The organism is Parabacteroides sp. AF21-43, from assembly GCF_003635435.1.
In the GTDB taxonomy this organism is placed as follows: domain Bacteria; phylum Bacteroidota; class Bacteroidia; order Bacteroidales; family Tannerellaceae; genus Parabacteroides; species Parabacteroides distasonis.
Genome location: NZ_QTMG01000005.1, coordinates 57672 through 115342 on the forward strand (window position 1 = coordinate 57672; position 57671 = coordinate 115342).

Consider the following 57671-nt stretch of genomic DNA (forward strand, 5'->3'; position numbering starts at 1 on the left):
TTTTATCTTCATATCTGATTTCAAGCCATAAATTTATTCTTTTACTTTGATCTATGCTCGTATCACGGGCACTTTTTTAATCAACGAAGTTATCGTTCCAGATAAAAACCAACAAATAATCTTGACGAATTGCGGAATATGAAAGGTGAATATCCTGTTTGTTCGTCAGGATATGCGATAAAGGCAAAAAATACCTATATTTGCCCTCCTCAATAAGAGATGCTATAAAAATGAAGAATGACGGTTTCACATTTCGAAAGAGAGCCAGAAGCTTTAAATTCGCTTTCAACGGAATCAAGCTATTGATCACGAAGGAGCATAACGCTTGGATCCATTGTTTCGCGGCAGTTTGCGTACTTATCGCCGGAATGGTATTTGGACTTTCCCGCATGGAATGGATCGCAGTAACGATCGTGATCGGGGCGGTATTAGCTGCCGAGGCGGTCAATTCATCCATCGAGGCCCTAGCAGATTTGGTCTCCCCTGAGTATAATGAGGCTATCAAGCGAACGAAAGACTTGGCGGCGGGAGCTGTATTATTGATGGCGATAGCGGCAGCGATCGTCGGGTTCGTCATTTTTATACCTAAAATAGCAACTATATTTTAAATCTATGAGACATATCCTTTTCGCAATTACAATGCTCATGCTATGCCTGTCCGTTAACGGACAAGAATTGAAGGTGACCGGTAGCCGGAAAGCCGTACGGACCTCGGGAGACGTATTGGTGTTTATCACTCCGGTGGCGAGTCTAGCAACCGTATTGGCAACCCAAGACTGGCAAGGGCTGAAACAAGGCGTATTCACCGGGGTTACGACATTGGGCGTAACCTATGCGCTGAAATACCTAGTGAAGAAAGAGCGGCCCGACTTCAGCGATAATCATTCGTTCCCATCCATGCATACCTCCGTATCCTTCGCGGGAGCCGCTTTTATCCAAAGGCGTTATGGATGGAAATGGGGTATTCCGGCTTATGCCGTGTCTACCTACGTGGGTTGGAGCCGGGTCTATGGAAAGAAGCATGATTGGTGGGACGTGGCGGCGGGAGCCGTTATCGGCGCCGGTAGCGCCTATATCTTTACCCGTCCGTTCGCGAAGAAACATAACCTGTCTATCAGCCCGGTAGCGGGAGACGGGCATTATGGGGTATATGCGTCAATGACGTTTTAACTCGCGGATTTTTGCCAAGCACGAAAACAGCCCGGCCATGTATCACTACAAGACCGGGCTTTCAATTGTGTGTATGTGTGAAATATGTAAGTTAACTCTTATTCATAATGCAACGCCTCCGCCGGCTCCAAGCGGGCTGTCGAGCGGGCGGGATACCATACGCCACAGATGATCATGAGGACGATCAAGACAAACGTAATCCCTCCGCAAATCGCAAAGCGCAGCCACGTGAACGGAAGCTGATAGGTATCTATCAAATCCATATGGGCGATGTTGAAGCTGATGAGTAAGGACGGGATGAACGCCAAGACCAGCAATAGGACACCCTCTCCCACCATGATCGAGTTCAACTGACGGCGGGTAGAGCCTAAGGCCATCCTAAGCCCCATCTCGCCTTTGCGATATTCCGTACGGAACCAGAAGGTACCGATGATGCCGAGGAATATATTCGCCAATAGGAAGCAGGCTACCGCCACACGGGTTTTCACCTCGTTCTCTACGCCGATCGAACGGATATAACCGTCGCGAATATATGACAAGGGCTGTACGTCTAGCAGATAGAGGTTGCCTAGCCGAAGCTGTTCGGCCATATCCTTGCGGAAGCGTGCGGGGAAATCAGCATTATCGACATCCGGACGGACACGTACGCAGAGTCGCACGGCATCTATCATCCCCTCATAGTATCCTTCCTCCATCCGGCTTAGCCGCAGGGCCCTATAGACGTTGGGTTCCGCCTTGGTGTACTCATGACGGCGGATGGGGACGCTGATACCACGGATCGTCTCCTCGATCTCGTCGGTCACATTCCCCCGGTACGCCTTTTGCCCGAGTAGGGAAAGGCCGGGATTCATCGTCTCCACGTCGGCGGAGATTACGATGGAGTTGTTATCCTCGATGGCCCGTTTCAAGGAAGCCGTCTTGCCGTCCTTATCATAGATACGGAACACGTCGAAGAACTCCGGGGTGACGAAAGCATAGCGGCAGGGCACCTGCAACGTATCAATCCGCCAAACGAGGTTACGGCTTCCCATATAATAAGGCATCCCCCCATCCGTAAGGCAGGCCGATTCCACGCCGGGATAGGTGCGGATGCGATCCAACGCCGTCAGCAGATGAACACCATCCGGCCGCTCCCGCTTCTCCTTCGGGATATAATCCGGGCTTCTTTCCGAGAGGCTGCTGATCACGATGCTGTACGTATGCCGGATATCGAAGCCCAGAGGAGCCGTATACGTGCGCCCCATCACATACAGGTAGTCCACAAGGAACCAAAGGAAGACCGAGACCAGCAATAACTCAGCCCACAACCAAGCGTTTTGCTTGCGCTGGTTCCAGATCAATTGTAATAAATGTCGTATCATATCTTTCTATTATTTTAGTATAGCTATCATCCAACGCGGGAGATTAATGAACATTCTCGTTGAGAGCCGAGATGATACGCATCCTTGAGGCTCGCCAAGCCGGGATGCCGGCGCTCAGCAGGTTCAACGCAAGACAAGCAAGGAACGCATAAAGGAAGATCAATGGATTGAACATCATCTCCGCATTGACGAAGGTGCGACCGATACCCATCGATGCCGTGCCCGTATCTAGCAACCAATCGGACAAGAGCAATACGGAGGCGTATGAGAAAAACAGACCTAACACACCTCCCAGCAAGGTCTGCAACAGATTCTCGTAGAGTACCTGCGTCAGTAATTCCGAGCGTGTCGCCCCGAACGCCTTCCTCACCCCGATCTCCGCCATACGTTTACGCATCCGGCTTTGCGTGATACCGCTCATGTTGATGGCAGGGATCAGCAAAAGGACAAGAACGATGATAACATATTTCATGACCAGTTCCCGTACATTCGGCTCAGAGAAAGCATCCTCGCGAGCCAAATCGCCCAAATGGGTATCAGGTCCTCCTCCAATTTTCAGTAGGTGCGTGCTTTGCGATTCGTTAAGGCGAGCGATATTCGCCTCAGCCTCGGAGTGGATCGCATCAAAGTCGGCGGACGAACTTGCGAGGATATAACAACGGAAGCCCCCGACGAGACGGTCGGAACCATTATCATACAGGGAATTGTCGGTGGTATAAGGCAACCAGACATCGCCATAGGCAGACTCGGCTAGCAGGGAGACATCCCGCACGACGGCACGGATGGTATAGGGCACGTAGCTGATCTCGACGGTACGGCCTACAACCTCGGTCGTGCCATACAACCGGCGTGCCACGGACTCGCTTACCACAGCATCCATGATGCCACTTTGTACTTCTTCCTCGCCATAAGGCTTACCGGAGAGGAAACGAAAGTTGAAGATATTCCAGAACGCCGCATCCGTAAAGGTCACGTCGCACTTGAACTCCACCGTATGATCCGCCACTGCCGCCAAGCGTTGCACGCCATGATAGGCCATGCCTACCTTCTCGGCAGAGCGCAAGGGATAGAAACAATCTTTCACCACACGGGAAGCAAGAAAGTAGCAGTCGTTATAAGATTCGTTCTCTTTGTAGGAGGCACGGGTATCACTGACGTACATCATCCGGTCTCGATAGTCTTCCGGTGAGTAATTGGCGGTACGCATCTGCCATACGATCACGATCACCATGATCATGCAAATCGCCAAGGCCGTACCGAAGATAGAGACTCCGGAAAGGAGCTTGTTCTCTTTCAATAAGGCCCAGGCTTGTTTTAGATAGATCTTGTACATATTCATTTGATTTAATTATACGATTCAGTCGGTGGGAGACGGGGCATTATCTGTTATCCGTCATACCGCAGCGCCTCGGCCGGCTCCATCTCGGCGGCCTTGCTGGCGGGAAGCCAGACGGCGAGCAGGATGACGATAGCCAGCAGTATCCATGTCAGGATATTCACCAGCAAGAAACGGAGCGGCAGGATCGCCGGCCAGTAAAGCTCCGGCAAGGTCCCTTTGGGGATGTCCAAGAAGCCGACCATCACGAATTGGGCCTCTATCAACAAGGCGAGCGGGGTAGCCATGAGTAACAGGCATATGCCCTCACGAGCCATCTGGCTACGTATCTCTTCACGGGGCGAACCGATCGCCATGCGCAACCCGATCTCTCCCCGGCGCATCCGCACCCGGTACCAGAACGTACCCATCACGCAAAGCAGGATATTCAAGCCCAAGAAGGCCATCAACGCCATACGGACCCGGTAATCGTAGGTAACGCCAAAGGAATAATCGGTATCGGCCTTGATCCGTTCATAGGAGGTCAGGCGTTTCAGGTAGAAGTTCCCCACCCGAAGCTCACGGCTCATCTTCTCCCGGAACGTATCGGCGAAACGAGGGCCTGCCACGGCAGGATCGATCCGTATGAAATAATTCATCTCGGGGATCTCCTCCGCCGAGGGACGGATCGCCAAGAAGGCGGCACCTTGGGGTAGGCTATTGTCAAAACGCTTGATATCCTCTAATACGCCCTTTACGATATAAGTCGGGCCCTCCTCGTCGAAAGGGTCTTTCACCTCACGCCCAACGGCGGATGCCTCTCCAAATACCTTTCGCTCCACCATCCGGGTGGTTACTATAGCGCGGGGGTCTCCCCAATCAAAATCGGATGTAGATACCGGACAGCCGTCTTTGGCGTACGAATGGTTGAAGACCGACAGGAAATCCGTGGTAGGATCCATCTCATACCTCATGACCGCTTCCCGCTTGCTCGTATCGGCCGCGTTCGCCAAACCGATACCGTAATAACAGCCCGTATAAGGCGTGGAGTAACAGCCCGAGGCCGCGCCCATCGCCTGCACTCCCGGATAATCACGCAAGCGGTCTTTTATCCGCTCATAATTTCCCAGCATGGCGATCGAGTCGCTCTCGGTGGCTCGATAGTCGGGGGAGGTTTCCGGCAAGAGGCCCATTTCTACCTGCCAGACATCGGCGTAGTCGCGCCCGGAGGGGAGGCTACGGTTATAGATCTCCACGAAGAAGTAATCCACCATGTACCACGCCAAGCAAAAGGCGAGCAGCAACTCCACGCACACCCACACGTTGCTACGCCAGCGGTTCATCAATTGTATCCAAGTCATTTTCCACATATCTTTCTTCCCTCCATTTAAGCGTTCAACGAATCAACGATAGGCCGTCTTGACGCACGCCAAGCGGGCCACAACGCCGACATCAGGTTTAACAGGAAACATACGCACAAGGCGATCAAGAAGACCCACGGGTTGAACAGCATCCCCATGGAGAGCGATACGTCCACGCCATCCGGGGCGGCATCCGAGAAGCCGTTGCCGATCTTGAAGACCCACGAGCTGGCGAACGTCACCAGCAGGAAGGAGGACAGCAGTCCCACCAAGCCGCCCAGCAGCGTATACAGGAAGTTCTCCATCAAGACCTGCCCGATCAACGCCCCCTTGGGAGCCCCGAAAGCACGCCGCACGCCCAGCTCGCCCAGACGCCGCTCCATACGGGAATCGGCCATGCCCGAGAGGCTGACGGCGGGGACGAGCAGCAGGAGCAGGAAAATCACCCCATAACGGCTCAAGTCTCCCACGATATCCGGCTCCACGTTCGACCAATACCGGAAGATACTCTCCCAATGGCGATCCGGCTGCCCAAGAAGGGAGAACTCACGTTTGCCATCCACGTTCAACGATTGGTTGAAGCGACGCACGTTATCCGCCACCGCCTCCCGCACCTTGCCGATATCGGCCTTGTCCTTCACGAGCATATAGACCTTCAAGGGGCCTAGCCCGGGCATACGCGCCTCCGAGTATCGGACCCGCTCCTCGAAGTCGGGCACTTGGGTATATGGGTACCAGACCTGCGAGAAAACCCGATCCATCAGGTAAGATACGTCATCCACCACGCCCACCACACGAAATGAGGTAAAGTCGAGGCTCAAGGTCTGCCCCACGGCACTACCTTCTCCATAAAGCCTCTTGGCCAGTGAGCGGGCGATTACCGCCACGGGCATCCCCGACCGGAAATCGGCCTCGGTGAAAGGCTTGCCCTCCAGGAAACGGAAGGAGAATACTTTCCAGAACCCATCGTTTACCCCCATCTTCATGACCGGTATCTGCACGGGACTGCCCACCGGCTGCACGAAAGCGGAGGCAGCGTCATCGCAACATAGCGCCAACGCCTCCAAGCCGGGCACCCCCGCAAGGCACTCTTCCACGAAGCGGGGCGATACCGGGCCACTGCTCGTGCCCCCTTTCTCATTCTTCAGCGCAGCGCTCTTCACGGTCAGCAACCGGTCCCGGTCCATCTCCGGATAAATAGAGGCCATTTTCACGTAAAACACGATGGACAGCACCATCACCAGCGAGATCGCCAATCCCGTCCCCACGATATAGACCGAGCTGAACAGCCGTTCTTGCCGGATCAGGGCCCATGCTTGTTTTAAGTAGATCTTATACATATTCAGTCGATTTAATTATACGATTCAGTCGGTGAGAGACGGGGCACGCCCCGTCTCTACAACCGGGTGTTACCTGTTTTCTATTATCCGTCATACCGTAATGCGTCAGCCGGTTCCTGCCGGGCCGCCTTACGGGCCGGGTACCAGATAGCCAAGAAGACGACGAACGCCAAGACACCCCCTGTCAGCAGGCTAATGGCCGTGAAGCGGATCACGCCGCAGGGCACGATATCGGCCACCGCCAGATTCAGGCAGATCAGCAAGCCCGGCACGGAAGCGATCGCCAGCAGCAACAAGCCCTCGCCGATCATCAGCCCCTCTATACCCTTGCGGGTGGAGCCCATCGCCATACGTAGCCCCAACTCCGAACGGCGACGGCTCACGTGAAACCAGAACGTACCGATCACCGCCAGAAACACGTTCACCAAGAAGAACAATCCCATGGCCGATACCAGCCGATGGGCGCTCGTCCGCTCCGAGTTCTCGAGATAAAAGGCCCGTATCCCTTCGTAGTCCCTCACTTCCGATACCCAGTAATTACCCACCATCAAAGATCTACTCATTTCCTTACGGAACTTGGCGGCGTAGTTGGAGGTAGAGACCTCCGGACGGGTGCGGAACGTGATCTGCACTCGCGTGAGTCCCTTCTCGTCCAACTGGCCCTTGCCGAACATCCCCCGCAAGTCCAGTGGAGAGAAGACACTATGCTGATTCCGGGAATCGTACTCGGAGTTTCGTACCGGCTCCGTAACCGCTATCACGTGACAGGGCACGGTATCGTTGTAATTATAGATCTCGGCCCCGATCACGTCGGTATGGCCGTATAGCTTGCTCGCCAGATCGGCGGAGAGGATCATCTCCCTCCCCTCCCGAAGCCCCGACAGGGTCTGCCCCAGTCTCTCCGGGCTTTCTCCCGTAGCGGAGCGGATGCCGAACACCCGGAAATACCCCGGCGAGACGATCATTGCCCGCACCCGCTGGTTGATCGAGTCTTTCAAGACTCTGCTGCCGATGTTCGAGTCGGTATAAGGCAGCGAATAATACGAGAGCCCTACCACCTCCACGTCGGGATGCCGCTCGATACGCTCCACGATACGCTCGATGTTCCGCACCGGCTCCTCGCTCCCCTCCTCGTAGGCGATGAACGAGGGACTGTCGGACGGCCGTATGGCGAGCGTCACGTTGTACACGTGATCCAGCTTGAAGCCCACCGGCATCCGCGTCAGCATCCCTTGCGCCACGAAGTAGTACATCATGAACCACAGGATCACGAATACGACCAGCAGTTCCACCAGTATCCAGCAGCTTCCTCCCAAACGGGACCTTATCAACTTTAATAGATGTATTACCATAGCCGTATCCTATTTATCGTTCAACGCATCCGTTATACTCACCCGCACGGTACGCCAAGCGGGTATCATCGAAGAGAGCAGGTTCAGCGCCACGCAGACAGCGAACGCATAGGCGAACACCTCCATATTCAGCAGCATCCCCGGCGAGAGGAAGATATCGTTACCCGCCCCGGAGCCCATGCTATGCAAACCGGGGGAAAGAAGGATGCCCCGGAATACGGACACCAGCACGTACGAGAACAGCAATCCCGCCATGCCCCCGGGCAACATCAGCAGCATGTTCTCCCAGAAGACCTGCCCCATCAACGTCTTCCGCGACGCCCCGAAGGCCTTGCGTACGCCTAGCTCAGACACCCGGTCTTGCATCCTCGAGGCGTTCAGGCCCGAGAGGTTCAGCGCCGGGACTAGCAGGAAGAGGAAGAGGGCGACGCCCAAGACGATATACGTCTCCGGCCCGAACAACCGCGACAATAACTGGTCGCCGAACGAGCAGGGCGGCTCCACTCTCACCTGTCCCTCCCGCAAGCCGCTGTTGTAGCGTCTTACTCCCTTCTCCAACTCGGCGGAGAGGGCCGGAAGGTCCGAGGCGTCACGCAGCAGGCAGTTGGCGAGCAGCAGTCCCACCGAGCCTTCCCGCTCCTCCAAGGCGGTATCCATGATACTTGCCATCGAGGTGTAGGGTACCCACGCCTCGGCGTAAACGTCGGAAGCGACGGCGGATATATCCTCCACCACGCCGCTAATCGTATATTCTATATCGTTGATCAAGACGGTCTGACCGGCTACCTCGGTACGCCCGAGCAGGCGGCGTGCCAAGGAACGGTCGAGCACCACGCGGGGCATCCCGGAAAGGAACTCGGCACTGGCGAACGGCTTCCCGTCCAAGAAGCTGAAACGGTAGACTTGCCAGAACGCGTCGTCGCATCCCATCAATTGTACTTTCGGCGACTCGTCGCTACCTGGCGCTTGGATGAAGATGTCCCCCACCTCATAAGGCATGATGGCGGCGTTGGTGGTGACCGCCACTTTCTCGGGTGTCTCGAGGCCGTAGAGGACCTCCTTCACGAACCGGGGCCCGCAACCGCTGTTCAACGAGCCTTTGCCCCCGTTGAACTCATACGATACGTTCGATACGTAGCCCATCCGGTCCCTGCTCACCTCCGGGGCGATATTCGCCGTCCGGATATGGTAGACCACCGCTATGGCCATCACCATCGAGATCGCCAAGCCCGTACCGATGATATAAACGGCGGTGAAGAAGCGATTCTGCCCCATCAAGGCCCAAGCTTGTTTAAGGTATACCTTGTACATCGTTCATTATTTGTTAGTTTGTTTTATGGGTATCTGCCGCCTGCTTTCCGTAATTATTATACGCTTAGCATGTATTTCCAAATACTATTCATGTTATCTTTCTTATCTTTGCCACTTAATCATTCATTAAACCACGAGATCATGGATAAAGAAATACCTAAGTCGGAGCTGCCCAAGCCGTTTCGCAAGCAGAGCATCCGCGTCAGCAAGAGCCACCTGCCCGGTAACACGAGCTACAAGGGAAGCGTCGTATGGCAACGTACGCTCAGCATCGATGACATCGCCGCCCGTGTCGTAGACAAACGGAGCGAGTATCGCAAGGAGACGCTCGTCAACAGCGGGCAGCGGCTCTGCTTCGTCCCCGGCTTCGCTTTCGGGGCAGGCGAGTGGGAAGCCATCGTCTGCACCCAGTTCACCCCTACTTATCACCTTTATAAAGAGCCCCGGTATGGTACGCTTACCTTCACCGTGATGTGAGGTATCGAGACACCACGGGTGATACCTTGCCTCATACGTTTGAGGTATCGTACCTCATAGCTATGAGGCAAGGTGCCACCAGTAGTGCCTCACACATGGAGATCCTCCGTATACGGCTCCCTTACTGCACCTGCCTTCCATCGAAGAAGCGCACGGTGCGGCTGGTTTGCTTGGCCTGCGCCTCGTTGTGGGTTACCATTACGATGGTGCGGCCGTCCTCCTTGTTGAGTTGGTGGAGCAGGTCCATGACCTCGATACCCATCTTGGAGTCCAAGTTACCGGTCGGCTCATCGGCGAGGATGATGTCGGGGTTACCTACGATCGCACGGGCGATGGCCACGCGCTGGCACTGGCCGCCGGAGAGCTGCGTCGGGAAATGGCGCATACGGTGGCTGAGGCCGACCTTCTCCAGCACGGCCTCGGCCAGCTTGCGGCGCTCCGAGGAAGAGACCTTGCGATAGAGCAAGGGAAGCTCCACGTTGTCCAGCACGTTCAGGGAATTGATCAAGTGGAAGCTCTGGAACACGAAACCCAGTTGCTTGTTACGGAAAGCGGCCAACTCCTTGTCGCTCATGCCCACCGTGTTCACGCCGTTGATCTCGACCGTGCCGGAGGTAGGCAAGTCCAGCAGGCCCATGATGTTCAATAAGGTGGATTTCCCGCATCCGGAGGGTCCCATAATGCTGAGAAACTCGCCTTGCTGTACCTCTAGGTTCACGTTTTCCAACGCGACTGTCTCTATCTCTTTCGTACGGTAAATCTTCTGTAAATTCGTTAGTTTGATCATGACTGTAATATTTTAATTGTTATTGTTTGACTCTTGTTATTGTTAAACTCTTGCTATCGCTAGGCTTTGCCACCTAAAAGCAAATTACGTGCCAGAAACGTATCTCATTGATTCCATGACATCTCCATAAAAAAGTACTGTCCGTTATCGAACAGTCGATTCATTTCCGAACAGTCGGTTCGTTTCCGGACACGGATGCCCGTGCCATCCGTGCCGTCCGTGTCCGATCATTCCTGCCGCAAGGCGTCCGCCGGATGCATCCGCATGGCCCGGTAAGACGGGAAACTAATTCCCACGACAATCATCGCGGCCATCACCGCATACGAGAACACGAAGCCGAACAACAGGCGTGAGGCCATGTCGGGCGGTATCTCCGAGCCTTGCGTCACCTCCATATACAGCAGGTTGGCGAAGATGGCGGCGGAGGGGATGAAAGCGATGGTGAGTAGCGCCAAGCCCTCCTTCACCAATTGCCAGAATATGCCCTTGCGGGTGGCTCCCATCGCCATGCGGAGGCCGATCTCGGCGCTCCTTTGTTGCGTACGATACCAGAAGGTTCCCACCACGCCGAGCAGGACATTCAGCAGGAAGAAGGCGATGCCCGCCACGTAAAGGCGGACTTGATCCAACCAACGCTCAAGGAACTGGTCCCGGTAATGGGACATCGGGAAAACATCCTTCAAATAGATATTACCCACGCGCAATTGCTGCTCCATCTCCTTCCGGAAATCGGCGGCGAAAGCGGCGCCGTCCGCGCCGGGCTTCACCCGGATGAAGGTGTTCAAGCCCTCTCCGACCCAATCGCCCTCCTCGGCCACCTTGTTCTCGTCCACCAGCTTATAGTAAGCGTAATCATAGCCGGTGAACTCGCAGTAACGTTGTTTCTCGCAGACACCACCGATACGGTAGGCCACGCTATCACGAGAGCCTTGGTCGGTGATATAGATCTCTTGGCGCACGGCCGCCGCAAGATCGCCGAAGAAGCTGTCGGCGACCGTACCCGTCACCACCACTTGGTTGTCACGCAGGGCGTCCACCAACTCCGAGGGGGACCCGCCTTGTGCCGTCTTTACGTCGAACACCTCGAAATAGGTGGGCGATACGTAACGCACGAAGCCATTACGGATCAACGAGTCCTTCCGGAACGTGGCGTATTGGTTCGATCCCCGGTAATGGAAATGCACGCCGGTGGTGAAACAGATTGATTCCACGGAGGGGTTCCGGCGGATGCGATCCATCAAGGTCAGATAATCCCCGCCTCCCCGTTCGCTATGCACGGAGGTCGTGTCATAATCGGGACTTTCCTCCGGGATCACGTCGAAACTCACATGATACGTATGCTCGATGTTAAAGCCCAAGGGCTGCGAGTAGAGTCTGTACATCACGAACAAGGCGTCCGCCGCATACCAAAGGAAGATAGAGACCACGAGCATTTCCAACCAGATAAACAAGTTCCCCTTGCGCTCGTTCCAGAGTTGTTTTAGAATCATCTTATACATAGCGTCAACCATTTATAGAGTCCGTAATATTCAATCTTGACATTCGCCAAGCCGGGAGGCCGGCGGAAAACAGGTTCAGCACGAGGCAGAACAGGAAGGCGGCGATAAAGACCGCCCCGTTAAACATCCCGGTGGAAAGCCCCGTCTTCCCCAGCGAGGTGACCAGCAACCAGTCCCTCAGCAACAACATGGCGCCGTACGACATCGCCAATCCCAGCAGTCCGCCGAGCAGGGTCAAGACCATGTTCTCGGACAGCACTTGCCAGAGGATGGTGCCTTGCGTGGCCCCGAAAGCCCGACGTACGCCAAGCTCGGCCATCCGGCGGCGCATCCTCGACAGGGTGATGCCCGATAGGTTCAAGGCCGGAACCAGCAGGAGGATGAAAAGGATGATGCCGTAACGGACGTAGAGATAGAAGAGGTTCGCCCCGAACTCGCTACCGCCGCCGATCCATTCCTCGATCTGGGTGGAGGGCTGGTGAAGGATATCGGCCTTGACATCCCGGGTCTTGGCGTTGAACTCCTCGACCTTCCGCAACGCCTCGGTCCTCAACTCCTCCCTCGTGACGCCCGGTTTCAGCAGGACGCAACAGCTATACGAGCCGTTGATACCCTCTTGGTATCCCCCGTCGTCCCGCACCGTGTAAGGGATCCAGACCTCCGCCCACGCTTTCGAGGCGAACCGGGATACGTCCTTCACGACCCCGCAGATATTGTAGACGATGAAATCGAGCTTCATCTCCCGCCCCACGACTTGGTCCGTGCCGAAAAGGGCCAAGGCCACGCTCTCGCTGATCACGGCGTCGCGGATACCGCTCGTGAAAGCCGCCGGGCTGAAGGGGCCTCCTTGCAGGAAATCGAACTGGAAGATCTTCCAGAAGGCGGTATCCGTATAAGAGATGTAACTCGTCCGGTTCTTAAGCCCGTCCATGGACGAGGCGGTCAACGGCCTGTAGCGATCCATATTGATGGCGGTAACGGCCTCCGCCCCTTTCAGCGGATAGCAGCATTCCTTCACCAAGGGCAGTCCCAGCGACGAGTAGGAGATGCGCCGGTTATCATCCTTGCCATTGCTCATGACGGTCGTTATGTAGCAGGTGCGGCCACGGTTTACCTCCGGCTTGAAACTCGCCGTATTCACGACATACAGGATGACGATCACCATGATCATGCAAATGGCCAAGGCGGTACCGAGTATCGAGATCACGCTCAACAGCTTGTTCTCCCCGATCATCCTCAACGCTTGTTTAATGTATTGCTTTATCATAAACCTTTGTATTATAAATTATCTATTACCCGACCTAAACAGCGATTGTTTGTTATCATCCGACTTTGTGCCCCTACGGAGGCAAATAACGTGCCAAAAACGTAACCACCTGATTCCTAACATCACCCCGTAAAAAAAGCTGTCCGATAACGAACACTTGATTCGTTATCGGACAGCGATTATGGACAGTTTCAGATTTTATAATTCCCAACGTAAGGATCTCAGCAGTTCATCGATCTCGGCTGCCGAAATGGAGTCACGGTCGGCCTTATCGTAGATCGTGAGGAGAACAACCGTACCCTCATTATCTGCGCAGACAATGGCCTCCGTGTAAGTAATCACTCTCGCCCCATGGCTCTTTCCTTTTCCCTTGGAGGCGATGGCCATGCGTACCTTGCGAACGCCTTTGCCTAAGCTCGTCCCTTGATCGGGGTTCTCGCTCAAAGACTTACCCAAAGCCGATAAATCAGCCTTCAATGAGCTATACTTCTTACAGAGACGTTTGAACTCTTTATCGAAGTCTTAATGGGTTTTTATCCTATACCTCATTGAGCAACTCACTTAAGTCTCTAAACTTATGCCCCACATCCTTGCCCTCACGCAAATCCTTCACGTCTTGCAGGGCATTCCTTAGCCCCGCCAAGATCTCCTCCTTGGTAGGCTCTGCGTAATCGTCTGCCGGCTTCTCTACCGGGGTTGCCTTACCAAAGGCAGCCATCTTCATACGGCGGACACTGTCGAGGGCCTTCTTGATCAACTGTTCATCCTCCAAAGACATCACCTCTTGCAGTAACGACATTTTTAATTCTATAGCTGTCATAAGCTTGCTCCTTTCTCATTAATAAATTGACAGACGCAAAGATAGACAATTTATTCGTAATGCAACGCCTCCGCCGGAGCCATCTTTACCGCCTTGCGGACAGGGAACCAGATTCCCATGCAGATCATGCCGGCCATCAGGAGGTAGGAGACGCTGAGGGTTACTAGAAAGCGGAGGATGGAGAGGGGCTCGCGGTAGGAATCCAGCTTATCCAAAAAGGCCATATTGAAGACGAAGACCAGTAGAATCGGAACAGTGATCGCCAAGAGACCCAGACCTTCCAGATACATGTACTCGCCCAGCCTGCCCCGGCTGGAACCGATCGCCATGCGGAGACCGATCTCGCTACGCCGCCGCTCGGTACGCAACCAGAACGTGCCTACGATACCGAAGAATACGTTCACGAGCAGGAAGGCCATCATGGAGAGTTTCTTGCTGTTCTCGTTCTTGGTAAACCGGAGTTGGTCATCACGCTGGTCGGCAAGGAGGGTGACACCGTGGACGAAGATGTTATTTACCGTCATCCGATCCGCTGTTTTCTCCAAGAAAGCGTACATCTCATCCTCGGTCATCGGGCGTTTCGTACGTACCGATAGTTCAGCGCTCCTTACGCCGAAATTCTTCACGAACTCCCGCAAGGACTCACCTTTCAATATCGTGAAAGCGCAGTTCTCCGGACGGTCGAAGTCATTGCTACGGAAGGTAGGAAGGACAGCGGCGATCGTGAAAGGCTCGGAAAGGTCGTCATTCTCTGAGATCTGCCGGCCTATGGCGGACTGCCCCCCGAAGAAGAAATCCTCCGCCTCCGCCGTCACGACAAGCGGGCGGTAAGCGTTCTCCACCAGCGGGGTGATGGCACGGCCCTCCTTATCCTTCATACGGAATACATCGAAATAAGAAGGAGATACTTTCAGCTTGTGGTAGTTCTGTCCTACCGCCTTCGAGGTATCAGCGCCCAAGGGAAGGAGCGTACCCCACGAACTTCCGTTTGAATAAGGCATGGACCAATACGTAACACATACTTCCTCGACCTCCTGCTCTTGGCGGATACGTTCCATAAGCTTCAACAAATCCTGTGTTGCGTTCGAGTCGTAAAGTGAGTCGGGCACATAACCCGGGGCGTTCGACGAGAGCGTGGAAAGCTTGAAACGCCACGTATTCGAGATATCATATCCCATCGGGGCGTTATAGCAGCGCACATCCACCCATAACTTATCCATCATAAACCAAAGGGCGCACATCACGATAACCAACTCGCCCAGTATCCAGCCGTTGCTCTTGCGCTGGGCCCATATTATTTTAAATATATGCTTAATCATAATTTGATAGTTGATAGTTGATAGTTGACAATTGACAACTCATTGTTCATTATTCATTGGATTCACTCATTCCCCTTTAACGCTTCTACGATCGGTTGCCGTGTCGTACGCCATGCCGGTATCCCGGCGCTTAATATATTCAGCAAGAACGTAAAGATAAGGGCGGAGATAAATAAGCCCGGTTTAATAAGCATAGGCGCCGTAAGGCTCACGTTCTCGCTCAACATGAAAGGCTTCCCTACCACCAGCAACACCATCGAGAGACCGATACCGATCACGCCACCGATCAAGGTCAGCACAAAGTTCTCCGATAAGATCTGCATCAAAAGATTCTGCCCCGTAGCCCCGAAAGCCTTACGTAAACCGATCTCTTCTTTCCGCTTCTGCACGGACGATTGGATCACGCCCGTTAAGTTCAGCGCCGGGACCAAGAGCAAAAAGAATAGGAAAGCGCCCGATCCGGCCAAGAAGGTAGGCCAGTCCACCTTTTGAAAAGCGCCGCTTCCCATGGCCGTATCCAACTGGGAAAGTAGCCCGGAAGGGAAACCTACGTTATAATCGGTCTTGCTGTCATTGTAGCGACGGACCTGTTGGTCTAGCTCCGAGCGTATGGCATCGAAGTCGGAAGAGGAACGAGCCAATAAGGCCACGCTGAAATAACCGGCCATATTCTCCCCATACTCCCCATTTACACGGGTCAGGGCCTCATTGCTGCTATAGGGTATCCATACCTGAGCGTAGGAGCTCATCAATGAAGAAGGTACGTCACGCACCACACCGCAGACGGTGAAAGTGATAAAATCCATCACGACCTGCCGCCCGACGGCCTGTCCCGTTCCGAACAAATCGGTCGCCACTTGTTCCGACAGCACCATCTTCGGTATACCGGATTGAAAATCAGCCTCGCTAAAGGGGCCCCCTTCCAAGAAAGGATGGTCGAATATTTTCCAATGGCCCGCGTCCGTATAACAAATCTCATACTCCTTGAAGAGCCGTCTATTGGGCAATGACAAGGAATGGCTATCACTACAATAGCCGGATACGGCCTCTGGTTTCCGCAAGGTGTAGAAACATTCCTTCACGACCTCGCTGGACATACCTCCACGGTTATACTCCGGGCCATTGGGATTTTTCGTACCGACTTCCGTACCCCAGACATACATAAACCTAGACCGATTGGACTCAGGGGCATATCCCGTGGATTTAATCTGGAACACCAATACCATCACCAACACCATGGCGATCGCAAGGGCCGTTCCCGAAATAGAGATTACGCTTACGAGCGTATTTTCACGCAGCATTTGAACCGCTTGTTTGATGTACTGCTTATACATAAATCTAATCGTTTGTTATTATTCTACATATTATTCGTAATGCAACGCCTCCGCCGGGACCATTCGGGTAACCTTGCGCACAGGCAACCAGATACCGAGGCAGATCATGCCGCTCATCATTAAATAAGTTATACCGAAAGAGATAGCGAAACGCCCCGTCGTAAACGGCAGGCGATAGGTATCTATAGCATCCGTCGCCACCATATTGATAGCGAAGAGGGCGATAAACGGAAGGGTTAACGCCAATAGGCAAAGACCTTCCAGATACAGATACCGCCGTAACGTGCCATCGTAAGCACCCAGCGCCATCCTCAAGCCGATCTCTCCCCGGCGATTCTGCGCACGGAGCCAGAACGTACCGATAATGCCGAAAAAGACGTTTACCAGCATGAAGGCCATCAAGGAGAACTTATTGCTCATCTCACGCCCCTTACCATCCAGATGAATATCCCGGAACTCCCTGATATTGCTGATGCCATAGACAAATAGATTGTCCGCCGCCAACCGGTCTCCCATCTCATTCAGAAAACGATTCATGTCGTCCCGTGTATAGTTTCTTTTCATCCGGACGCAAAGCTCCGCATTCCGGGCTCCAAACTGATTGACAGTCTCGTTAAACAATTCCCCCTCAAGGCTCTGGAAAAAACATGGCTCCGGAGATTTATACTCGTCGGTCCGGATAGAGGTTGATACGGAGGCGACCGTAAAGGTATTATCCAATTTACTATGCCTCACCTTCCTTCCACGAGCCAGCCGGCCATGATAAAACACGTCTGCCATCTCCTTGGACAAGACCAAGGCGTTATGTATCCCGGCGATCTCGTCCGCTACAGGTTTCCCCTCCGGAGTCTTGATCCGGAAAAGCTTGAAATATTCCGGGGTGACATTCCGGATCTGGAAATTCTCCCCAGATGTTAAGCTCGTGTCACCATCCAGAGGCTCTATCTCCCTCCAAGAATTTCCCATCGAGTAGGGACAGGAGTAATAAGTAGCGCAAACTTCCTCCACCTCGGACCATTGGCGTATTTGCGACATCAAGCGGGTCAGCTTCTCCGGCTCGGATAGCCCGGGAAGCGAATCCGAAGGGTTCCGTTCCTGCTCGCTTAACTTGAAACGCCATACGTTCGTGATATCGAATCCGAGGGGAGAGTAATAGGTTCGCGTGTCCACATAAAACATATCGACCATCAGCCAGAACACACCGGCCACCACCAACAACTCCGCGAATATCCAACCGTTACTTCGGCGCTGGTTCCATATTATACTTAGTATATGCTTGATCATATCATTCCTTTTCAGTAGTTATTTTTCACACGTTCGCATCCTTCAACGATTCCACGATCCGCTCCCTCGCTATCCGGAATGCGGGTAATCCCGAGCTTAGTACATTCAATACCAACGTAAAGAACAGGGCCGCCACAAACAACAAGGGCTGGAAAAGCATGCCAAAAGTTATCACCGTATCTTTTGTCAGCAAGAACGACCGGCCTACATAGAGCAATACGACCGACAAACCTACCCCCAAAACACCTCCTATCAACGTAATGATCAGGTTCTCGCAAACAACCTGCGTAAACAGACGTTCACCGGTAGCCCCAAAAGCCTTGCGAAGCCCCATCTCCGGCCGCCTTTTCTGTACGGCGGATTGTACGATCCCTGTCAGGTTCAAGGTCGGTACCAGCAGCAGGAACAGAAGCACCCAGCCAGTTGTCTTCAGGTATTCGCCCCAACCTACCCGGTTATAGCCATACCGACTACCGGAACCTAAGGCCAGTTCCAGATGGGTGAAAGGCTTGGGAATCGTCAAGATGAAATCCGCTTTGCCGGCGTTGTAGCGGGCTACCCCTTGCTGGATCTCCGCATATATGGAATCGATGTCCGAGAGCTTATGCGCCAAGATCTCCGCCCCGAAAGGGCCACACATCCCGTCGCAACCTCCGCTATTGGTGTACAGGGTATTCGCCGTATAAGGCATCCATACATCGGCGAATGCCTCGCTGGCCGCTTTCGACGGGCGCTTTACCACTCCCGCGATCGTGCAAGGCATCACGTTATTTACCAAGATATCACGACCGACCACGTCTTGGGTACCGAACAGGATACCCGCCAACTTATCGGAAATAACCACGTGAGGCAGACCGGAATTGAAATCGGCCTCCGTAAAAGGCTTGCCGGAAAGGAACTTGAAGTCAAATACTTTCCAAAAGGCGGGATCGGTATAATAGACAGTATATTCCTCGAACAATCGTTTACCCGGAATGGAGATAACGTGGCTATTCTGTGCCGTCACGGTTACGGCCTCGGGCTTTTTCAGCGTATAGAGGCATTCACGTATCGTCTCGGCGGAAAGGCCCGTATTGTTATTCTCGCTCCCATCCTTCGATTTAGTGTTCACGGAGTAGATATAAAGCATCCGGTCTCGCTTCGATACGGGGCTATAACCTACCAGCTTGATTTGGAATTGCAACACGACAACCAAGATCATGGCCACCGACAGCATCGTACCCAAGATAGAAACCACGCTTGTAAGACGATTCTCTCTCAGCGCATGGATGGCTTGTTTAAAGTATTGCTTGAACATCCTTTATTTCAATTTCAGTTTATTCTTTTCCTTGAAGCTTGTCATATCGGAAACGACTACCTCGTCGCCCGGTTCCAAGCCATTGACTACTTCGACATACTCAAAGTTGCTGTCTCCCAGCTGTACCTTCCGCTTGATCAATTGGTTTCCGTTGACAACAAACAACTCATACTCTCCTTTCCCGACGTAGAACGAGGCGTTGGAAATACGCAGCACATCGTCCTTGATGGCATTCATCACGTATACATCGGTCTTCAAACCGGAGCGCAAGCGGCGATGATTATCCTCCTCCAACTGTACCGTGAAAGAGATTACACCGTTCTTCGATAAGGGGGTAACATCGCTAACCACCCCATCCAGTTTATCGTTGCCGATCTTTACAACGGCTTTGCTACCGGCGGCGATCCGGTCACCATAGGTATCGGCGATCTCCCCCTCTATCTTGAAATGGGACAAGTCGGAGACGATAGCGACACGACTGCCTTGAGAGACTTGGGCACCTACCTCGTTGTTCACGTAGGTCAGGATCGCCTTGCGGGGAGAGCGTATCTGGGCGTCTTCCAAGGTACGCTTCGTCTCGGCTAGGCTCTTTCGGAAGATGTTCAGGTCGAGTTCTTTCACTTTATAATCGGCATCCGTCAAGGATTTCTCGTTCTCATATTTTTGCTCATCCTCTTTCAGTTTCAAGACGCTAACGTTATAGTCCAGTTCCACTTGACGGACCTTATCGGTCGTTCCGGCGCCTAGGCTATCCAGATAACGCTCGTTGCGCAACTCCACTTCCTTTCGGTTCAGTTCCATGCGAGAGACTTTCAATTGCATCTCCATCTCGGAAAGCTTATTGCGGTTTTGGATACGGAGTTGATCCAATTGGAGGCGTTTCATTTGCTCCTCGTCCAATTGTTTCTTATAATCCGTCTCGGCGCTGAGCAAGTCCAGTTTCAAGATCGGAGTACCTACATCCACGGAATCGCCTCCCTTTTTATAAATCTCGACGATACGGGAGTTGATCGGTGAGTTGATGATTTCCTCGAAAGCAGGAACCACCTTGCCTGACGCGCTAACGGAAACCTCGATCACTCCTTTATCTACCGTTGAAAAAACCAAGTCCTTCCGTTGCAGGCTGGTTTGCATGAAACCGATCACCCCGCCTATTAAGACAACGGCAATACCAATCCCCGCCCCCAGCTTTATAAACTGTTTACGCTGCTCCTTCTGCCGAACCTCTTTTGATATCTCTCTGTCCATATTTCGTTTGTTTTTATTTTCCACCCTCCAAAGAGCAAACCCCGTGCCAAAAACGTAAGTAACTGATTCTATGAGAATATCCATTTTTAGTACTGTTCGATTTCGGACACTGTGTTCGGTTTCGCTCAAAACTTTTCCGATAGGCCTGTTGTTCTATGCCCAAAACTTATAAACGCAAAATGTATGAACACAAGACTTATCCTATTCACATGTATAGCCGGTCTGACTCTCTTTTTCTCTGGCTGTAGCAAAAATGATGATGATCATCAAGGTATTATCCCTCTCCCCCCGGTAGAGAACGCTTTTCAAGAGAAATATCCCGATGCCAAGAACCCTGTTTTTGAGATCGAAGGTAACTATTATGTGGTAGATTTCAATAATGAAGGTTCCGAGACAACCGCTTGGTTCACGGATCAAGGCGTATGGATGATGGAAAAGATAGACATCTCTTTCGCCCAATTACCGGCAGCGGTATCCACCGCCTTCAAACAAGGCTTTTACTCAAATTGGACCGTGGATGACACGTACGCCATCAATCGCCTAAATATGGGAATCGTTTACAAGATCGAGGCGGAGCAGTCCAATAGCGAAGTAGACCTGTATTATTCACAGTATGGAAACCTGATCAAAGCCGTGGACGATGAGATCAATAATGACGCACCGATCGTTATCCCGAAAGAGGTCAGCAACCTGATGGAGATCACTTTCGCCAACGCCGAGTTGCTGGATATCCAACAGAACAGCCTAGGTTACGAGCTGGATATGATCGATAACCAGATTTATAAAGTGGCGCAATTGAATAAGGATTACAGGTGGCAAAGTACCACATGGGCCATGTCCGAGCAAGAGGTTCCGCAGATCGTGATGCAAGGCTTCGAATCCTCCGCTTACGCTAGCGACAAGGTACAGTCCATATATACGTTATTGAATGCCAATGGCACCTTCTACCTATTCAAGGTTTCACATAACGGGCAGGACGAGACGATTACCTTTGATGTATTCGGGAATATCGTGAAGCCTGAATAAAGAGCGGAAACAACATCCAACTGATAACAAACCGCGCGATTCACAGCCGTCTCCGGACTTGAATCGCGCGGTTTGCGTTATATGATAATCAAGCTTATTTACTGATCAATTCCAAGGTCGCCCCTTTTACTCCCGGTGCGGAAGCCTCGAAATAGATCGTTCCCGGTTCCTCGGCCGTCTGCACGATAGCGGTAAGTTGCCCGCTAAACAGTTTCATTTCCGGAAGATGGAAGAGTTCCAGACTGGCGCTATTTCCATTTGCCGCCGCACGGTAGGCTCCGGCACCACGAACCTTAAACTGGATCTGTCGGGTATCATCCGGACAAAGGTTACCGTTCTTGTCTACGACTCTAACATTGATGAAAGAAAGGTCTTTTCCGTCAGCCGTCAATTGGTTACGATCGGCGGATAACTCAATATGATGCGGCTTCCCTGCGGTATGAACCTCCTCCTCGGCCACAGCGTTACCCTCCTTATCATAAGCGACCACCTTCAAAGTTCCCGGCTCGTATTTGGTATCCATCCACATCAAGCGATACCGTTTCTGGCGCTCGAAACTCTTTTGAGCCGCTTCGGTATAACTACTATCGATACCGATGCTTAGATCTTTCGTACGTTTCCCTTGGCTCTTTCCGTTGATAAACAATTCGGCGGAAGGATAATTGGTATAAACGAATACGGGTGTCACCTCGCCCTCACGTCCCGGCCATGTCCAATGCGGCAGGATATGCAAGGTCTTGGCGCTTTTGTTCCAATGACTACGGTATAGATAGTAACGATCCTTGGGGATACCCGCCAAATCGATAATACCGAACAAGGAGCTATGGCTTGGCCAATTCGTATAATAAGGAGTAGGCTCGCCCAGATAATCAAATCCTGTCCATACGAATTCCCCGATACAATACGGAAGGTCCTCATGCTGGATAAAATCGTCTTCCGGCAGATTAGACCAGTTGCAATGCTCCACGTCGTACGAGGAACTTTGGTGATCCTCATAGACAGCCATCGCCTTACGCTCTACCGGGAATTTATAAACCCCTCGTGAGCTAACTGTGGAGGCCGTCTCGCTTCCCAAGATTATTTGCTGAGGCAGTTTCTTATAATTCACTTGATAACGGAACGGACGATAATTGAATCCAGCCACATCCATCACCGCCGCCATATTATTATTCACGACGGCATCCGGGGCATCCATACCTTGCGTCACCGGACGAGTCGGGTCTTCCCGATGGCAGATATCCTGCAAGAACCTAGAGATCTTACAACCGCTCTCATCCCATTGGTTAGGCACCTCGTTACCGACGCACCACATCACGACGCTCGGGTTATTCCGGTAATGATGTACCAAATTCACGAGGTCTTTCTCCACCCATTCGTCGAAAATCAAATTATAGCCGTTCGCGCATTTCGCCTTGTTCCATTCGTCGAAGCTCTCTGCCATCAACATCATACCCATCTCATCGCAAGCCTTTACCAACTCGGGAGCCGGCATATTATGGGAAGTACGGATAGCGTTGCATCCCATGTCCTTCAAGATCCGGATCTGACGACGGATAGCGGCATCATTGACGGCAGCCCCTAACGGGCCTAAGTCATGGTGATTACAAACGCCTTTGAATACCGTCTTCTCACCATTCAAGAAAAAGCCTTTATTCGGAATGATCTCGATCGAACGGATACCGAACGGGGTCGTATAGAGATCTTTCAGTTGATCGCCCTCATATAAACGAGTCTCCGCAGAATACAAGGCAGGCATATCCGGCGACCATAAAGTCGGGGTCTGGATGATAAACTCTTGGGAGAGGCTATTATCATTGTACTTAATCTGTGAGAGAGGCGTAGTCTGCTCCGTCAACTTTTGCCCGTTCGGATTCCATACACTGGTTTTCACGCTATACTTGCTGGCATCGGCCCCTTCCGGCAGTACGATTTTCGTCTGTACATTGACTTTCGCAAATTCCTTCGTGGCGGTCGGGGTCGTAATATAAGTTCCCCAGACCGGGATATAGGCGTTTTCCGTCACGATTACATGTACATTCCTATATAGTCCCGCTCCCGGATACCAACGGGAGGATTCCGGCAAGTTCTCAAGGCGAACCGCCAAGGTGTTCTTTTTCCCCGGGATGAGCTGTTTCGTGATATCGAAATAGAAAGAATTATAGCCATACGGCCAATATCCAACCTCTTGCCCGTTCACGTAGACCTTGGCATGGCTCATCGCACCGTCGAACAGGATCGTGGCACGCTTCCCATCCGTAAATTGAGGAACCTCAAACTCGGTCCGGTACCAGCCGACTCCCACGAAAGGCAAACCTCCGGTTCGGCCGGCATGTTCCATGGCCTCCGTTTGTCCGTCTTGGGCGATAGCGACCTCTTGCTTATCATTCTGAGAGCTGAAAGGGCCGTAAATCGCCCAATCATGCGGAACGGTCACCGATTGCCACTTACTATCATTGAAAGTAGGATTGATAAACTCCGGGCGGTCTTCCCGGGTGAACTTCCAATTCTTTTCCAACAGGAACTCACTGCGTACTTGCGAGAAAAGCGCAGGGAAAAGGCAAAACAAACCGATCAAAATAGCGAAACTTGTTCTTTTCATTCGTTTTTTGTGTTTTTGTTATTCATAGCGGAACAAAAATAAGTATTTTTGTCTCCAATACAAACTAAATCAAAAGAATTGCACAGCATGTTGTTACAATTAGCTTTCGTTTTAATAGCCATCATCATAGGTGCCCGTATCGGTGGTATCGGATTAGGCGTGTTAGGAGGTCTCGGACTCGGTATACTCACCTTTGGATTCGGGCTCCAGCCCACTTCCCCTCCTATCGATGTCATGCTTATGATCGTTGCCGTAATAGCGGCAGCTAGTTGTATGCAAGCCGCTGGCGGACTTGATCTGATGGTTAAGTGGGCGGAGAAATTGCTTCGCAAGAATCCTCAACGAATCACGATATTAAGCCCGTTCGTCACCTATTTGTTTACCTTCATAGCCGGAACGGGGCATGTGGCTTATTCGGTCCTTCCGGTAATCGCCGAGGTCGCTACGGAAACGAAGATCCGTCCCGAACGTCCGATGGCGATCGCCGTGATCGCTTCCCAGCAGGCTATTACGGCCAGTCCGATATCGGCGGCTACGGTAGCCATGCTTAGTATGTTATCCGGATATCATATTTCCTTGATGAATATCCTTATGATATCAGTTCCTTGTACCTTATTGGGGGTATTGGCGGGAGCGATCTATTCTTTAAGGGTTGGTAAAGAATTGGATCAAGATCCGGAATACTTAAAGCGGGTAGCGAACCATGAGTTCAGCACGAAGCATTACGAGGCGAAAGGCGTTGAAAACCAAATGAAAGCGGCCTTATCGGTCTCTATATTTGTTCTCGCTACGATAGCGATCGTTATTTTTGGTTCTATGGAGTCCCTACGTCCGGTCTTTACCGTCGGCACGGAAAAGGTCTCGATGCAGATGTCACATATTATTGAGGTATTAATGTTGACAGCCTCCGCTTTCATCTTATTATTTACAAAAACAGATGGTATCAAGGCCGCACAGGGTTCCGTTTTTTCCGCAGGCATGCAAGCGGTGGTAGCGATCTTCGGTATCGCTTGGATGGGAGATACATTTATCGCCGGCAATATGACTGAATTAAAGGGATCTATCGAGCATATAGTTACACAGATGCCTTGGTTATTCGGATTGGCCCTTTTCGTAATGTCCATTTTATTATTTAGCCAAGCGGCTACCATTCGTGCGTTATTGCCGCTAGGGATCGCATTGGGAATCTCACCCTATATGTTGATCGCTTTATTCCCCGCCGTAAACGGTTATTTCTTCATCCCAAACTACCCGACAGTCGTAGCCGCCATCAACTTCGATCGTACAGGCACGACCCGCATCGGTAAATACATCTTGAACCATTCTTTCATGATGCCGGGATTGATAGCGACCGGGGTTTCTGTAGGATTGGGGTTACTATTCATTCAATTCATATAATAAGAAAGCAAAAATAGAGACGCAGCATACACGCTACGTCTCTACACCCCACACCATATATCATATTATATTACTTCAACAATTTTTCCTGAATCAACTGCTTTAACTCCAGTTTTCCCATCGTGCCGATCATCATCTCACGGGGGCCGTCTAGCGGGCAAAACATCAAAGTGGGAATCGTTCGGATATTAAAGGCTGTCTCGAGTGCCTCCTCTTGATCTACATCCACCTTATAAATATAAATCTTCCCATCAAATTCTTTGGCAAACTCATCCAATATAGGGCTTAAGCGTTTGCAATAACCGCACCAAGGAGCGTGAAAATCTATGAGGCAAGGACGACTTCCTATATATTTCCAATCTTTGGGATTCGCCTCAAAATCACCGACATTGGCGATAAAACCATCTTTCGTTAAATCGATCACTACCATACTTCTCTATATTTTGATTTATAATATAACAAAGATAAGTATGAATAGGTTGCGGTATTTTTTATACTTTCGCGGCATCGTTTTAACAACAGACAGAATGCTCACACTTGATAAAATTTATCAGGCATCATATGCCTTGAAGACAGTCATCAGACGCACTGATTTAATCAGCGCTCCCAATATCAATCCGGAATCCCATATTTTTCTAAAACCAGAGAACTTACAAGTAACCGGATCGTTTAAAGTGCGCGGCGCTTGTTTCAAGATCGCCCAGCTTACGGAAGAAGAGAAATCGCATGGCGTAGTGGCTTGCTCGGCGGGAAACCATGCCCAAGGTGTGGCATTAGCGGCTACCGCTCATGGTATCAAGTCCTTAATCTGCTTGCCCGATAACGCTCCTATCTCTAAAGTCGAGGCTACTAAATCTTATGGGGCAGATGTATGCCTTGTCGAAGGTGTTTACGATGACGCCTATAACAAGGCTTTACAATTGAAGGATGAGAAAGGATACACATTTATCCATCCGTTTGATGATGAGGATGTGATCGCCGGACAAGGGACCATCGGTTTGGAGTTATTGGAACAACTCCCGGAAGTAGAGGCCGTAATCATTCCGATCGGAGGGGGTGGGCTGATCTCCGGAGTCGCCTATGCCATCAAGAACTTGAACCCGAATATCAGAGTTTACGGAGTGCAAGCCAAAGGAGCGCCCAGCATGTTAAACTCTATCGAGCATGGGAAAATCGAACGCCTCGAAGGTGTACGTACCATAGCCGACGGTATCGCCGTAAAAGAACCGGGAATACATACTTTCGATCTTTGCCAGCAATATGTGGACGAGATCGTATCCGTGACAGACGATGAGATTTCCACCGCTATCCTCGCGTTGATCGAGCAACATAAATTAATCGCCGAAGGGGCGGGTGCCGTAGCCGTGGCCGCCGCCATGTTTAATAAAGTACCCATCAAAGGGAAAAAAGTAATCTGTTTGATTTCCGGCGGAAATATCGACGTGAATATCCTTTCCCGGGTAATCGGACGTGGTTTGCAGAAATCCGGCCGCTCTTGTTCCATGACGATCGAATTGGTAGACAAACCCGGACAACTACAGCACGTATCTGAAATCATTGCCTCTACCGGCGCTAACGTAGTATCCGTATATCACGAGCGTGTCAGCCATACGGCTGATATCAATGGCTGTTATCTGCGGTTGGAGATGGAAACAAGGAATCAACAGCAGATTAATGAGATCCGGCAATTACTCACCGTTTCGGGATATAAGATAGTGGAAGGATAAACAATTCGCCCCTAAGCATACAATTGATTGGCAAACCATTACTGTGCCACTACTTTCCATAGGCGTGGCACAGCCGTGCCATCCTAGTGGCACACTTGTGCCATCCTTATGGCATAGCTGTGCCATCACGGTGGCACAAGCGTGCCCTAAGAATGGCACAAGCTAAATATTAATATATTGTCTTAATGTATTCACATACTCCTCCATCGCCAAGCGTCCTTTGTCTGTGATCCGGCAAACCGTTCGGGGCTTCTTCCCGGCAAACCCCTTCTCGATCTCGATATAACCAGCTTCATTAAGTTTGTCCAATTGGACGCTGAGATTTCCTGCGGTAGCGCTCGTCTTCTCCTTGATATAGACAAACTCCGCCTCCTCCACCGATAGTAAAATGGACATCACCGCTAGCCGGAGTTGGGAATGCAATAAAGGATCTAATTCTTTAAACATTGTTTTTTAGCTTTATTATTAAGAATATGCCCGGGAATAATCATCATTACCACAAATGAAAGGCCAAAATACAAATACCATAAAACCGTGACAGGATCATGATTTATCAAACTCATCAGCATGTGGATAACTAAAACGAAAGCAACCACCGGAGAGTAAATCATCCATTTCTCCCGCAAGATAATACCATTTATAGATACCCCTAATCCACAATATAATAACGATAAAGGAAGCATCAATATAAAATTGACGGATTGCCCATAAAGCGCACAAAATACCGCGATCAAGACGAACGTCAGTCCAAACATACAGCCAAACACTTGCCATACCTTGGAGATCGTCTTGTCCGTATAAGTCACCACGGCCGGCTCACAACCTCTTTGCTTATATGAAATAACTGGTCCGACAGCAAACATGAGCATCCATCCCCAAGACCAAATATAATTTTGAGTACACAATATCAAGGAGGATATCACGACCGATAAGAGGACGGTAAAATATCCCCAATAAAGTAACACATTGCCACTCCCTACTTTCATGTTTCGCTTACTGGAGTTAATCATCTGAGTGATAATATCCAGACTTTCTTTTTCTGATAATTTTCTATCTTCCATAATTGTATTTATTTTATGTTATTTTTCATTCAGGCGACTCCGTTCGGAACCGGAACCTATCTCAATCTTACTCTTCCTTACTTTCTTTCCGCTATTGAAATTCCATGTCAACGCAACCTTAAAGACCCTTCCAGTAAGTCCGTTTTCATAACGGGATGATGTTCGATAAACATCCAACGTACTGGCGTACTCATTGGCTTGGTTAAAGATATTATCGACTGAAACTGCCAACAATAGCTTATCATTCAAGAGTTTCTTCCTCGCCATTACTCCAACCGTATGCCGGGGGGCGACCTCGCTATTACCGGAATATAGCCGACTCGTTCCACTATACCGGGCCTCCACCGTAAAACCTGCCGGCAACGTAAAGGTAGCGATCGCATTGGCAAACCCTAAATAATGAGACGAGAAAGAAGACAATTCCGTCATCCGGATATCCTGCCGTACGCCTATGAAATTCCCTGTCAAGTTACACCAAGTAAAGGGTTGATACGGCAAGCTGACCGCTACAAACCAATGGTTTTCCCGATCGTGATTTTCATACGTGATATAGGATACATCGGGATTCGCCACATCTTGTTTACAGAACTCCCGGATCAAGTCGTGGTGCAAGTTTCCTCCTACAGTCACCGTATAACGATAATTATAAACCAACGTTACACTGAAACGATTGATATAAGTAGGACGCAGATAGGGATTCCCGATCTGGTAGCTATAGTCCGAACTCTGTATACGATTCGGATTCAAGGTATAGAACGGAGGACGTTCGATATTACGAGCATATTGCCCGACCAGCATCCACCTCTTGATGGGATCGAACGCATAGGTCACGCCCAAGTTCGGAAAAAGATCCAGATAATCCCGACTAAAATCCTCACTTCTATCCGACGTCTTGGAATATTCCGCACGTACCCCCGCAGCAAACGACCAGTTCTTGATCTCCGCAAAGAAAGAGGCGTAAGCTCCTACTATATTTTCATTATATCTCAAGGTATATCCATATTCCTCATTTGGAATCCAGCTACCACTAGAGGTTAACCCCTCGTACAAGGAATGATCATCCATCAACATATAGGTATATTTAGCCCCGATTTTCAAAGACATCTTTTTACGCAAGTTCTTTTGGAAAGAAATATCGGTTGTCGCCATATCATAATCCGCCGCCGCATGACTCCGGTAAACCGTGTCATAGCTCCAACTAGACTGTTCATAACAGATCGTATGGAAATTATCCCCGGTCGATCGCTTACTTACGTAATCGGCTATGACCTTAAATACCGAGCCTCGATCATCCATTTCGCGTAAGTAATTGACCGTAGCGGAAAACGTGTTATAATCATCCTTCTGTCGATAATTCCCCGTACTCTTCATAGGATAAGAGTTCTTTACTAAATCCGTTTGACTCCAAGATGTTCCATCCGAAGCTTGATTGATATATTCGATCTCAGCTCCGACACTATTCAGCGAATCGATCTCGAAAATAGCCCCGACACGTCCATTCCCATATTTGGAATCCGTATCATACAAAGATTGAGACACAAACTTATTCCCCACCGTTCCGTATTCCCTGTTGGAGTTGATCTCTCCTTTATCCCGGGGAGTAAAAGTACCCGATACCGCTCCATTCAAGCTCCATTTCCCGACACGTGCATTTACGGACGCCGATGGAATATACCCTTGTAAAGATGGAGACAATGACGTACCTAAAGATACATATCCTTGCATACCGTTATCCGGACGTCGCCGCAATGAGATCTTGATCACTCCACCCTTAGTTGAGGCCTCATACTCAACTCCCGCGATCGGTATTACCTCAATCCTTTTTATATCCTCCGATTTCAAAGACCGCAAATAAGCCAGTAGCTCCTCTCCCGTTAAACGAATCTCACGATCATCCACAAACACCTTCGTTCCTTGCGCCCCGTTTATCGAGATAGTTTCATCCGAGAGCCAGACACCCGGTGCCTGTGATAATAATTCCGTACCATCCTTTCCGGCAGATGGCATGACCGACATGATAAAGCGGTCCGCCTTCCGCTCGATATTCTTCGCTTGAACAACAACTTCCCTCAGAACATGGTTCGATAGATCTAGAATCAAGGAATCCCGCCGTTTTATCGGCAAGATCAGCTCTTTCCGTAAAGGCTCGTATCCGAGGCATTGAACAACAAGCCTATACTTCCCAGCCTCCGCCTCCATGCTAAAATCGCCATCACTATTGGCCACGGCACCCCCTACCTGTTTTTCTCCCGATAAAAGCACAGCGGTCGCATATTCCACGGCATTTCCCTCCGCATCGGAAACATGGGCTTTATAAACCGTTTGTCCCGAGATCTTTTGGGCACTACTCCCGCCTATCGCCAAAATCCAGAGCCATAGTAGTAAAAACCGTACCATGGCTCTATTGATTTACCGGATAATACAGTTTTAATTTGAAAGTCGCTTCCTCATCCTTCACCTCGCAACTTTTCAACACATATCCTTCCGCAGGCCCTTTTCCTTCCAGCATATCCATTTGCCAATTCTCGTTCTCGTCATGGAATACGGACAGATCAAACTTTTCCCAATCCACGTTTTCCAGCCGGATCGTAACCTTTCCTTTCTCAGACTTCGCCATGCCATAAACAGGCTTGGTATCTTTTCCTGACTGAGCCATAACTAGGATATTCCCATGGTTACCACGTATATTTCCAATCTCTACAATAATAGTACGTGCCTCTATGCAACCACATACCAACATGAATAAAGATAATATGAATAAAACTCGTCTCATTTTAGTATCCTCCTCTTAATTATTATCACTGTTACTGCAAACAAGTTTATTTTATAAACCATCCATGGATAAAAAAATGCAAAGGAGCTGCGCATCACTCTTTGCACATCGCAAATATAGACAAGTTTATTTTATAAACCAAATAATATTATAAAATATTCCAATAAAAATTTGACTCTGCAAAATACAGCCAAAATCCCCCACTAACCCTCCTAGAAAACACGTACATGCTTTCAAAACAACCATTTTAAGTTTGAAACAAAGCAACTTTTTCGCTATATTGCGCACATTTAGAATATATATGAACAGGACCAACATACAAATAACTAAAGATATGAACGAACGAATAATTGCTATACAAGCAGATATTACGACATTGGATGTAGACGCCATCGTAAATGCCGCGAACAATAGCTTATTGGGAGGTGGCGGCGTAGACGGTGCCATCCATTGGGCCGCCGGTCCGGAACTCCTTGACGAATGCCGGACTTTACAAGGATGCCCGACCGGAGAGGCGAAGATAACGAAAGGTTATCGATTGAAAGCCCGTCATGTCATACACACCGTCGGTCCCATCTACCGAAACGGACAACACGGAGAGCCGGAGCTACTGGAAAATTGTTATCGAAACTCCTTGCGATTGGCGAAAGAGAACAGACTGAGAACAATCGCTTTCCCATCAATAAGCACCGGCGTATATGGCTATCCTATCGAGGAGGCTGCACAGATAGCGATCCGCACGATCGATACCTTCCTAAAAGAGAATCCGGAAATCCAGCAAGTCACGATGTGCTGTTTCTCCGGATACGACAAATCGGTTTATACGAAAGCGCTGGAACAAATTACAACTCACGAGCCGTAATGTGGAAACACCCTTGCTTGCGTTCGTGCTTGATATAGCAACGATCCGCCCTGCGCAAATCACGAAGCACGGAGGCAAGCACCATTTTCAAGCGGTCCTTATCAATATTTAAGGTATCTTTCTCATCTATCTTAGTATAGCGTACCCATGATACATCGAACGTAGTTCCGTATTGGTGGGCAGAGTTGAGAGAAGAGTTCGTATTCCTTTTTCTCAATTTCTTGACATCGGCAACCGTACGGGTTACACTGGTTACCTTTATTTTATAGATGGAAGCATTCAAGTTTTTCAATGAGTCTTGGAAGTTTTTCCCGATATCCTCCAGCAGATTAGCGGCTTCCGGCACCAAATACGGAATAGAGTGCGTCAACTCCTCTACCTCGTAATAGTCATTCGTCTTGATCTCCACCATATCCCGGGAGGCGTGCTCCGCTCCTTCCCTCGAAGAGACAGGCTCTATGCCGATCTTCTTCGCGACGGACAAATGAACGTCATTCAAATCATTAAAATCACGATTATAGCTTCCATTGTACCAAATCTTCTTCAATTCACCTCTTTTCTCCTTACAAGAAGAAAAAGCCGTCGCCGACACGATCACGACCAGCAACAACATCACATTAAACACAGTCTTCATCTTCATTACCTTCGTTTTGCCTGACAAACATACGGAAAAATCCGAAATTCCCCCTTAACTCCAATTAGTTTTTCTCTAAATGGTAGACGGACGGCTGAAAGATGTGTTCCCGTGAAATAAAACTTCTCCCTTTGCATCAATGGATAAAGAATATTACTAATTTTGTAACTTGATTCGAATAATAAAAAATAGCACATCTTTTTGAAGCGTAATTTAATAAAAGGAATAGCGGATGATTGAAAGAATTTATATTCTTGAAAGCGTAGACCCGGTAATTTTCTACGGTGTGAATAACTCTAATATGCAATTGATCAAGACATTGTTTCCGAAATTGCGTATCGTTGCCCGTGGAAATGTGATGAAAGTGATTGGAGATGAGGATGAGTCCGAGCTTTTTCTCAAGAAAATCCGTGAGGTGGAAAAATACTGTGAGGAGTTTAACTCGCTCTCCGAAGACGTGATTCTGGATATTATAAAAGGGAAAGGTCCCACGGTCGTGAAGCAGGAGAACCTGATCATCCACGGCATGAATGGCAAGCCGATTACCGCACGTACCGAGAATCAACAGTTATTGGTAAAGGCTTTCGAGAACAACGATCTGGTTTTCGCCACAGGACCCGCCGGTTCGGGCAAAACATTCGTCGCTATCGCCCTAGCCGTAAAAGCATTAAAGAATAAGGAAGTACGGAAGATCATCTTAAGCCGTCCCGCCGTGGAAGCCGGAGAAAAACTGGGTTTCTTGCCGGGTGAGATGAAGGATAAGCTAGATCCCTATCTGCAACCGCTTTACGATGCCTTGCAGGATATGATACCGGCAGCCAAGCTGAAGGAATATATGGAGAATAACGTGATACAGATCGCCCCGCTAGCGTTTATGCGCGGTCGTACCTTGAACGACGCCGTCATTATATTGGACGAGGCGCAAAACACGACGACGCATCAAATCAAGATGTTCTTGACCCGCTTGGGTATGAACGCCAAGATGATCGTCACCGGAGATGTCACGCAGATAGACCTTCCGCCTTCTACCACGTCCGGATTGATACAGGCCATGCAAATATTGAAGGGCGTAAACGGGATCGGTAAGATCGAGTTCACCAAGAAAGATATTGTCCGGCATAAACTTGTCCAACGAATCGTAGAGGCTTATGATAAGTTCGATGATAAACGGAAGAAAGAGATCAAAGAGGCAAAAGAGAAGAAAACGAATATAGACAACAACTAAAAGTAAGAGTCATGAAGAAGGCATTAGTTAAAACAGACTTCAATTTCCCGCGACAAAAGAGCGTATACCATGGGAAAGTACGCGACGTGTACAACATCAATGACGACGTATTGGTAATGGTCGCTACAGACCGTATTTCCGCTTTCGATGTTATCTTGCCGGAAGGTATTCCTTACAAGGGACAAATGTTAAACCAGATCGCCGCCAAGTTCCTTGACGCTACGACTGATATTTGTCCGAACTGGAAAATGGCTACTCCGGACCCGATGGTAACGGTTGGCGTTCAATGCCAAGGTTTCCCGGTTGAGATGATCGTACGCGGTTATCTGTGCGGAAGCGCATGGCGTGCTTATAAGAGCGGCGTGCGTGAGATCTGCGGTGTGAAACTACCGGAGGGTATGCGTGAGAACCAACGTTTCCCCGAACCCATCATCACCCCGACCACAAAGGCTGAGATCGGAGAGCATGATCAAGATATCTCTAAAGAGGAGATTCTCGCTAAAGGTTTGGTCTCTAAAGAGGACTACGAGGTTCTTGAGAAATATACGATGGCCTTGTTTAAACGCGGTACCGAGATCGCTAAGGAACGTGGCTTGATCTTGGTTGACACGAAATATGAGTTCGGTCATCGTGACGGCAAGATCTATTTGATCGACGAGATCCATACTCCGGATTCCTCCCGTTATTTCTACTCAGAAGGATACGAGGATCGTTTTGCCAAAGGGGAACCGCAGAAGCAACTTTCCAAGGAGTTCGTCCGCGAATGGTTGATGGAAAATGGCTTCCAAGGTAAATCCGGACAGAAAGTTCCTGAAATGACACCGGAGATCGTAGAAGGAATCAGCAACCGATATATCGAATTGTTCGAGCATATCACAGGGGAGACTTTCGTAAAAGGCGAGACTGATAACTTGCTGAACCGCATCGAGAAAAACGTTACCGAATATTTACAGAATAAATAAGATACCGCACATGACACAGTATGGTTCAGAGACAATACTTCCTTATAACAAAGAGGAACAAAAGGGTACGCAAGTCAAACGTATGTTCGACTCGATAGCCGAAACGTATGATCAACTCAACCATACTCTCTCATTTGGTATCGACAAGATATGGCGCAGGAAAGGGATCGCTTTCCTGCGTCCTTTCTCTCCTAAAACGATACTGGATATCGCTACCGGTACCGGAGACTTGGCTATCTCCATGTACAAAAAGCTGCGACCCGACCATATCGTCGGTGCCGACATCTCGTTAGGCATGATGGAAGTGGGACGGAAAAAAGTAGCTGCCGCCGGTTATTCGGAGTATATATCCTTCGAGCAACAGGACTGTACGGCCTTGACCTACGAGGAAAACTCGTTCGATGCCGTAACCGCCGCTTTCGGGGTTCGTAATTTTGAGAACATAGAGCAAGGTATCTCAGAGATGTACCGGGTGCTGAAACCCGGTGGACATATCATGATCTTGGAACTTTCCACACCGGAACATTTTCCCATGAGACAACTCTACCAGATCTATTCAAAGACCGTCATCCCCTTTATCGGACGTCTACTCTCTAAAGAAAAAGTCGCGTATAATTATTTGCCGGCTTCCATCAAGGTAGTTCCTCAGGGAAAGGTCATGACGGATTTACTCACCCGCCAAGGCTTCAAGCAGGCCCGTGTACGGACCTTTACCTTCGGGATCTGTTCATTATATACAGGATCTAAAGAATAAACAATAAAAAGGTTATGCAGAAATATGGCTTACTGGGATATCCCCTCGGACATTCGTTTTCTAAAACGTATTTCAACCAGAAGTTTGAGGCGGAGAAGATCGACGCTGAGTACTTGAATTTCGAGATTCCCTCTATCAAGGAGATTAAGAACGTAATCAAAGAAAACCCTGAACTTAACGGTTTAAACGTGACCATTCCTTATAAGGAACAAGTAATCCCATATTTAGACGATTTGGATGACGATGCCCGTCAGATCGGAGCGGTAAATGTCATCAAGTTCACAAAAGGTCTTTTCGGCAAACTTAAACTGAAAGGATATAACTCGGATATTATCGGATTCAAGCAATCGATTGATCCTTTATTGAAAGAAACGCACCGGAAAGCGTTGATCCTTGGTACGGGAGGGGCGTCGAAGGCAGTCTTCCACGGACTGAAACAGCTAGGCGTTGGTGCCACGCTGGTTTCTCGCAAACCGAAAGAATTTTGTATCACGTACGATGAGATTACTCCGAAAACCATGGAGCAATATACGGTGATCGTAAACACGACTCCCTTAGGTATGTTCCCGAATATAGACTCATGTCCGGATATCCCGTACGATTTACTTACGCCGAATCATCTATTGTATGATTTACTTTACAATCCGGATGAGACCCTTTTCATGAAGAAAGGAAAAGAAAAAGGCGCCGTCGTGAAAAATGGTCTGGAAATGCTTCTATTACAGGCTTTCGCCGCTTGGGAGATCTGGCAGAAATAGATCGAACGATATCTTTCCAACCACATGATTTGATGAAGCTAGCTTCGTGAGCCAATGAAGTTAGCTTCGTTAGTCAATGAAGTTAACTTCACAAGCGTATGAAGTTAACTTACTTCAACCAAGTCAATACATAGTCCGGTGTAACTTGATATGCCAACTCATATTCCCGACATGCCTCGGTCCGGGTTTCTCGTCCCTTAAACGTCCCACTCGATAAATAAGGAAAAGGATTCACGTGAAGATGCTTTTGAAAGTCCACTCCTTCCTGCCCGATTATCTTGAACAAGGTTTCTTTGGCGCACCAATGGATTAATAGATGCTCGACCTCATGCTCCAGATCGATACCCGCCTCTTCCTCCGGATTCATAAAGCGACTTCGTATTTTCAAGATCCGGTCCGAACGATACTCGATATCGATCCCTGTCGGACGCTTATCCAAGATTACCGCCACATAATCTTTCGTATGAGATATACTAATATATAAAGGTACGCACGCGAGGAACGGGGCACCCGTAGAATGATAGTCAACCCTTACCTCCTCTCCTAAAAGCTCTTTTAAAAGCACCCGGCTGGCGAAACGTTCCTGCCTCCGCTTCTCTGCCGATACCCGCTCCAAAAAAGAAGAATAGTCCGCTTTATGCTCAAGCATCCCCAAAAGCTCATCAGAACTTTCTTCCATTTTCCAGACTCCATGCAGCGGCGAGAGTTGTTTATATAGCAAGGCCATATTATTCTTTCCAACTAAAAGTTTGTATAAGTTCTATGATATCTTCCCGGATATATTGGATAGCGGGAGCTAATGAATCCGCATTGGGTTTACAGTCAAAATACAAGGCTCCCCGGAAGAAATTCGATACACTATCTGTCAACAGGAATTGTATGGGAGAAGCCGATTCTCCATCCAGAAGAAACAGCGAGCCATAAACGTTTGCGGCAGGGTTGGAATACGCTTTCTCCGATATCCGATTCTCCGACTTTATTTGGCGGGCGACGAAAGAGCGGCTTTCCGTCTCCACCGTCACCAAGGACGCGGGAGTAATTGGCAAATAGCTGCAATAAAGCTTAGCCTCTAACTCCGGATACGAGATATTCAAGCCCGTAACACCCTTCTTTTGATCCGGCACCTCTATGACCGCAGTCTGAGAGACATCAAAATTAAAAGGCAGGTAACTGAGATCAAGCGGTTTATATTGTGCCTTCGAAGGTTCGATACGAACATAGCCCCGTGGCTTCGGCGTATATTCCACACACGAAATACAGCATATCCCTAAAAACAGAGAACCTCCTATGACAGCAGCTATCCATTTCATAAACATTTACTTCGTATCTTTCCCATTCTCATCATTCCCTGTACCTTCAGGGATACGGTTAAATTTAACCTTTAATATCCTCCTGTTATCCACTTCCAGCACTTGGAAACGATATTCCTTAAAATCTATAATCTCCCTACGGCGTGGAAAATCCCCTTTTATCTCCAACAAAAGACCGGCCAAAGTTTCCACTTCTTCCGTCAATTTACCAAAATCTGAGGGATCGGCATCGATAACTCGGAAGAAATCCGTCAATAATATCTTTGCCTCAAAGATCAAGCTACCGTCTGCTAAACGGATGAATTGTTGCTCATCCTCATCATACTCATCGGAGATCTCTCCGACAATTTCCTCTAGGATATCTTCCATCGTCACGATACCGGAGGTACCGCCAAACTCATCGACCACGATCGCCATATGAATTTTATTGGTACGGAACTCTTCCAGCAAATCATCGATCTTCTTGGTTTCCGGCACGAAATAGGCCGGTCGGATCAAACTCTGCCAACGGAATGTATCGGGCTTGTCAATATAGGGCAATAAGTCCTTGATATATAAGATACCTTTTATATTATCCTCAGTCTCGGAATATACCGGAATACGCGAATAGCCGGATTTGATAATAAAATCAACCACCTCACGGAAACTGATCTTGATCTCGATATCTTCCATATCCAAACGAGGAGTCATGATCTCATCAGCGGTCTTATTATAAAACTTGATAATCTCCGCCAGCATCTCCTTCTCCTCCGGGATCTCGGTAGAGGTTAGCTCTAACGCTTTAGAAAGCTCATCTACAGAGATATCATATTTCTTTTTCGCTAACGCTTTATTGATGACCGATGTGGAATTAACCAAGATTTTCGAGAATGGGCGGCAGAAGCGTTCCAAACCACTTAATACGGAGGCTGAAAAACGAACAAAACGCAAAGAATTCTTCTGTGCGTAAATCTTAGGCATGATCTCCCCAAAAAGTAAAAGCAAGAAAGTCAGTAGAATCGTCTCAAGCACAAAGCCTAGAAGAGGAGCGGCCGAGAAATTAATCCAAGCGTTAATCGCATAGGTACACAACATAACGACCGCCACATTTACGAAATTATTAGCGATCAATATAGATGCCAATAGATACTCCGAACGTTCAAGGAGACGTTTGATAACAGGATCTGCCGGGCGATTCTCTTCCCCGATCTCATTTAGGTCGCCCGGGGTTAGAGAAAAGAATGCCACTTCAGAGGCCGACACGAAGCCGGAAACAAACAGCAGTAAAAAGGCAAGGCTTAATGCGATCACAGGACCCGCTGTCAGCGCCTGCACCGTTACGTTTTCAAATAAGCCCGATAAATAATAGTCCGAGTCCAAGGGAAACAGTATTAGTTAAACAATATCAGAACGGGAGATCATCCGCGTCACTGGATTCTGAGAATGCGCTAGGCTGCGAGGCGGCTGGCTGTTGATAAGCGGTATTTGGCGCCGTAGTCGGTTGAGCCGATTGTCCTTGCCCCACATTGGGCTGCATACTACCGCCTTGTGCAGTCGTATTTCCACCATCGGCCGGACGGGAACCCGTACTGTAAAACTCGATACGATCCGCATGGATCTCCGTAACATATCGTTTCACGCCGCTTTGGTCATCATAATTACGAGTACGAATCTTGCCTTCCACATATACACCGGAACCTTTACGTACCCATTTTTCCACGAAAGGAACCAAATCCCGACGAACTACGATATTATGCCACTCCGTACGTTCCGGAACCACCGTTCCATTTGCCAACGTATACCCACGTTCCGAGGTTGCCAGCGGGAAATTAGCGACAGCGGCACCACTGTCAAAATAGCGAACGTCAGGATCTTTGCCTACGTTGCCGATCAATATAACCTTATTCAATGACATAATTCAAATTCTTAATAACCATACAAAGAAACACAAATTCAATCATTCTCACAAGTTTCCGTTTAATTTCTCTAAATAAATATGTATCAGCCGGGGAACGGCATACTTCTCAATATCCCGGCAAGGCAAAGAGAGATAATTCCCCAAGGATTCCGGAACCAGCTCTATCTCTATTTGATAGAAAGAAGCGTATAAAATTTGATGGGAGAGCGTATGCTTTACATTCGATAACCCTTGGGTGATACTCAATTTTCCAGCATCTCCCAATAGGTTACGGAAGGCTTGCGTCTCACACAAACCGGAAAAATCCATCGCATGATCCGTCTCGATCAAAGGAAATTCATACAAGCCGGTCCAGATATCCTTCCCCGCCCGTCTGTTCATCCAAGTTTGTCCTTTATATATAATGTATAGATAGTGGAAATAACGATCCCTTGTCTTCGTCTTATTTTGTTTCACCGGATAAGCTTGCACATTGCCGGAAGCGAACGCCATGCATTTATCTTTTAGCGGGCACACCCCGCAGTCCGGGTTTTGAGGAACACATTGCAAAGCACCCAATTCCATGATCGCCTGATTATGCGTCCCTGCGTTCTTAGGGTCCAAGATCATTCCGGCCAGTTCCGCGAATTGCTTTTTACCCTTCGTGGTGTCGATCGGCGTATCTACGGCAAACAAACGGGAAAGTACCCGGTACACATTTCCATCCACGACCGGACACGGTTGGTTCCAAGCAAAGGAGACGATCGCCGCCGCCGTATACTCCCCGATACCTTTCAAGGATAATACCTCTTTATAATTCTCCGGGAAAACCCCGTTAAACCGCTCCATGATAGATTTAGCCGCCGCATGTAAGTTACGAGCCCGGCTATAATACCCCAAGCCCTGCCAATATTTCAGCACCTCATCCTCTTCCGCCGCCGCTAGAGATGCCACATCCGGGAAACGTTCGGTGAAACGCAAAAAATACTCCAATCCCTGTACAACCCGGGTTTGTTGCAATATAATCTCCGATATCCAGATGATATAAGGGTCTCTCGTTTCCCTCCAAGGAAGCTCTCTTTTATAGGTTTCATACCACTCAACCAATATCCGGCTGATTTCTAACTCACTTTCATACTGTAACATAACTGCTCCCTTTCTCTCTTTTCAACATCATAACTATTTGATTACCGCAAACATACATATATATTACGAATCGAGAAGAATCTTTTTATTTAAAAATTGAAGCTCAATTCTTTTTCCACTTAAATAAAAAGCTATATATTTGCATTCCAAAAAATTAATAGGTCAAAATCAATTAATTAATTTATAGACATGACTAAAGCAGATATTGTTAGCGAGATTTCAAAAAGCACTGGTATCGACAAACAGACAGTGCTAGCAAGCGTTGAGTCCTTCATGGATATCGTAAAAAGTTCTTTAGCCCAAGGCGAAAACGTTTACTTGAGAGGTTTCGGAAGTTTCGTTATTAAGAAGAGAGCTCAAAAGACAGCTCGTAATATTTCAAAAAATACTACGATCATCATCCCGGAACACAACATTCCGTCATTCAAGCCGGCTAAGACTTTTATTGGTGAAGTTAAGTAATTAATTATTATACGTTTAATTTAAAATTTTAAAGCGATGCCTAGCGGAAAGAAAAGAAAAAGACATAAAATGTCTACGCACAAGCGCAAAAAGAGACTGAAGAAGAATAGACATAAGAAGAAATAAGTCTATCTAACGAACTCTAAAGAACAAACTTAATAAGTGACCTTTTAAGTTTGTTCTTTGCGTATTTTATAAGGTCTGATCTTAAAAACACATCTTAAGTGATTAGTGAATTAGTAGTTGATGTACAGCCCAAAGAGGTATCTATCGCCGTCTTGGAGGACAAGAGCCTTGTGGAGCTCCAAAAGGAGGCCCGCAACGTCTCGTTCGCCGTTGGTGATATCTATCTAGGTAAGGTTAAGAAACTGATGCCGGGCTTAAACGCTGCGTTCATTGATGTCGGTTACAAAAAGGATGCGTTTCTTCACTATTTGGACTTAGGTCCTAACTTCAACACCCAACAGAAATATTTAAAGCAATTGCTGAGCGATCCCAAAAAGGCGCCGGTACTGTCGAAAACTCAGATTCTACCGGAGATCGAAAAGAACGGGAGTATTAGCGACGTGCTGAAAGTAGGACAAGAGGTGTTGGTTCAAATTGCTAAAGAGCCTATCTCGACGAAAGGTCCCCGATTGACTTCCGAGCTTTCTTTTGCCGGAAGATATATCGTGCTGATACCGTTCGCCGATAAAGTATCTGTCTCCACCAAAATTAAATCAAGCGAGGAACGGGCTCGTTTGCGCCAGTTAATCCAAAGTATCAAACCGAAGAATTTCAGTGTTATCGTACGGACATCCTCGGAGGGCAAACGTGTCGCAGAGCTTGATCATGAACTAAAGACATTGGTGAAACGATGGGAAGATAATATCGTGAAGGTGCCTAAACTCAAAGCTCCGGCTATCGTTTATGAAGAAACGGCACGTACCGTAGCTTTACTTCGGGATATATTCAACCCCTCTTTCCAAAATATTTATGTAAATGACAAGGAGGTCTACAATAATGTCCGCGACTATGTAAGCTTGATCGCACCGGGACGGGAAGAAATCGTACAGTTATATACGGGAGAGCTTCCTATCTTTGACAACTTTGCGGTCACCAAGCAAATCAAGTCGCTATTCGGACGAACTGTCACTTACAAGAGTGGAGCTTACTTGATTATCGAGCACACGGAAGCTATGCACGTTATCGACGTGAACAGCGGGAACCGTTCCAAAGGCAGCGATGCTCAAGAGAAGACAGCTATCGACGTAAATATAGCCGCCGCCGATGAGATCGCCCGTCAGCTCCGCTTACGAGACATGGGAGGTATCATCGTTATAGACTTTATCGATATGGCAGAGGCTGCCAACCGGCAAAAGCTATTTGAACACATGACAAAGGCAATGGCAAATGACCGGGCTAAACACAACATCCTTCCTCTTAGTAAGTTTGGCTTGATGCAGATTACCCGTCAGCGGGTACGTCCGGCAATGGACGTGGATACGTCAGAAGACTGCCCATCCTGTTTCGGAACAGGAACGGTTAAGCCTTCCATCCTGTTTACCGACAGCCTGGAAGAAAAAATAGATTGCTTAGTAAACAAACATCACGTGAAGAAATTCACCCTGCATGTACATCCGTATGTCGCAGCGTATGTGAACAAGGGGTTGTTCCCCTTGAGCATGAAGTGGAAAATGAAGTACACACATGGTTTAAAAGTTATTCCCAATCAAAGTCTCGCCTTTCTTGAATACAAATTCTTTGATGCCGACAAGAATGAGCTTGACATGAAAGAAGAAAAGGAAATAATCAACAAATAACAAGAGAAGCCCCGGGCCTATTAAAGCGGTTCCGGGGCTTTCTGTATTCTGCCAAACCGTCAAAATGTCACGATTCATGACACGTATTATTTATTTTCAAACCCAAACTTCTTTGGCACGGCATTTGTTGAATACTATGTGAATCCTTTAAACAAGGAGGATGACGGACGATGAATAATAACAATTAAAATATTTACAATCATGGGAAAGATTATTGGAATCGACTTAGGAACAACCAACTCTTGTGTTGCCGTATTGGAAGGTAACGAACCGGTTGTTATCGCGAACAGCGAAGGTAAAAGAACAACACCTTCAATCGTAGCTTTCGTAGAAGGCGGCGAGCGTAAGGTAGGTGATCCCGCAAAACGTCAGGCTATCACCAATCCTGAAAAGACTATATTCTCTATCAAACGTTTCATGGGTGAAACTTATGACCAAGTACAAAAGGAAATCAATCGCGTTCCTTATAAAGTAGTGCGTGGTGATAACAACACTCCTCGTGTAGATATCGAAGGACGTTTGTATACTCCGCAGGAAATCTCAGCGATGATCCTGCAGAAAATGAAAAAGACAGCTGAGGATTATTTGGGACAGGAAGTAACGGAAGCCGTTATCACAGTACCTGCTTACTTTAGTGACGCTCAACGTCAGGCTACGAAAGAGGCTGGTGAGATCGCAGGTTTAACCGTACGCCGTATCGTAAACGAACCGACTGCCGCTTCTTTAGCTTATGGTTTGGATAAGACGAACAAAGACATGAAGATCGCCGTATTCGACTTAGGTGGTGGTACATTCGATATCTCCATCCTTGAGTTAGGTGACGGCGTATTCGAGGTAAAATCAACAAACGGTGATACTCACCTAGGTGGTGATGACTTCGACCACGTAATCATCGACTGGTTGGCTGAAGAATTCGAACGAGAGGAAGGCGTAGACTTACGTAAAGACCCGATGGCTTTACAACGTTTAAAAGAAGCTGCCGAGAAAGCGAAGATCGAGTTGTCAAGTACGACTAGCACGGAGATCAACTTGCCGTATATCATGCCGGTAAACGGTATTCCAAAGCACTTGGTTAAGACTTTGACTCGTGCTAAATTCGAACAATTGGCTGACGGTCTGATCCAAGCATGTATCGAACCGTGCCGTCAATCCTTGAAAGACGCAGGTTTATCAACTTCTGATATCGACGAAGTGATCTTGGTAGGTGGTTCTACTCGTATCCCGGCTGTACAGGCTATCGTTGAGAAATTCTTCGGTAAAGCTCCGTCTAAGGGCGTTAACCCGGATGAAGTAGTAGCCGTAGGCGCAGCGATCCAAGGTGGTGTATTGACAGGTGAGGTTAAAGACGTATTGCTGTTGGATGTTACTCCGCTGTCTTTAGGTATTGAGACAATGGGTGGTGTAATGACTAAATTGATCGAGTCTAACACGACCATCCCGACCAAGAAGTCCGAGACATTTACGACTGCCGTAGACAATCAGCCTTCTGTTGAGATCCACATCTTGCAAGGTGAGCGTTCTTTGGCTAAAGACAACAAGTCTATCGGCCGTTTCCACCTAGATGGAATACCTGCCGCACAACGTGGTGTCCCTCAGATCGAGGTTACATTCGATATCGACGCCAATGGTATCTTGAACGTATCCGCCAAGGATAAAGGAACCGGTAAAGTACAAAGTATCCGTATCGAGGCTTCCAGCGGTTTGAGCGATGATGAGGTTAAGCGTATGAAAGAAGAGGCTGCCGCAAACGCAGAGGCCGATAAGAAAGAGAAAGAGCGTATCGATAAATTGAATCAAGCGGATAGCATGATCTTCCAGACCGAGAAACAATTGAAAGATCTTGGCGACAAGCTTCCGGCAGACAAGAAAGCTCCGATCGAAGGTGCCTTGAACAAATTGAAAGAAGCTCATAAGGCTCAGGATATCGCAGGTATCGATGCTGCTATGGCAGAATTGAACAGCGTATTCCAAGCAGCTAGCCAAGAAATGTACAACGCTCAAGGTGGCGGCGCTCAAGGCGGCCCGCAAGCAGATCCTAACTTCGGTGGTCAACAAGCTGGCGGTAACGCAGGTAGCAGCAACAACAGCAAAGACGGTAACGTTACGGACGTTGACTTTGAGGAAGTGAAGTAAGTATCGGTAAACAACGATAACTAACGATAGAGAAGTAGGGTGTAGCTCAATGAGTTACACCCTACTTTATTTTTAACACTTTCTGATGGATTTGCTTGTTTCTCGGATTTTTATTGTATATTTGTACCATATTTGTGCCGCGATAAGAAAGTCGGAAATCTGCGACAAAATATAAACGGATTGAATACAAACAAGTAAAAATCAGCATTATGCCAGCAGCAAAGTTCGAGATAAAGCGCAAATGCCAGGTGTGTGGTCAGGAGTTCATCGCCAAGACCATAGAATCGTGGTATTGCTCCAAACGCTGTTCCAACATTGCCTATAAGCGCAGGAAAGACGAAGAGAAGCGGAATCAGCGATTGGATGAAATTGTAAAGAGCATCCCGAAGCACCAAGATTACATCAAGGTGTCGGAAGCTTATGCCATGTTCGGCATCAGCAAAGATACGCTGTATCGTCTGATACATAAAGGGACTATTTCGCACATAAATCTTGGAACTAACCAAATCCGTGTCAGCAAAGAAGAACTGCTGAAACTCTATCCGCTACGAAAGAAAGCTCTGACAAAACCCAAACCCGTTGCAAAACTATATAGCTTGGAGCCTAAAGACTGTTATACTATCGGCGAAATATCCAAGAAGTTTCATTTAGAAGACAGTACGGTCTATCTACATATCCGTAAATACTCTATCCCTACCCGGCAGATAGGTAACTTCGTTTATGTGCCCAAGAAAGAAATTGATAACCTATATAAAGGGATGAAGCAATGAAGAAAGCGTTGGCCAATACACGAGTTTCAGTAAAACTCCGCAAATCGGAATACCGCGAGGAATGGTACCTGTATGTTGAAGCTTATCCGGTTTTCCAAGCAGACAAACCCACTCCCCAAAGAGTGCGTGAATATCTGAGCCGTACTATAACCACTCCCATATGGGATAAGTCGCGGAATGCCCGAACCGACAAAGACGGCAAGACCACTTATAAGCTAAAGCGTGACTTGAACGGCATCATCCAATGCAAATCTCAATTAGACCAAGAATCGTGTATCTATGCCGACAAGGTGAGGAGCCTGCGCCAAAAGGAATACGATAACGCTTCGCTTTATTCTGAAACGGATGCAGAACAGGCAGAGCAGCTAGAGCGTTCACGTTGCAACTTCATAGACTACTTCGACCATGTGCAACGGTTACGCCACGCCCATAGCTCCGATTCCATTATCATCAACTGGAAGCGTGTACATGAATTGTTGAAAATCTTTGCGAAAGGAGATACCATCCTTTTCTCACAGATTGACTTGAAGCTGATAGAATCATTCCGTATGTTCCTATTGAACGCCCCACAGGGAGGAGGCAAGAAAGGTGTTATCTCGCAAAATACGGCATCCACTTATTTCTCCATATTCAAGGCTGCATTGAAGCAGGCTTTCATTGACGGCTATTTGACGGTTGATATTGGGGCAAAGATCAAGGGTATTCAAGGTCAAGAAAGCCGTAGGGAATACTTGACCATTGAAGAACTGAACCGCTTGGCTCAAACTCCATGCGACCCGTTGTTGAAGCGTGCCGCCCTCTTTTCTGCACTTACCGGGCTTCGTCATTGTGACATTCAAAAGTTGAAGTGGTCAGAGATAGAGGTATTCAATGGTGGTTACCGTTTGAACTTTACTCAGCAAAAGACCAAAGGCGTTGAGTATATGCCTATATCCGAACAAGCATTTCAATTATGTGGTGAAAGGAAGGACGGCGAACAATTAGTTTTTGGCGGACTGCCAGACCCGTCATGGATTAACCGTCCGATAAAGAAATGGGTTGCAGAAGCCGGAATAACGAAGCACATCACCTACCACTGCTTTAGGCACTCGTATGCAACCCTGCAACTCGCCGGAGGAACAGACATTTATACTGTTAGCAAAATGCTTGGTCATACGAATGTCCGTACAACTCAAGTGTATGCAAAGGTTGTTGATGCTAAAAAGGAAGAGGCTACCAAGACGATTAAGCTTGATTTACCGTATTATTGACTATAATTTTATATTCTAAATCAAATTATTAGGTAAATACGTAAATAGTTTTATGTCACAATAAAATATATTGTTGTTTTTCGAAATAATTTTGCATCTTTGAAGGTATAAGACAATAGAGTGTAATTATATGGCAACAAATAAAAACATTAATCGTATCAAAGTAGTTCTCGTAGAAAAGAAGAAAACGAACAAGTGGCTTGCTGACCAAATAGGTAAAGATCAGGCTACAGTGAGCAAATGGTGTACTAACACAACTCAACCCACTCTTGAAACTCTAGTAGAAACTGCAAGAATACTTGAAGTTGATATTCGGGAGTTGCTCGTACCTACAGACAATCAGAAAATTATGATGACGATCTTGTAATAACTAAATCTAATAGAATATGGTCAGCAAATCAATAATAGAAAAATTACGTGAGATATATCAATCTTTGCCTAAGGTTGAACTGGTTGACAAGGGTGATGGATGGGTGAACCAGTATGATTTCTTACGTGCTGTTGGAAAAGTAGGTATCAATTATAAGAATCTGGGGTACGATCATTTCTATGAATTTTTAACAGATTCTGGATTGTTTTCATTCTGGACAGATTTCTCGGGAGAAAAACCTATAAGGTATGTAATTGAAAAAGCTAAGCCAAAATCTCACGAAGAGCAAAGAAGACCACAATACAATCGTGCAGCAACCCAATACGTAGATTCCGAGGAGGTCGTTAAAATCAAACGCAGATTGCGTCTTGAGAACAATCAGTTTATTGGTCAGTTTGCGCCTCAAAGAAATGAAGGTTGGTTTACGATAACAGATATCCGTAATACTGATTTTACAAAGATTGAAGATAAGGAACGTGGTATAAAGAATCTGTCTATCTCATTCAGAAGCAACAAGGAGTTCAACCGCTATGCATACTACAAGTTCACTTGGGTATTGCTTGAAACCGATCCTCTCAAGTTCGGTATTGACTTGCATGAGGAAATAACACCAATTTACCCCAAAGACATTGTGAGCAGTCTTTACGAGGGCATTATGCGTTACCCTGCAGGTGCTGCAAAGAAGATTGCTCGTTCGCTTGATACTCTCAAAAAGCAACTTACACAAAGCGGTAAGGAAGTATTCATCTATGAGTTGCTGCAGAATGCTAACGACTATCCTCTTCGTACAAAAATTGATGGTAAGATTCAACCTTTGCCTGTTGATGTAGAGTTCCATATTACCGAGAACTACTTAACATTCGAGCATACAGGTGAATATTTCAATCCAAAGAATATTGCAGCTATTTGTGATATAAATGATGGCGAGAAGTCTGACAATACCGAAGCCATCGGCTACAAAGGTATTGGTTTTAAGACCGTTTTCCTTGACAACGACTATGTTCTCCTCAATACTGGTAATTACACATTCAGGTTCGACAAGTCTGCTACGGATGTAATCAATACACCGTGGCAGATATTGCCAATCTGGACGGAACATAATGAGATCGATAATGAAATCAAGTCTGTATTCCGTCAGCATCCTAACGAAGAGTTCAGAGTAAAGTTCGCTCTCCAACCACGAGATAAGGAAATTCTGACCGATGAAGACAGAGATGATAACTACATCGATTTGTTTACCGATGTATTTGAATCAGAGCGCGTCATATTGTTTATCCCGAACATCAAGAAGGTTAGCATCTTTATTGATGGTCAGGATGAACCGATTGTACGTGAGAAAGACAATAAAGACTGGTGTGTATCAGATTCTCTTGTAGATGATATTCCTGAGGATATTACAGATAAGATAAACGATGTCTTGGAAAATCCAGACTCTCTTCGTTCGGATGGTTATGAGAAAATACCTGAGAAGTACATGAACTTCCGTAAGACTGCGGTAAAGTTTGCGTGCAAGAAAGCTGAAAGAAAGTTGACGCCAGTTGATGATGCCATACTTTATTGCTATCTGCCAGCAAAGCGGGCTGATTGGGGCTTCAATTTCCTAATGAATACCGATATGGTGCCCAACGGACAGCGTGATGATATTGAGGATATCGAGCTCAATCACGTTATTGCTCGTATTGCAGGTAAACAGTTCTTTTATTGGATCAAGCAGCTTATTGAAAGCAAAAAATACGACCTTGACTCTATCTTTGCACTTATCCCAGACTTTGATGAGTGCAAGAAGAGACGCGTGTATAAGACGTTTATAGAGGAGTTCCAGGAAGAATTTGAAAAGTTCATAAAAGAAGAGCCTTTTGTTCCATGCGTGGATAAGGATGGTGAACAAACCTTTGAATGCATCGACAATATTATTAACGACATGACTGGCATGACAGCGAACGGAGTCATTTCAGACGAAGACTTCATAATTCTTATGGAGTTGGGTGACTACTCCTTGCCAGTTGACGAGTTAAGACAATCGGAGGCATTCATGGATTTCTTGTACAAGCATTCTCCTTCGAGCCTTGATGTAAAGGTTGATGCTGTTGTAAAGAAATGTGAGGAAACTGATTTCCAGACATGGTTGACAGTTCCCGAAAACAATACACGATTTATTAGACATTGGTTGAGTGAGGATGAACTAAACGAGTTTGCGAAGAAAAATATATTTATTGAATACGAAGGCGATTTGTTTACAGCAGGAAGTCTCTACTATGATTTTGACACGAATTGTAATGGAATAGGATTCTTGCGTAGATTTGTACCGCATCTTTGCGAGGCATCAAGAGCAAATTTTGAGGAAGATGAAAATTGGAAATCATTTGCAGACAAGTATTTCCTGTCTTTCTCTGCTGCGTCTATGATTACAGATTACATTCTATCCAATGAGGATGCTATGGCGTTGCTTAACGTACCAAGCAATTCTGTTGCATTCTATCGTTATCTTGCAGTAAAGGAAGTTGATTTAAAGGCTAACAAGACAAAGGTTCCGTACATTACCGAGGATGGTGGTGCAAGTACCGACTATACCAATTATCACTACTTCTTCAACGAAGAAGCTCATGGCTTAATACGTGAGAAATGGTTGGGCGAGAATCTTATCAACGTACTATCGCATATCTATTTTGACAGCCTGGCTGATGACGAGAAAGATAATATAACTGCAATATTTACTAACCTTGGATTCAACGAATTTACCAAGGACTCCTTCATCACGACTGTCATAGTTGGCGATGCCGATTTCCGAGCAAAAGTAAACGCTGCCATAGAAAACAATTATGCCGCCAACAAAGCATTTGTTGAATATGTGTATGGTTGTGAAGCGCAGTTGAAGGAAAACGTTTTCAAGGATTATGTCTTGCGTTGTGTTGACATCCACAAAAATGAGGTATATCTTTGCAACGATGACGTGCGATACTTCAATCAGGATGCGTATGCTCAGAACAGCACCTATGCTGACAATATCAATCATGCTTGGTTGCAGGATAGCATGATGTATGCTCTATCGAATGATTACTTTGAAGGTCGTGAGAAGGAAGAGGTAAAGAAACTGGAATCGTTCTTGCGTCAGCAGTTTGGCGTTAAGACCTTCACAGACAAGTCGTTCTTCACAGATGTTGTAATCAAGAATAAGGCGGTTATCTATGCCGGTCTTGTTGACGAGGCAACTATGCTCACATTCTTGGAGTACCTGAAGCGTGACGCAGACAGACTCTTTGATGATACTATGAGTTTCAACGACATCAAGGATATGCCTTTACTTGCCTATGACGGAACCATAGTAAGAGCAAGGGAACTGAATATCCAGTATATCGAATACAACGAGGACGCAAAGATTCTGTGCGAGAAAGCATGGTGTCCGAAGATGTATGTTGTGCTCTCACAGAAATATACCGATGATTTCTCTCAGGATATGCGTCAGCTGTTCAAGATTGTGAAGTTTGACATCAATACCACAACTGACATTCTTGCTCAGAACGCAAACTTGCGTCAATCGGTTAATGTTATAAACAATAACGTTGATTTCTGGCGATGGGTAAAGGTAAACCAGAAGCAAATTGCATCTGTTGATAAGTTTAAGACTATTCCGTTACTTGACAATAACAACGCGCTTATCAATTGTGTATCACTTTACATTTCTGACACCTATCAGCAAGAACAAATTGAGGCGCTGGTAACTAAGTATGTAAAGGAGGCGCAGTTTGTGTCTTCGTCTTACATCGAAACCGCCAATGAGAACGAGAAGTCAGAGTGGATGAAATTGTTCAGGAAACTCGGTCTTAAGTCCGATAACAAGGATATTCTTTTCTCAGACATCTTGCCTAAGCTTTCAACTATTGAAGTAGAGTCTTTGGATTCTGTTGTAGCGATGATGACCAAGCACCTTAAAGACCTGAAGGATAAATGGGCAGAAAGGAAATACCAAATTATGCAGTTGAGAGTTCGCACTCAATATGCTGGTTATAAGACTCTAGATCAGGTAATAATCGTCAATATGGATGAGGATTCTGTATCTGAGCCATTCAAGTACATCACTCTTGCCAACGAGGTTCATCCCGATATTCTAAAGGCAAATAAGGACTTGCTTCATGCTATCTCTGAAGAGTACGGTAATCGCAATCTCATTACCACAAAGCAAATGTGGATTGACGCAAAGGTTAAGGATTATCTTGCAAAGTTTACTGCCGATGAGAATAACGTTGCAGACATTCACATTCAGTTTGTACGTGAAGTAGTCAAGATACAGAGTGAGTATGACATAAATGACACACTTCGTAAGCAGATAAAGTATCTGGTCAAGTCGAATGAAACGACATACAAGCTTGCTCATGAGCTGACACTTGGAACAGAATATTCTCCAACGTGCGACTTTGAGGCAAATGGTGTGGCTGAATTGTCGTATCTTTCAGACACTTACATCTTCGAAGGCAACAAGGATATCATCAAACAATATTTCAAGGCGGAGAACGTGCATCAGAATATGACGCGAGAGGACTTGAAGTATCTCGCAAACCGCACATTTGCTTGTTATTTCTGGTCGAAATGTTTCTCTCGTCGCTTGGTCGAATATGAATCCTGGGTAGAAGATGGATGTTTCAATAACCGCGTGTGCATACCAACAGAGAATTCTGTTCAAAAGCCGGAGTTGTTGTATACACCTCACATAGCTGGTTATGCTGTTCGTGCCAAGGTACCTCAATGGCAAGAGAAGGTTCCTTGCAAAGCTATTGTTGACTCTATTGACAATCGTGATGCTCGTGAATTATTTGAGAAGATCAACTTCTGTAAAGCTCTCTCTTTTGAAGATTGCCTTTATTACCTTGCTCGTGTTACGCATCCAAGAGAGGAAGAAACTAATTTCCGCAGTATAGTGATTAATTGGATGCTGTCTTCGCCTATTCAAGATGAGACTTTGGTTGACAACTATCGTAAAACGCCAACTGCAGAATGGCGTAATGGTAAGGGGCAGAAGAAGCATATTACGGAACTTTATGCTATCCATCCAGATGCGACACAGGAAAGGAATATCTTCCGTGGCGATGAGTTTGTTATGCAGACAAGTGCTTTCCCTTATGATACAGATTCGTTTGTCAAGGTCTGCAACATGCTGAAGATAAAATGTCTGACAAGTTCTGATTTTGTGGCAACACCTATAGGCAAACAAGATGAAACAGCTGATATGGTTGCCATACTCAGACCTCGTCTGCTTATCTTGTCGGCTATCGAGAACCCAGATCGATTCCAAGAACTCTACGAACGTTATAATACAAAGCTGTCGCAGTATCATTTTGTTGTATGTGAAAAAATAGACCTCGGTTATGACACTATACATAATGATGTGGAGCGTATCTATAACGATGACAACCACCTTTATTATGTAAGCTCATGGAAGCATAATCGTACCTTTACAAAGTTCTGTAGTAGATTGAAGCGACTGGTAGGTTTTGACGTGTATGATAATGTATGTGAAGACGTTCTTGATGATAGCGTTTCTGTAGAAGCGTGCATCGAAAAGTATTGCTCTTCACTTGCATACGATGAAAAGTTCCGCGCTTATCTCAGATCGTTGGATTTGACCATCAACGTTGAGCCAGAGGAAGAAGAACCTATCGAAACAGAAAACGATTACTATAGCAATGCTACGAATGAACCAACAGATTCTGCTACTGAAGCAACTACAGAGACATCAACAGAAAATCAGCATGTTGACGATACGAAAACTATTCGCGAGGATGACAAGCCTGGTGCACCAAATAAAGATGTAACGTCAAGACCTGTTAACGAACTTGAAGTTGGGGAAGAATCAGAGACATCACCAAAAGAACCTATTCAAACCGCATCGCAGCAGTCAACTTCTGACTCTCGTCCACAACAGCAGTCGCAACAAACTGAATCACTAGTTGGTCAAGCAACGTCATCTACAGCAGAGGAAGAGCCAGAAAATGACCTTGGTCAGTATGACACATATGAACAGGTTGATGAAGAGGATATTGAAGACTACGATGACACAGATGAAACAGACGATGTAGAAGCTGACGTTGATGAAGATGTTGACACAACGGATAATGCCAGCACAACGTCTTCTAATACTCATATGTCTAACACGTCTCACGCTTCATCAAACAAGCCTCATAAGGATTATGATCCTGACAGTAATGGGTACATGGGATCTGTTGATAAGGACAAGAATTATCAACCTGTTGGTGACAGACCTTACAAACCTCGTACACGTAAGCATCCGAAGATTTTCACCAAAAAGGAATTAGAACGCCTTCGCTCACATGGAACGCCTCTTGAACTGGAATCATTACCACCAACGAGGGAGGAAATAGACCTCTTAGCTCAATGTAACATCAAGCCAGAGCAGATTGCCGACACCAACTATCTTGCTCAGTTGCGTCTGTACCAGAACCTCAGAAATGAGATGCACGCAGAGCCTGAGGAAACAATGGAAGAGTTCGTGCGTAATGCGAGTGATGTAACTGTACACAAACTTAAAGATGGCAGATACATTCATGCTTGTAGTGCTGCTCGTGGCGTGATGTATATTTCTCCTTCTGTATGGAATAAGATGGTTGATGACAAGTGGAAGATTTGCGTTTATCTTGATGGACAAGGCAAGAACTTCCATTACATTAACAACGCCGAGGAATTCCTGAAACTCGTAGAAAAAGACGATGTTGTTATCAAGATTACCGGCAAGGAGAAGGTTGATGTAGTAAGGGCTCTTTATACAGGCATACTTGAAGATGCCAAAGGTACTGCATACACCTTGATTCGTGTGGCTGCTCGTACAAATATGGATGCCGTATTCGCTCACTATGTTGGTGCTATGGCAGAAGCGGAAGATGGTAACGATGATTACAACGATAACGACTATTGATTATGATTGACAATATCAAACTTGCAAACTATAAGTCATTCTTTGCTGACCAAGTGAAAGAGGCTATCGACGAGCAACAAAAGATCAATCGCTCGCAGATGCGGAACTTATTTAAGACAGGTGAATTATCGCTTGCTTATGTTGATTCCATTCAGCATGAGACAGGCATGATTATCCTCAAATGCCCTCGTCGTATGGCTCCACGTTTGAAAGTTCTGAAGGGCGTGTGCATAATTAAGAAAGGTGCTAAGCAAGCATTAGGTGAACACGTTACGGAGTGGATCTGCCGTTGGGATGAGTTCGTTGACAATAAGGATTTTCATTCTTCTGGTTCTGACATGACTCCAATGTACTATGTTCATACTGGTGATTCCAACTATGACTATGTTGCATGCTCTGGATTCAGTTTTAAGTTGTACGATATCTTGTCAAAGGCGTTGGTTGATGGCAAAAGTCTTTCACTTATCGTCCATAATCCATTTCCTCCTGTAGAGTATTTCCGCAACCTTGCCAGCTATATGGATGCATTCTCTTCAAACGATGAATTGAACCTTGAACCGACTATAGATTATGAGGAATGGACACCCGAGGAACTCGCATTTGATGAACAGAAGCCAACAGGCATTTCTGACACAATCATAGACACGCTCGCTAATGAACATTGTTGTATCGTACAAGGTCCTCCGGGAACTGGTAAGAGTTACACCATCGCTTCTGTGATTTCATCGTATCTTGATGCTGGCAAAACCGTCTGCGTCACCACCATGGCGAACAAGGGTCTTATCGAGTTGATAAAGCAGAAGCCTTTGCAGAAGTATGTGAAGGAAGGTCGTGTCAGCAAGACAAATCTCTCTATTGACGAACGCAAACAGGTGTCTGGTGTAAAAGCTGCCTCTGCCGACTTGCAGGTTCCTGGTGGCGAAATGCTCTGTGCGACAAACTATCAGTTGTCAAGTGTTTTTAGCGAAAAGAAGATGACTCTGTATGGTTTGCCACAATACGATTTGGTAGTCATAGAAGAAGCTTCTCAGGCTTTTCTCACGGCTATAGTTGCGTTTAAGCAGTTGGGGATTGATTGCCTAATTGTAGGTGATCCTATGCAGTTGCCACCTATCGTGAAACTTAACAATCCACAATATAATTCGTGGAATGTGGCAACACAAGTTGAAGGATTGAAGTCTATGGTGCTGGGGACATCGATAAAATCTTATCGTATAGTAACCACTTTCCGTCTCACGAGTCGATCAGCCTCCCTTACAAAATACTTTTACGGAAATCGTTTTGTGTCTGTGAAGCAAGACTATTTAGATTTTACCAAAGCGAATAGTGTCTTATTTCCACAAGATGGCGGTGTACTTTACCATTGTACACTAGATGTCCGCAATGGAGTTTATTCAGATAAAGCAGATGCTATTATACGAGATGTGATTGAAAAGCTGGAAAAATTTTACCCTGATCGTTCTTTAGCTATCATAACACCTTTTAGAGATTCTGTAAAGGAACTGCAGAAACGTTTCTGTACGTCTGACCTTGAACTGGATATAACTATCGAAACGATAGATAGAATCCAAGGTATGACTGTTGATTATGCTATTCTATACATTCCTGGAAGGAATCCGGGTTTCGCACTAGAAGATCGACGTTTTAATGTAGCAACAAGCCGTTCGCTTAGTACGACTCTCATTATTTCAGATATGCCTCTTAACGAATTTCACACTGTATCACCTACAGTATTACAGTTTATAGATAATTGTGATAAGTTTGATGGTAAAACAAATGTATGGAGAACTAATTTGCAAGAGTCAGAATCATCAGCCCCTATAGTCCAACCTATATCTGAAGAAAAAACAGTATCAACGGTCTCCTCCACAATAGGGTTGAGAGTTGTAGGTAAAATTGACCTTTCTCAATTTGAACGGAAAAAGAAGGAATTAAGTATAACAAAGAAAAACTATTATATCATTGATACTAATGTTTTTGTGGACTATCCCGATATTATTTCTAAGATTGACAGAAAGTATCCTATCATCTTGTCTGCAAAGGTGACGGATGAGCTCGATAAGATGAAAATCAAATTAACTGAAGAACGAAGACAAAACGCGGAGAAGGCTTTACGTAATCTTAATAATGAGTCACAGCATGAGATTTTATACGAGTTCTCAGATACTTCTTTATTGCCAGATGACTTTGATAAACGTTCACCTGACAATATGATATTATCAGTCGCATTAAAGTATAAAGAACAGAATCCAATTATGCTTACATCAGACAATGGGCTACAACTTAAGTCTAAGCTATTGGGTATAACTACAATCTCGCTTAAGAAATTTCTAAAAAATAATTTACGCTAAGTATAGAAAGCGACATTGATTTCTTATTCTGTAAGCCATCTGCATCTTTCATGTGGGTGGCTTTCTGTTTCTATACATTTTTATCTTCACAACCTTATGATTCGATGATGATTCCCTTATGTCGAGAGGCATAAACGAAAAAATCTAATAATGGAATTTGTCATTATATGCACTGATAATCAGTGCATATAGTTTATGATTCTTATGACCTGCTGATGTTTCTTTATGTGATATTTGCCATCCATAAATCAGTATTGAAATTTGCCATTACTTTGCAGCAAAATCAACTAATAACGATATGGAAGACATGAACATTACATTTGAAGATTTGCCTAAGGCAATGTCATGGATGATGGACAAGCTCAATAAACTTGATTCCAAGATTGACAGTCTGAACAACATCCCACAAGTACGGCCTGTCGACCAGTGGATGAACCTGAAAGAACTGTGCGAATACCTACCCAGCCATCCGGCGGAACAGACCGTTTACGGATGGACGAGTTGCCACCAGATTCCGTTTCATAAGAGAGGGAAGCGTATCATGTTTCTCAAATCGGAGATTGACGCATGGCTTCATGACGGCAAACGGAAATCGCAGAAGGAACTGGCGGATGAAGCCGCCCAATTCATAAAGTCAAAAAGAAATACCAGGTTCTAATGGATTCAACCAATTTATGCAATGCACTCAGAATGGAATTTGAAGGGGTCTTTGAAAGCAAGATTCCTTTGGATGCTTTTCCTGCCAAAATTCAAGATATGATATTGGCTTTAGCACGGCAAGAAAATTATTCCATTGAGTACATGATGGCTTCTCTTTTGGTGGCAGTGTCAACCGCTATTGGCAACGCTGTCAATATCCGTATTCGTGGTGGATGGATTAGTAATCCTGCCCTCTATATGATATTGGTAGGTCGTCCCGGAATGGGCAAAACCCCACCTTTGGATTTCGCATTCC

General features: G+C 47.1%; 50 protein-coding genes (2 of these 50 cut by a window edge). 21 read left to right on the forward strand and 29 right to left on the reverse strand.

Annotated features, from left to right (window positions below; genetic code table 11):
- Positions 1-12: the 5' end (the start) of a sensor histidine kinase gene (locus tag DWX84_RS05485; protein ID WP_121961157.1), read on the reverse strand. 1029 nt of this gene lie to the left of the window's left edge; only the first 12 of its 1041 coding nucleotides appear in the window; its start codon is at positions 10-12; the stop codon falls past the left edge of the window.
- Positions 13-230: 218 nt separating this feature from the next.
- Here DWX84_RS05485 and DWX84_RS05490 point away from each other — a divergent pair, with 218 nt between their 5' ends.
- Positions 231-608 (forward strand): diacylglycerol kinase family protein, encoded by a 378-nt coding sequence (locus DWX84_RS05490; protein ID WP_005864789.1) that lies wholly within the window; start codon positions 231-233, stop codon positions 606-608.
- Positions 609-612: 4 nt separating this feature from the next.
- Positions 613-1170 (forward strand): phosphatase PAP2 family protein, encoded by a 558-nt coding sequence (locus DWX84_RS05495; RefSeq protein ID WP_005854688.1) that lies wholly within the window; start codon positions 613-615, stop codon positions 1168-1170.
- Between the two features lie 98 nt (positions 1171-1268).
- Here the strand turns inward: DWX84_RS05495 and DWX84_RS05500 are convergent, their stop codons facing one another.
- The 6 genes from DWX84_RS05500 to DWX84_RS05525 form a co-directional block, all read right to left on the reverse strand.
- Positions 1269-2531, reverse strand: a complete 1263-nt coding sequence (locus tag DWX84_RS05500; RefSeq protein WP_048927623.1) for an ABC transporter permease — start codon at positions 2529-2531, stop codon at positions 1269-1271.
- A 43-nt stretch (positions 2532-2574) separates the two neighbouring features.
- Positions 2575-3864 (reverse strand): ABC transporter permease, encoded by a 1290-nt coding sequence (locus DWX84_RS05505; RefSeq protein WP_005864784.1) that lies wholly within the window; start codon positions 3862-3864, stop codon positions 2575-2577.
- Between the two features lie 53 nt (positions 3865-3917).
- Positions 3918-5216, reverse strand: coding sequence for an ABC transporter permease (locus DWX84_RS05510; RefSeq protein ID WP_048927622.1), 1299 nt, complete (start codon positions 5214-5216; stop codon positions 3918-3920).
- Between the two features lie 17 nt (positions 5217-5233).
- Positions 5234-6553 (reverse strand): ABC transporter permease, encoded by a 1320-nt coding sequence (locus tag DWX84_RS05515; RefSeq protein ID WP_008778171.1) that lies wholly within the window; start codon positions 6551-6553, stop codon positions 5234-5236.
- A 77-nt stretch (positions 6554-6630) separates the two neighbouring features.
- Positions 6631-7899, reverse strand: a complete 1269-nt coding sequence (locus DWX84_RS05520) for an ABC transporter permease (RefSeq protein ID WP_005864777.1) — start codon at positions 7897-7899, stop codon at positions 6631-6633.
- 9 nt (positions 7900-7908) lie between these two features.
- Positions 7909-9210, reverse strand: coding sequence for an ABC transporter permease (locus DWX84_RS05525; RefSeq protein ID WP_005864774.1), 1302 nt, complete (start codon positions 9208-9210; stop codon positions 7909-7911).
- A gap of 141 nt (positions 9211-9351) precedes the next feature.
- Between DWX84_RS05525 and DWX84_RS05530 the strand changes: the two genes are divergently transcribed.
- Complete coding sequence (locus DWX84_RS05530; protein WP_005864772.1) at positions 9352-9687, forward strand: DNA-binding domain-containing protein; 336 nt, start codon at positions 9352-9354, stop codon at positions 9685-9687.
- A 121-nt stretch (positions 9688-9808) separates the two neighbouring features.
- On the opposite strand, the gene DWX84_RS05535 is transcribed toward DWX84_RS05530, so the two are convergent.
- The 10 genes from DWX84_RS05535 to DWX84_RS05580 form a co-directional block, all read right to left on the reverse strand.
- A complete protein-coding gene (locus tag DWX84_RS05535) occupies positions 9809-10474 on the reverse strand; it encodes an ABC transporter ATP-binding protein (protein ID WP_005854666.1) in 666 nt (221 codons plus the stop codon).
- A 227-nt stretch (positions 10475-10701) separates the two neighbouring features.
- Positions 10702-11973: an ABC transporter permease gene (locus DWX84_RS05540; protein WP_005864766.1), complete on the reverse strand. Its 1272-nt coding sequence runs from the start codon at positions 11971-11973 to the stop codon at positions 10702-10704.
- Between the two features lie 4 nt (positions 11974-11977).
- Positions 11978-13240: an ABC transporter permease gene (locus DWX84_RS05545; RefSeq protein WP_005864764.1), complete on the reverse strand. Its 1263-nt coding sequence runs from the start codon at positions 13238-13240 to the stop codon at positions 11978-11980.
- A gap of 198 nt (positions 13241-13438) precedes the next feature.
- Entirely contained in the window at positions 13439-13717 is a 279-nt protein-coding gene (locus DWX84_RS05550) for a hypothetical protein (protein ID WP_005864762.1), read from the reverse strand.
- A gap of 61 nt (positions 13718-13778) precedes the next feature.
- Positions 13779-14060: a hypothetical protein gene (locus DWX84_RS05555; RefSeq protein ID WP_005854659.1), complete on the reverse strand. Its 282-nt coding sequence runs from the start codon at positions 14058-14060 to the stop codon at positions 13779-13781.
- Positions 14061-14110: 50 nt separating this feature from the next.
- On the reverse strand, positions 14111-15379 hold the full coding sequence (locus DWX84_RS05560; RefSeq protein ID WP_005864757.1) for an ABC transporter permease: 1269 nt from the start codon (positions 15377-15379) through the stop codon (positions 14111-14113).
- Positions 15380-15441: 62 nt separating this feature from the next.
- Positions 15442-16713, reverse strand: a complete 1272-nt coding sequence (locus DWX84_RS05565) for an ABC transporter permease (protein WP_005864755.1) — start codon at positions 16711-16713, stop codon at positions 15442-15444.
- Between the two features lie 30 nt (positions 16714-16743).
- Positions 16744-17997: an ABC transporter permease gene (locus tag DWX84_RS05570; RefSeq protein ID WP_005864752.1), complete on the reverse strand. Its 1254-nt coding sequence runs from the start codon at positions 17995-17997 to the stop codon at positions 16744-16746.
- 25 nt (positions 17998-18022) lie between these two features.
- Positions 18023-19294, reverse strand: coding sequence for an ABC transporter permease (locus DWX84_RS05575; RefSeq protein ID WP_005864750.1), 1272 nt, complete (start codon positions 19292-19294; stop codon positions 18023-18025).
- 3 nt (positions 19295-19297) lie between these two features.
- Positions 19298-20542, reverse strand: a complete 1245-nt coding sequence (locus DWX84_RS05580) for an efflux RND transporter periplasmic adaptor subunit (protein ID WP_005864748.1) — start codon at positions 20540-20542, stop codon at positions 19298-19300.
- Between the two features lie 183 nt (positions 20543-20725).
- Between DWX84_RS05580 and DWX84_RS05585 the strand changes: the two genes are divergently transcribed.
- Complete coding sequence (locus DWX84_RS05585) at positions 20726-21568, forward strand: PepSY-like domain-containing protein (protein WP_005864747.1); 843 nt, start codon at positions 20726-20728, stop codon at positions 21566-21568.
- Between the two features lie 94 nt (positions 21569-21662).
- Here the strand turns inward: DWX84_RS05585 and galB are convergent, their stop codons facing one another.
- Positions 21663-24167 (reverse strand): beta-galactosidase GalB, encoded by a 2505-nt coding sequence (gene galB, locus DWX84_RS05590; protein ID WP_121961154.1) that lies wholly within the window; start codon positions 24165-24167, stop codon positions 21663-21665.
- An 87-nt stretch (positions 24168-24254) separates the two neighbouring features.
- On the opposite strand from galB, the gene DWX84_RS05595 reads away from it, so the two are divergent.
- Positions 24255-25565: an anaerobic C4-dicarboxylate transporter family protein gene (locus DWX84_RS05595; protein WP_008773446.1), complete on the forward strand. Its 1311-nt coding sequence runs from the start codon at positions 24255-24257 to the stop codon at positions 25563-25565.
- Between the two features lie 70 nt (positions 25566-25635).
- On the opposite strand, the gene DWX84_RS05600 is transcribed toward DWX84_RS05595, so the two are convergent.
- Positions 25636-25995 (reverse strand): thioredoxin domain-containing protein, encoded by a 360-nt coding sequence (locus DWX84_RS05600; RefSeq protein WP_005854641.1) that lies wholly within the window; start codon positions 25993-25995, stop codon positions 25636-25638.
- A 97-nt stretch (positions 25996-26092) separates the two neighbouring features.
- Between DWX84_RS05600 and ilvA the strand changes: the two genes are divergently transcribed.
- Entirely contained in the window at positions 26093-27292 is a 1200-nt protein-coding gene (ilvA, locus tag DWX84_RS05605; RefSeq protein ID WP_008773447.1) for a threonine ammonia-lyase, read from the forward strand.
- Between the two features lie 162 nt (positions 27293-27454).
- Here the strand turns inward: ilvA and DWX84_RS05610 are convergent, their stop codons facing one another.
- From DWX84_RS05610 to DWX84_RS05625, 4 genes are read right to left on the reverse strand one after another with little or no spacing between them, the layout of a single operon-like run.
- Entirely contained in the window at positions 27455-27739 is a 285-nt protein-coding gene (locus tag DWX84_RS05610) for a transcriptional regulator (RefSeq protein WP_005864739.1), read from the reverse strand.
- Positions 27724-28353: a hypothetical protein gene (locus DWX84_RS05615; RefSeq protein WP_005864737.1), complete on the reverse strand. Its 630-nt coding sequence runs from the start codon at positions 28351-28353 to the stop codon at positions 27724-27726. Before DWX84_RS05615 ends, DWX84_RS05610 begins: the two co-directional genes overlap by 16 nt.
- Before the next feature lie 18 nt (positions 28354-28371).
- The gene (locus DWX84_RS05620) at positions 28372-30750 is read right to left on the reverse strand and encodes an outer membrane beta-barrel protein (protein ID WP_048927620.1); all 2379 of its coding nucleotides are present in this window, start codon (positions 30748-30750) and stop codon (positions 28372-28374) included.
- A gap of 4 nt (positions 30751-30754) precedes the next feature.
- Positions 30755-31126: a DUF2141 domain-containing protein gene (locus tag DWX84_RS05625; protein WP_008773449.1), complete on the reverse strand. Its 372-nt coding sequence runs from the start codon at positions 31124-31126 to the stop codon at positions 30755-30757.
- Positions 31127-31460: 334 nt separating this feature from the next.
- Between DWX84_RS05625 and DWX84_RS05630 the strand changes: the two genes are divergently transcribed.
- A complete protein-coding gene (locus tag DWX84_RS05630) occupies positions 31461-31988 on the forward strand; it encodes an O-acetyl-ADP-ribose deacetylase (RefSeq protein WP_005864731.1) in 528 nt (175 codons plus the stop codon).
- Here DWX84_RS05630 and DWX84_RS05635 read toward each other — a convergent pair.
- On the reverse strand, positions 31969-32628 hold the full coding sequence (locus tag DWX84_RS05635; RefSeq protein ID WP_008773450.1) for a DUF5715 family protein: 660 nt from the start codon (positions 32626-32628) through the stop codon (positions 31969-31971). The genes DWX84_RS05630 and DWX84_RS05635 overlap by 20 nt on opposite strands.
- 226 nt (positions 32629-32854) lie before the next feature.
- Here DWX84_RS05635 and DWX84_RS05640 point away from each other — a divergent pair, with 226 nt between their 5' ends.
- The 4 genes from DWX84_RS05640 to DWX84_RS05655 are packed head-to-tail and all read left to right on the forward strand — an operon-like array spanning position 32855 to position 36321.
- Positions 32855-33847: a PhoH family protein gene (locus DWX84_RS05640; protein ID WP_005854625.1), complete on the forward strand. Its 993-nt coding sequence runs from the start codon at positions 32855-32857 to the stop codon at positions 33845-33847.
- 11 nt (positions 33848-33858) lie between these two features.
- A complete protein-coding gene (locus DWX84_RS05645; protein WP_048927619.1) occupies positions 33859-34809 on the forward strand; it encodes a phosphoribosylaminoimidazolesuccinocarboxamide synthase in 951 nt (316 codons plus the stop codon).
- Between the two features lie 10 nt (positions 34810-34819).
- Positions 34820-35563 carry a bifunctional demethylmenaquinone methyltransferase/2-methoxy-6-polyprenyl-1,4-benzoquinol methylase UbiE gene (ubiE, locus tag DWX84_RS05650; RefSeq protein WP_008773451.1) on the forward strand — a complete coding sequence of 248 codons (744 nt, stop codon included), beginning with the start codon at positions 34820-34822 and terminating at the stop codon, positions 35561-35563.
- 14 nt (positions 35564-35577) lie between these two features.
- Positions 35578-36321 carry a shikimate dehydrogenase gene (locus tag DWX84_RS05655; RefSeq protein WP_005854619.1) on the forward strand — a complete coding sequence of 248 codons (744 nt, stop codon included), beginning with the start codon at positions 35578-35580 and terminating at the stop codon, positions 36319-36321.
- Positions 36322-36430: 109 nt separating this feature from the next.
- Here DWX84_RS05655 and DWX84_RS05660 read toward each other — a convergent pair whose 3' ends face one another.
- From DWX84_RS05660 to mutY, 5 genes are read right to left on the reverse strand one after another with little or no spacing between them, the layout of a single operon-like run.
- Positions 36431-37048 carry a 4'-phosphopantetheinyl transferase superfamily protein gene (locus DWX84_RS05660; protein ID WP_005864721.1) on the reverse strand — a complete coding sequence of 206 codons (618 nt, stop codon included), beginning with the start codon at positions 37046-37048 and terminating at the stop codon, positions 36431-36433.
- A gap of 1 nt (position 37049) precedes the next feature.
- Positions 37050-37631: a hypothetical protein gene (locus tag DWX84_RS05665; protein ID WP_005864719.1), complete on the reverse strand. Its 582-nt coding sequence runs from the start codon at positions 37629-37631 to the stop codon at positions 37050-37052.
- Between the two features lie 6 nt (positions 37632-37637).
- Positions 37638-38990: a gliding motility-associated protein GldE gene (gene gldE, locus DWX84_RS05670; RefSeq protein ID WP_008773452.1), complete on the reverse strand. Its 1353-nt coding sequence runs from the start codon at positions 38988-38990 to the stop codon at positions 37638-37640.
- Between the two features lie 25 nt (positions 38991-39015).
- Positions 39016-39525: a single-stranded DNA-binding protein gene (locus tag DWX84_RS05675; protein WP_005864715.1), complete on the reverse strand. Its 510-nt coding sequence runs from the start codon at positions 39523-39525 to the stop codon at positions 39016-39018.
- Positions 39526-39573: 48 nt separating this feature from the next.
- Positions 39574-40653 carry an A/G-specific adenine glycosylase gene (gene mutY / locus DWX84_RS05680; protein WP_005864713.1) on the reverse strand — a complete coding sequence of 360 codons (1080 nt, stop codon included), beginning with the start codon at positions 40651-40653 and terminating at the stop codon, positions 39574-39576.
- 189 nt (positions 40654-40842) lie between these two features.
- On the opposite strand from mutY, the gene DWX84_RS05685 reads away from it, so the two are divergent.
- The 10 genes from DWX84_RS05685 to DWX84_RS05735 all read left to right on the forward strand — a co-directional run.
- Complete coding sequence (locus DWX84_RS05685) at positions 40843-41115, forward strand: HU family DNA-binding protein (RefSeq protein WP_005854607.1); 273 nt, start codon at positions 40843-40845, stop codon at positions 41113-41115.
- A gap of 224 nt (positions 41116-41339) precedes the next feature.
- Positions 41340-42917 carry an Rne/Rng family ribonuclease gene (locus tag DWX84_RS05690; protein WP_005864710.1) on the forward strand — a complete coding sequence of 526 codons (1578 nt, stop codon included), beginning with the start codon at positions 41340-41342 and terminating at the stop codon, positions 42915-42917.
- Positions 42918-43118: 201 nt separating this feature from the next.
- The gene (gene dnaK / locus DWX84_RS05695; RefSeq protein WP_005864708.1) at positions 43119-45050 is read left to right on the forward strand and encodes a molecular chaperone DnaK; all 1932 of its coding nucleotides are present in this window, start codon (positions 43119-43121) and stop codon (positions 45048-45050) included.
- A 209-nt stretch (positions 45051-45259) separates the two neighbouring features.
- Complete coding sequence (locus DWX84_RS05705; protein ID WP_005936676.1) at positions 45260-45820, forward strand: helix-turn-helix domain-containing protein; 561 nt, start codon at positions 45260-45262, stop codon at positions 45818-45820.
- A complete protein-coding gene (locus DWX84_RS05710; protein ID WP_005936674.1) occupies positions 45817-47070 on the forward strand; it encodes a site-specific integrase in 1254 nt (417 codons plus the stop codon). The genes DWX84_RS05705 and DWX84_RS05710 overlap by 4 nt, the downstream gene beginning before the upstream one ends.
- Before the next feature lie 130 nt (positions 47071-47200).
- Positions 47201-47437 carry a helix-turn-helix transcriptional regulator gene (locus DWX84_RS05715; RefSeq protein WP_005936672.1) on the forward strand — a complete coding sequence of 79 codons (237 nt, stop codon included), beginning with the start codon at positions 47201-47203 and terminating at the stop codon, positions 47435-47437.
- A 19-nt stretch (positions 47438-47456) separates the two neighbouring features.
- A complete protein-coding gene (locus DWX84_RS05720) occupies positions 47457-54365 on the forward strand; it encodes a sacsin N-terminal ATP-binding-like domain-containing protein (protein WP_121961239.1) in 6909 nt (2302 codons plus the stop codon).
- A gap of 2 nt (positions 54366-54367) precedes the next feature.
- A complete protein-coding gene (locus DWX84_RS05725; protein ID WP_005936668.1) occupies positions 54368-56716 on the forward strand; it encodes a PIN domain-containing protein in 2349 nt (782 codons plus the stop codon).
- Positions 56717-57014: 298 nt separating this feature from the next.
- Positions 57015-57374, forward strand: coding sequence for a helix-turn-helix domain-containing protein (locus DWX84_RS05730; RefSeq protein WP_005936665.1), 360 nt, complete (start codon positions 57015-57017; stop codon positions 57372-57374).
- Positions 57374-57671: the 5' end (the start) of a DUF3987 domain-containing protein gene (locus tag DWX84_RS05735; protein ID WP_005936662.1), read on the forward strand. The gene runs 1076 nt beyond the window's last position; 298 of the gene's 1374 nt are visible here — the first part of the coding sequence; its start codon is at positions 57374-57376; its stop codon lies beyond the right edge, outside the window. The genes DWX84_RS05730 and DWX84_RS05735 overlap by 1 nt, the downstream gene beginning before the upstream one ends.

Excerpts from the sequence above, each read along its gene's own strand:
- DWX84_RS05505 (WP_005864784.1), bottom strand. The coding sequence starts at position 3,864 with ATGTACAAGATCTATCTAAAACAAGCCTGGGCCTTATTGAAAGAGAAC.
- DWX84_RS05585 (WP_005864747.1), top strand. The coding sequence starts at position 20,726 with ATGAACACAAGACTTATCCTATTCACATGTATAGCCGGTCTGACTCTC.
- DWX84_RS05530 (WP_005864772.1), top strand. The coding sequence starts at position 9,352 with ATGGATAAAGAAATACCTAAGTCGGAGCTGCCCAAGCCGTTTCGCAAG.
- DWX84_RS05540 (WP_005864766.1), bottom strand. The coding sequence starts at position 11,973 with ATGTATAAGATGATTCTAAAACAACTCTGGAACGAGCGCAAGGGGAAC.
- DWX84_RS05720 (WP_121961239.1), top strand. The coding sequence starts at position 47,457 with ATGGTCAGCAAATCAATAATAGAAAAATTACGTGAGATATATCAATCT.
- DWX84_RS05730 (WP_005936665.1), top strand. The coding sequence starts at position 57,015 with ATGGAAGACATGAACATTACATTTGAAGATTTGCCTAAGGCAATGTCA.
- DWX84_RS05685 (WP_005854607.1), top strand. The coding sequence starts at position 40,843 with ATGACTAAAGCAGATATTGTTAGCGAGATTTCAAAAAGCACTGGTATC.
- DWX84_RS05570 (WP_005864752.1), bottom strand. The coding sequence starts at position 17,997 with ATGATCAAGCATATACTAAGTATAATATGGAACCAGCGCCGAAGTAAC.
- DWX84_RS05495 (WP_005854688.1), top strand. The coding sequence starts at position 613 with ATGAGACATATCCTTTTCGCAATTACAATGCTCATGCTATGCCTGTCC.
- DWX84_RS05545 (WP_005864764.1), bottom strand. The coding sequence starts at position 13,240 with ATGATAAAGCAATACATTAAACAAGCGTTGAGGATGATCGGGGAGAAC.
- ilvA (WP_008773447.1), top strand. The coding sequence starts at position 26,093 with ATGCTCACACTTGATAAAATTTATCAGGCATCATATGCCTTGAAGACA.
- DWX84_RS05600 (WP_005854641.1), bottom strand. The coding sequence starts at position 25,995 with ATGGTAGTGATCGATTTAACGAAAGATGGTTTTATCGCCAATGTCGGT.
- DWX84_RS05580 (WP_005864748.1), bottom strand. The coding sequence starts at position 20,542 with ATGGACAGAGAGATATCAAAAGAGGTTCGGCAGAAGGAGCAGCGTAAA.
- DWX84_RS05510 (WP_048927622.1), bottom strand. The coding sequence starts at position 5,216 with ATGTGGAAAATGACTTGGATACAATTGATGAACCGCTGGCGTAGCAAC.
- DWX84_RS05595 (WP_008773446.1), top strand. The coding sequence starts at position 24,255 with ATGTTGTTACAATTAGCTTTCGTTTTAATAGCCATCATCATAGGTGCC.
- dnaK (WP_005864708.1), top strand. The coding sequence starts at position 43,119 with ATGGGAAAGATTATTGGAATCGACTTAGGAACAACCAACTCTTGTGTT.
- DWX84_RS05635 (WP_008773450.1), bottom strand. The coding sequence starts at position 32,628 with ATGAAGATGAAGACTGTGTTTAATGTGATGTTGTTGCTGGTCGTGATC.
- mutY (WP_005864713.1), bottom strand. The coding sequence starts at position 40,653 with ATGTTACAGTATGAAAGTGAGTTAGAAATCAGCCGGATATTGGTTGAG.
- DWX84_RS05660 (WP_005864721.1), bottom strand. The coding sequence starts at position 37,048 with ATGGCCTTGCTATATAAACAACTCTCGCCGCTGCATGGAGTCTGGAAA.
- DWX84_RS05520 (WP_005864777.1), bottom strand. The coding sequence starts at position 7,899 with ATGGTAATACATCTATTAAAGTTGATAAGGTCCCGTTTGGGAGGAAGC.
- DWX84_RS05665 (WP_005864719.1), bottom strand. The coding sequence starts at position 37,631 with ATGAAATGGATAGCTGCTGTCATAGGAGGTTCTCTGTTTTTAGGGATA.
- DWX84_RS05625 (WP_008773449.1), bottom strand. The coding sequence starts at position 31,126 with ATGAGACGAGTTTTATTCATATTATCTTTATTCATGTTGGTATGTGGT.
- DWX84_RS05500 (WP_048927623.1), bottom strand. The coding sequence starts at position 2,531 with ATGATACGACATTTATTACAATTGATCTGGAACCAGCGCAAGCAAAAC.
- DWX84_RS05565 (WP_005864755.1), bottom strand. The coding sequence starts at position 16,713 with ATGTATAAGCAGTACATCAAACAAGCGGTTCAAATGCTGCGTGAAAAT.
- DWX84_RS05715 (WP_005936672.1), top strand. The coding sequence starts at position 47,201 with ATGGCAACAAATAAAAACATTAATCGTATCAAAGTAGTTCTCGTAGAA.
- DWX84_RS05490 (WP_005864789.1), top strand. The coding sequence starts at position 231 with ATGAAGAATGACGGTTTCACATTTCGAAAGAGAGCCAGAAGCTTTAAA.
- DWX84_RS05655 (WP_005854619.1), top strand. The coding sequence starts at position 35,578 with ATGCAGAAATATGGCTTACTGGGATATCCCCTCGGACATTCGTTTTCT.
- DWX84_RS05610 (WP_005864739.1), bottom strand. The coding sequence starts at position 27,739 with ATGTTTAAAGAATTAGATCCTTTATTGCATTCCCAACTCCGGCTAGCG.
- galB (WP_121961154.1), bottom strand. The coding sequence starts at position 24,167 with ATGAAAAGAACAAGTTTCGCTATTTTGATCGGTTTGTTTTGCCTTTTC.
- DWX84_RS05645 (WP_048927619.1), top strand. The coding sequence starts at position 33,859 with ATGAAGAAGGCATTAGTTAAAACAGACTTCAATTTCCCGCGACAAAAG.
- DWX84_RS05675 (WP_005864715.1), bottom strand. The coding sequence starts at position 39,525 with ATGTCATTGAATAAGGTTATATTGATCGGCAACGTAGGCAAAGATCCT.
- DWX84_RS05725 (WP_005936668.1), top strand. The coding sequence starts at position 54,368 with ATGATTGACAATATCAAACTTGCAAACTATAAGTCATTCTTTGCTGAC.
- DWX84_RS05615 (WP_005864737.1), bottom strand. The coding sequence starts at position 28,353 with ATGGAAGATAGAAAATTATCAGAAAAAGAAAGTCTGGATATTATCACT.
- DWX84_RS05535 (WP_005854666.1), bottom strand. The coding sequence starts at position 10,474 with ATGATCAAACTAACGAATTTACAGAAGATTTACCGTACGAAAGAGATA.
- DWX84_RS05560 (WP_005864757.1), bottom strand. The coding sequence starts at position 15,379 with ATGATTAAGCATATATTTAAAATAATATGGGCCCAGCGCAAGAGCAAC.
- ubiE (WP_008773451.1), top strand. The coding sequence starts at position 34,820 with ATGACACAGTATGGTTCAGAGACAATACTTCCTTATAACAAAGAGGAA.
- DWX84_RS05620 (WP_048927620.1), bottom strand. The coding sequence starts at position 30,750 with ATGGTACGGTTTTTACTACTATGGCTCTGGATTTTGGCGATAGGCGGG.
- DWX84_RS05640 (WP_005854625.1), top strand. The coding sequence starts at position 32,855 with ATGATTGAAAGAATTTATATTCTTGAAAGCGTAGACCCGGTAATTTTC.
- DWX84_RS05710 (WP_005936674.1), top strand. The coding sequence starts at position 45,817 with ATGAAGAAAGCGTTGGCCAATACACGAGTTTCAGTAAAACTCCGCAAA.
- DWX84_RS05555 (WP_005854659.1), bottom strand. The coding sequence starts at position 14,060 with ATGACAGCTATAGAATTAAAAATGTCGTTACTGCAAGAGGTGATGTCT.
- DWX84_RS05705 (WP_005936676.1), top strand. The coding sequence starts at position 45,260 with ATGCCAGCAGCAAAGTTCGAGATAAAGCGCAAATGCCAGGTGTGTGGT.
- DWX84_RS05525 (WP_005864774.1), bottom strand. The coding sequence starts at position 9,210 with ATGTACAAGGTATACCTTAAACAAGCTTGGGCCTTGATGGGGCAGAAT.
- DWX84_RS05575 (WP_005864750.1), bottom strand. The coding sequence starts at position 19,294 with ATGTTCAAGCAATACTTTAAACAAGCCATCCATGCGCTGAGAGAGAAT.
- DWX84_RS05630 (WP_005864731.1), top strand. The coding sequence starts at position 31,461 with ATGAACGAACGAATAATTGCTATACAAGCAGATATTACGACATTGGAT.